Here is a 57,671-nt window from a genome sequence, read left to right on the forward strand (position 1 = left end):
ACAGGGTGCGGGTTCTCCGAGACCGGAGCTAAGCGACGGGCATACGACGCACCGGCCCACGACCCCTCCCGCCGGAGGGCAAGTGGCAGGTCCGTTGTGGCTGGGGTGGGTGGAGCCGCAGGCTTTTTAGGGGCGCGGGGAACTGCGCGAGCAACCACTCACACACCCGCACCCGCCAACGAACCCCAACAACCCACCCCCGTAGGCCCCCCACCCCGTCGTAGGGGAGGTGCTACTCCACAACGACAACCTTCGTGCCGACCGTCGCGAACTCCCACATCGCATCCCCGTCCGCCCGGGATTCCCGAATTCCGCCCAGCTTCTTCCCGGGGTCGGGCGCAGAAGTCGACCCGTCCACCGCCGCGCTGAACCCGATCGTCGTTCCGTCCACGTTCGCGAAGCGGACGACGTGTTCGACGGCTACTCCGTCGGAGCCGGTGATGGAGCCGGAGCGGGAGGTGACGGCGTACGTGTCGGGCGTGGGGTCGACCGTGCCGGGGGTGACTGAGAACGTGCGGCGGACCTTGTCGCTCGCGGCGACCAGCCAGACCCGGTCGGCCTGCACCGAGTAGACGATCCGCTGGCCCGTGCCCGAGCGGCCGGGCAGCGCCGCCTCGGGCTGCTCGGCGCGCGGGGACTTCGGGGCGGACGCCGGAGGGGACGACGCGGTCCGCGGTGCGCCCAGGGTGTCCGGAACACTGGCGGACGCCTGGTAGGCGAGGAAGCCGACTGCGGCGATCGCCGCCACGGTGAGCCCGGCCACGAATCCCGAGCTGCTCCTAGCCACCTTGGGTGCCCACCTCTCGTACGGCATACGTGTCAATGTGACAGTTTGACGTGACGGTAGCAGGAGGGGCGCGTGGGACCTGGGCGACGGTGTCTTCGCCCCGGGCGCCGTAGGCTGTTCGCGTGCTCTTGCTCGCTCTGGATACCGCCACCTCCGCCGTCACCGTCGCCCTGCACGACGGGACATCCGTCGTCGCCTCGTCGAGTCAGGTGGACGCCCGTCGGCACGGAGAGTTGTTGCTGCCCGCCGTCGACCGGGTGCTCACCGAGGCCGGGCTGCGGCTCGACGCCGTCACCGGCATCGTCGCGGGCGTGGGACCCGGCCCGTACACCGGGCTGCGGGTCGGCCTGATGACCGCCGACACCTTCGGGCTCGCGCTGGGCGTGCCCGTGTACGGACTGTGCACCCTCGACGGTCTCGCGTACGCGTCCGACATCCAGGGCGCCTTCGTCGTGGCGACCGACGCACGGCGCAAGGAGGTCTACTGGGCGCGGTACTCCGATTCCCGTACGCGCGTCAGCGGGCCCGCCGTGGACCGGCCCGCCGAGATCGCCGAAGCCGTCGCGGGTCTGCCCGCGGTCGGCGCGGGCGCGCTGCTCTACCCCGACACCTTCCCGGACGTGTACGAGCCCGAGAACGTCTCGGCGGCGGCGCTCGCGTCCCTCGCGGCGGAGCGGCTGGCGAAGGGCGAGGAGCTCCCCGCCCCCCGGCCGCTGTACCTGCGCCGCCCCGACGCCCAGGTGCCCAAGAACTACAAGGTGGTCACCCCCAAGTGACTCCCGTGCTGCGCGAGATGCGCTGGTGGGACATCGATCCCGTACTGGAGCTGGAGAAGGCCCTCTTCCCCGAGGACGCCTGGTCGCGGGGGATGTTCTGGTCCGAGCTGGCCCATTCGCGGGGGCCGACGGCGACGAAGCGGTATGTCGTGGCGCAGGACGGTGAGCGGATCGTCGGGTACGGGGGACTCGCCGCCACCGCGGACGTGGGTGACGTACAGACCATCGCCGTCGCCCGTGACCAGTGGGGCACCGGGCTCGGTGCGTTGATCCTGACCGAGTTGCTGCGGGCCGCGACCACCTTCGAGTGTGCCGAGGTGATGCTCGAGTGCCGGATCGACAACATCCGCGCCCAGAAGCTGTACGAGCGCTTCGGCTTCGAGCCGATCGGCTTCCGGCGCGGCTACTACCAGCCGGGCAACGTCGACGCGCTCGTGATGCGCCTGCAAGATCCCTCAACCTCAGTGCAAGGAACCGAGATCCATGGCTGACGAACCACTAGTCCTCGGTATCGAGACCTCCTGCGACGAGACCGGCGTCGGCATCGTCCGCGGCAACACCCTGCTCGCGGACGCGATCGCGTCGAGCGTCGACGAGCACGCGCGCTTCGGCGGCGTCGTACCGGAGGTCGCGTCCCGCGCGCACCTGGAGGCGATGGTGCCGACCATCGACCGGGCGCTGAAGGAGGCGGGGGTGAGTGCGCGGGACCTGGACGGGATCGCCGTCACCGCCGGCCCGGGGCTCGCGGGCGCGCTGCTCGTGGGTGTTTCGGCGGCGAAGGCGTACGCGTACGCGCTGGGCAAGCCGTTGTACGGCGTCAACCATCTGGCGTCCCACATCTGTGTGGACCAGCTGGAGCACGGGGCGCTGCCCGAGCCGACGATGGCGCTGCTGGTGTCCGGCGGGCACTCGTCGCTGCTGCTCTCCTCGGACATCACCTCCGACGTACGGCCGATGGGCGCGACCATCGACGACGCGGCGGGCGAGGCCTTCGACAAGATCGCGCGGGTGCTGGACCTGGGCTTCCCTGGCGGTCCGGTCATCGACCGGTACGCGCGCGAGGGCGACCCGGAGGCGATCGCGTTCCCGCGCGGGCTGACCGGGCCGCGCGATGCGGCGTACGACTTCTCCTTCTCCGGGCTGAAGACGGCCGTGGCGCGCTGGATCGAGGCGAAGCGGGCGGCGGGCGAGGAGGTGCCGGTGCGCGATGTGGCGGCCTCCTTCCAGGAGGCGGTCGTGGATGTGCTGACGCGCAAGGCCGTACGGGCGTGCAAGGACGAGGGCGTCGAGCACCTGATGATCGGCGGAGGCGTCGCGGCCAACTCGCGGCTGCGTGCCCTCGCCCTGGAGCGCTGCGAGGCCGCCGGGATTCAACTGCGGGTGCCGCGGCCCAAGTTGTGCACGGACAACGGTGCGATGGTGGCGGCGCTCGGCGCGGAGATGGTGGCCCGGAACCGGTCCGCCTCCGACTGGGACCTGTCGGCGGACTCCTCGCTGCCGGTGACGGAACCGCATGTCCCTGGGCACATGCATGATCACGTGCATGAGGTGAGCAAGGAGAACCTGTACTCGTGACGGTCGCGTTGATGTGGGAGGCCCGCGCCGTCGCCGGCCGGGGCGAGGAGCTGCTGGCCTGGGTACGGGCGCAGGACCTCGCCGTGACGCCCCTGCGCCGGGAGACCTTCCGGGCACCGCAGGACCGCGTCCTGATCATCACCTGGTGGGATGCTCCGTACGACGCCGACCTTCCCGAACTGCCCGAGCCGGACGGGGAGTTGGTGACGCGGGGGGTGCACAGGTGGCGGTTCGATTCTGTGGGTGCCGATCAGGGCGGATGGTGATCGTCCGACAGTCGTCGGGGCCACCTTCGTCGCACACGCCGCCGCCCAGGCGGACTGACCCAGGCCACCCGGGCCCCTGTAGCCTTCATGCCGACCCCGGTTTTCCGGAAGACTGCTGCAAGGTTTCGGCAACGGAGGTGGGCGCGTGGCCCGGGAGAGCACCAAGAGCAAGGTGACCATCACCGAGATCGCCCGGCAGGCCGGGGTCTCGGTGCCCACTGTGTCGCGTGTCGTCAACGGCCGCTCCGACGTGTCGCCGGAAACCCGGGCCCGGATCGAGGACCTGCTCAGACACCACGGCTACCAGCGCAAGTCCTCCCCGCCGGGCGGCCGGGCGGTTCTCATCGACCTGGTCTTCAACGACCTCGACAGCCCCTGGGCCGTGGAGATCATCCGGGGGGTGGAGGAAGTCGCGCACGCCTCGGGTGTGGGCACGGTGGTGTCCGCCATCCATGGCGCGTCGGGCTCGGCGCGGCAGTGGATGACCAATCTGCGTACCCGCGCCTCGGACGGGGTGATCCTCGTGACCTCCGTCCTCGAACCCCGTATGCACGAGGAACTGCGGCGGCTCGGTGTTCCGATCGTCGTCGTCGACCCGGCGGGTTCGCCGTCCCTGGCCGCGCCGACCGTCGGCGCGGCCAACTGGGCGGGCGGCATGGCCGCGACGGAACACCTGCTCGGCCTCGGCCACCGCAGGATCGGGCTCATCGCCGGGCCTCAGCGGTTGCTGTGCTCGCGGGCCCGGCTCGACGGTTACCGCGCGGCTCTCGAAGGCGCGGACATCGCGGTCGACGACGCGTTGATCGTGCCGGGCGACTTCTACCACGCGTCCGGCTTCGACGGCTGCAACGCCCTGCTCGACCTGGACGAGCCGCCCACCGCCCTGTTCGCCGCCAGCGACCAGATGGCGCTCGGCGCGATCGAGGCGTTGCGGCGCCGAGGGCTCCGGGTGCCGGAGGACCTGAGCGTCGTGGGGTTCGATGACCTGCCGGAGGTCCGCTGGTCGGCGCCGCCGCTCACCACTGTGCGCCAACCCCTCGCGGACATGGGCAAGTTGGCGACCCGTACGGTGCTGCGGCTCGCCGCGGGCGAGGAGCCCGCGTCCCCCAGGGTCGAGCTCGCCACCGAGCTCGTCGTACGGGCGAGCACGGCGCCGTTCGCCCGGCATGGCCGACGTTCCTGACGAACCTGGAGCGCCGGCCGATCCACCCCGGTCTCGCCGCCCCGGTCTCGATAACTCCGATATTTGTCAGGAGCGTTGACATTCGCGTCACCGCGCCCGTAACTTCCGTGTGCACTTGACCGATAATTTTCGGCACTCTTCCGGAAGGTGTGCGATGCGAGCGTTGGGCAACACCTCACTCTCCCGCCGCGGGTTCCTGGCGGCCTCCGCGGCGACCGGCCTGGGGGCGGCCGCCCTGAGCGCGTGCGGTTCCTCGGACGGCGGGAACAGCTCCGGCAAGACCGAGATCGAGTGGTGGAACATCACCACCACCCAGCCCGCGAAGAAGCTGTGGGCCCAGCGGGCCAAGGAGTTCGAGGCCGCGCATCCCGACGTGAAGATCAAGATCGTGACGCTGGAGAACGAGGCGTACAAGTCGAAGATGACCGCGCAGACCGCCTCGGGGAAGCTGCCGGACATCTTCCACACCTGGGGCGGCGGTGTGCTCAAGCAGCAGATCGACGCCGGTCTGGTCGAGGACCTGACGGACAAGGTCTCCTCCTGGACGAAGGACTACCTGCCCGCCGCGCAGGCGCCCTTCCGGCTCGAGGACAGGTCGTACGCCGTCCCCTTCGACGTCGGCATGGTCGGCTTCTGGTACAACAAGGCGCTCTTCAAGCAGGCCGGCATCGCGACCCCGCCCACCACCTGGTCCGGCTACCTCGACGCCGTCCAGGCCCTCAAGGACGAGGGCATCACGCCCATCGCGCTGGCAGGCAAGGAGAAGTGGCCCGGCATGTACTACTGGGCGTACCTCTCGATGCGGGTCGCCGGCCTCGACGCGATGCAGAAGGCCTCCGACGACGCCGACTTCACCGGCGAGGACTTCGTCAAGGCCGGCGAGCACCTGAAGGAACTCGTCGCCCTGAAGCCCTTCCAGAAGGGCTTCCTCGGCGCCGCCTACTCCACGCCCACCGGTGAGGCGGCCGCGGTGGGCAACGGCAAGGCGGCCATGGAGCTGATGGGCCAGTGGGCGCCGGTCGTCCAGGCGGATGCGGGCAAGGGCCTCGGCAAGGACCTCGGTTTCTTCTCCTTCCCCGAGGTGGAGGGCGGCAAGGGCGCGCTCACCGAGGTGTTCGGCGGGAGCAACGGCCACGCGGTGCGCAAGGGGGCGCCGGACGCCGCGGTGGAGTTCCTGAAGTTCTTCGCGGAGAAGGAGTTCGCGGAGAAGCTCGTCAAGGAGACCGGTCTTGTGCCGGTGTCCAAGGCCGCGCAGGGTGCGCTGACGGACCCCAACCTCATTGCCGTCTCGGACGCGCTCGGCAAGTCCACCGGCTTCCAGCTCTACCTCGACCAGGCCTACGCCCCCGCTGTCGGCCAGGAGATCAACGACAGCGTCGCCGCACTCATCGCGGGCTCCAAGTCGCCCGAGCAGGTGACGCGTTCGGTCACGCAGGTCGCCAAGAGCGAGGGCTGACGGCCGTCGATGACTCACCCGACCTCGACCTCGACCGCATCGACATCGGCATACGCGCCGGGGCTCGGCAAGTCTCCTGGCGCGGCGCCCGAGTCACCCGTACCGGCGACCCGGCCGTCCGCCCCGCACCGCCTGCGCGCCTGGCTCTCGGCCTTCGTCTTCACCGTCCCGGCCCTCGTCCTGTTCGGCCTGCTCGTCCTTGTGCCGATGGGCTACGCGTTCTACATCAGCTTCTTCAACTGGGGCGGATTCGGGACGCCCACGGACAGCGTGGGGTTCGACAACTACACCCGGCTCTTCGACGATCCGGTCTTCCTGGGCGACCTGTGGCGCGGATTCCTGCTCATCGCGTTCTCCATCGTCCTCCAGCTGCCGTTCGCGCTCGCCATGGCCGTGCTGCTCAACCAGAAGCTGCGCGGCCGGGCCGTCTACCGGATGCTGTTCTTCGCGCCGTACATCCTGTCCGAGGTCATCACCGGTGTGCTGTTCAGCATGATCTTCGCGCCGGACGAGGGGCTCGCGGACAAGGTCCTCGACGCGGTCGGGCTCGCCGGTCTGGGCGGGGACTGGTTCGCGGGCCAGAACACCGTGCTGCCCACGCTGTTCCTCGTCATGACGTGGAAGTACTTCGGCTTCCACATGATGCTCTACCTGGCGGGCCTGCAGGGCATCCCGGCCGAGCTGCACGAGGCGGCGCGCATCGACGGGGCGAGCGCCTGGCAGCGCTTCCGTCACATCACGCTGCCGCTGCTCGCGCCGACCCTCCGGATCAGCGTCTTCCTGGCCGTGATCGGCGCCATCCAGCTCTTCGACCTGGTGTGGGTGATCACGGCGGGCGGTCCCGACCACGCCTCCGAGACCATGGTCATCAGCCTCTTCCAGTACGGCTTCAAGCGCTACCAGATGGGCTACGCCAGCGCCATCAGCGTGGCGATGTTCCTGATCAGCCTCGTCTTCGCCCTCGCCTACCAGCGCTTCGTGCTGCGCCGCGACACCGAAGGAGCCATCACCACCATGCGAGGTAACCGATGAGCGCGGTTGCGAAGACGGACGCGCCGAAGGCGAGCGCGCCCAGGACGAGCGCGCCGAAGACGAACGTGCCCAAGAGCGTCGTACGCCGCCGAAGGCTCCGCGCGATCCCCGTGTACGTGATCCTGTGGCTGGTCGGAGTGTTCATGGTCACTCCGCTCCTGTACGCCCTCGTCTCCGGTTTCAAATCGACCGACCAGCTCTCCAGCAACACCTTCGGCCTTCCGGACCCGTGGGTGACCTCGAACTACACGTCGCTGCTCGGCTCGGGCGCGTTCTGGCGGGCCGTCGGCAGCAGCACCGTGATCGCTCTGGCCACCGCCGTGCTGACGGTGGGGGCGGCGGCGCTCGCCGCGTACGCGCTGGCCCGGTTCGCCTTCCGGGGACGGGAGTTGCTGTTCACCCTGTTCACGATGGGGCTGATGTTCCCCTTCGCGGTGGCGATCCTGCCGCTGTTCATCCTGCTGCGTTCTTTCGGGCTCCTCGACAACCCGTGGGGCGTGATCCTGCCCCAGGCGGCCTTCGGCCTGCCCTTGACGATCGTCATCCTGCGCGGCTTCTTCCGGGAGATACCGGGGGAACTGGAGGAGGCCGCGACGATCGACGGATGCTCGTCCTTCGGTTTCTTCTGGCGCATCCTGCTGCCGCTGGCGCGCCCGGCACTCGGCACGGTCTCCGTCCTCGCCATCGTGGGGAGCTGGAACAACTTCCTGCTCCCGCTGCTCGTCTTCAGCGAACCCACCTGGTGGACGATCCCGGTCGGCATCCAGCAGTTCCAGGGCCAGTACGCCTCCGATGTGGCCCGCATCTTCGCGTACCTGACCCTCGCCATGGCACCCGCCCTGGCCTTCTACGCGGTCGCCGAACGCCAGCTGATCGGCGGCATCACACTCGGCGCGACCAAGGGCTGACCCGAACCCTGGCGGACGAATCCCCTAGATCCCCTTACGGATGTGAGGAGTTACATGATCCACCCTTGGCAGGACCCCGCTCTGCCCGCAGGCGTCCGCGCCGCCGACCTGCTCGCCCGCATGACCCCGCAGGAGAAGGTCGCGCAGCTCTACGGCGTCTGGCCCGGCTCGAACGAGACCCCGGGCGGGGACATGGCGCCGCTGCAGCACGCCCTGTCCGAGAACGTGGACCTCACCGAGCTGCTCCCACACGGCCTCGGCCAGCTGACCCGCCCCTTCGGCACGTCACCGGTCGAACCGGCCGAGGGCGTCGCCCGTCTGGCCTCCCTCCAGGAACGCGTCCGCGGCGCGAACCGCTTCCGGCTGCCCGCCCTCGCGCACGAAGAGTGCCTCACCGGCTTCACGGCCTGGCAGGCCACGATCTTTCCCACACCGCTCGCCTGGGGCGCGAGCTTCGACCCGGCCCTGGTGAAGGAGATGGCGTCGGCGATCGGGGCCTCGATGAAGTCGGTCGGCATCCACCAGGGGCTGGCTCCCGTTCTCGACGTCGTACGGGATCCGCGCTGGGGCCGCACGGAGGAGTCGATCGGCGAGGACCCCTACCTCGTGGCGACCGTCGGCACCGCGTACGTCCAGGGCCTTGAGGAGGCGGGCATCGTCGCCACGCTCAAGCACTTCGCCGGGTACTCCGCCTCGCGCGGCGCCCGCAACCACGCGCCCGCGTCGATCGGCCCGCGCGAACTGGCGGACGTCCTCCTGCCGCCGTTCGAGATGGCCCTGCGGGACGGCGGCGCACGGTCCGTGATGGCGGCGTACAACGACATCGACGGGGTGCCCGCGCACGCGCACCGCCGACTGCTCACCGAACTCCTCCGGGAGGACTGGCAGTTCACGGGAACCGTCGTCTCCGACTACTTCGGCGTGTCCTTCCTGGAGACGGCGCACCAACTCGTGGACTCCCCGGCGGGAGCGGCGGCGCTCGCGCTCGCGGCGGGAGTGGACGTGGAACTGCCGGCGGTTCGCTGCCTGGGGGCGGGGCCCCTCGACGAGGAGCTGGTGGACCGGGCCGCGCTGCGCGTTCTGACGCAGAAGTGCGAGCTGGGGCTGCTGGATCCCGACTGGACGCCGCCCGCGGCACCATCCGCTCCGGTCGATCTCGATCCACCCCACATGCGGGTACTGGCACGGCGGTTGGCGGAGGAGTCGGTCGTCCTGCTGTCCAACGACGGCACGCTGCCGCTCGCCCCCGAAGCGCGGCGGATCGCGGTCCTCGGCCCGCTCGCCGACGACCCGGCGGCCATGCTCGGCTGCTACACGTTCCCCCGCCACGTCCTCCTCGACCACCCCGAGGTTCCGACGGGGGTCGCCGTGCCGACGCTGCTGGAAGCGCTGCGCGCGGAGCTGCCGGACGTGGAGTTCGTGGACGATCCGGTGGCGGCCGAGCTGTGCGTGGTCGCGGTCGGCGACCGGTCGGGGCTGTTCGGGCGCGGCACGTCGGGTGAGGGCTGCGACGCGGCGGACCTCGAACTGCCCGACGGGCAGGGCGCGTTGCTGGACAAGGCGCTGGCATCCGGAACGCCGGTCGTCCTGGTCGTGCTCTCGGGCCGCCCCTATGCGCTCGGACGCTGGGCGGACCGGTGCGGCGCGGTGGTGCAGGCGTTCTTCCCCGGCGAGGAGGGAGGGCCCGCGGTGGCCGGCGTACTGTCGGGGCGGGTCAACCCGTCCGGGAGGCTCCCCGTGAGCGTGCCACGCGACCCCGCTGGGCAGCCCTGGACGTACCTCGCCCCGCCGCTCGGACAACGCGGAGAGGCCAGCAGCCTCGACCCCACGCCACTGTTCCCGTTCGGACACGGGCTGTCCTACACGACGTACGACTGGCAGGAGCCGACGGTCGACGCCGACGCGTTCCCGACGGACGGCGAGACCACGCTGCGTCTGACGGTGCGCAACACCGGGAAGCGGCCCGGCGCGGAGCTCGTCCAGCTCTATCTCCACGACCCGGTCGGCAAAGTGGCCCGCCCGGTGGCCCGGCTGGTGGGCTATGCGCGGGTGCCGCTGGAGGCGGGGGAGTCGGCGGAGGTCCACTTCACGTTTCCGGCGGACCTGGCCGCGTACACCGGGCCGGACGGCAACCGGATCGTGGAACCCGGAGAGCTGGAGCTGCGGTTGGCCGCGTCCTGCGCCGAGGGAGATGTGCGGCATGCGGTATCGGTCACGCTGACCGGGCCGGAGCGGGTGGTGGGCCGGGAGCGGCGGATGCGGTGCGAAGTACGGGTGAAGTGAGAGGGCCGAGCCGTGCCTCGGTTTTCCCCTGTTCTGGCTCGTCCTGCCCTCGTTCTCCGGGGGTGTTCCCGGCGGGAGAGAGGAGGGAGCGAGACACGGCCGTCGCGGGCTCGGCCGCCGTCTCATCCGAAGGTATCCGAATGTTTCGGATTGCGCTTCGAATGTTACGGGAATATATAGCCGTCAAAGGGCTTCGTCAAGAGAGTGCGCAGAGATACGATCGCGCCCATGACTCACCCGAATCCCGCCGTGGCCCGGTCCGCGACGCTCGCCGAGATCGCCCGCGAGGCGGGAGTCTCGGCTCCGACTGTTTCGAAGGTGCTCAACGGCCGTGCCGATGTGGCCCCGGCGACCCGTAGTCGCGTCGAGGAGCTGCTGCGCCACCACGGTTATCGGCGGCGCCGGGCCGAGGCGTCCCGTTCGCCCTTGATCGACCTGGTCTTCCACGAGCTGGAGAGCGCCTGGGCGATGGAGGTCATCCGGGGCGTCGAGAACGTCGCGCGGGACGAAGGGCTGAGCGTGGTGCTCTCCGAGAGCGCGGGCCGCCTCACCCCCGGCCGTACCTGGGCCGACCAGGTCGCGGCCCGCCGGCCGCACGGTGTCGTGCTCGTGCTGAGCGGGCTCGACGAGTCCCAGCGGGCGCTGCTGACCAGCCGGTCCATCCCGTTCGTGGTGATGGACCCGGCCGGCGACCCCGGCGACGACGTGCCGTCCGTCGGCGCCACCAACTGGCAGGGCGGGCTTGCCGCGACCCGCCATCTCGTGGACCTCGGCCACCGACGGATCGGGGTGATCAGCGGGCCCTCGCGGATGATGTGCAGCCGGGCGCGGCTCGACGGCTACCGGGCCGCGCTGGAGACGGCCGGACTGCCCGTCGACCTCTCGCTGATCCGCACCGGCGACTTCCACCACGAGGCCGGCTACCGCTGCGGGCTCGAACTGCTGAAGCTGCCCGACCGGCCGACGGCCGTCTTCGCGGGCAACGACCTCCAGGCACTCGGGCTGTACGAGGCCGCCCGTGAGCGGGGACTTCGCGTGCCCGAGGACCTCAGCATCGTCGGCTTCGACGACCTGCCGGTGGCCCGCTGGGTGGGCCCGCCGCTGACCACCGTCCGCCAGCCGCTCATGGAGATGGCCGAGGCGGCGGCCCGGCTCGTCCTCGAGCTCGGACGCGGGGAACGGCCCACGACAGCGACGCGGGTGGAGCTGGCGACGAGTCTGGTGGTGCGGAGCAGTACGGAAGGCGTACCGAAAGTTTCGAAACTTCAGTAGAAAACCAACGAAATATGAGAGTTTCCTCAGTAAAAGCCGTCAGGGGTTTCCGCGCGTAACAATTCGGACTTACGTTCCTCTCTGTGAGCGGAGACGGCAGAGACGGCGAAGGCGGGACTGAGGGTGAGAACAGCGACGGCGAGCGCGGCGGCACCGTCGACCGCGGTGCCGACGGTGTCGGAAGTGCCGACAAGGTCGGCAGGCGCTCACGGCTGCTCAAGGCCACGGGCATCGCGCTCGGTTGCGTACTCACCCTCTCGCTCGCCGGGGCGGCATGGGCGTACTGGCACCTGAACCACAACATCGACAGCGTCGACATCAACAGCGCCCTCGGCGACGACCGCCCGGCGCGCGCCATGGTGACGCCGGACGGCGCCGCCTCCCCGCTGCCGAGCGGCGCCCTGAACATCCTGGTCCTCGGCTCGGACTCGCGCAGCGGCGAACGCAACGCCACGCTCGGCGGGGGCGGCGAGAGCTCCGGCGCCCGCTCCGACACGGCGATGGTCGTCCACATCGACGAGGGCCGTACGGGCGCGACGATCGTGAGCATCCCGCGCGACACGCTCGTCACACGCCCGGCCTGCCCGCGTGAGTCGGGCGGTTCGACGTCGGTGGCGTACAACGCGATGTTCAACAGCGCGTACTCCGTGGGCGGTCCGGTCTGCGCGGTCAAGACGGTCGAGTCCATGACGAACGTCCGCATGGACCACTACATAGAGATCGACTTCGCCGGCTTCGCGGACCTGGTGGACGCGCTCGGCGGCGTCACGGTGACGACGGACGAGGACATCTCCGACGAGGACAGCCATCTCGAACTGGAGGCGGGCACCCACCACCTCAACGGCAAGCAGGCCCTCGCCCTCGCCCGCACCCGCCACGGCATAGGCGACGGCAGCGACCTGGGCCGCATAGGCCTGCAGCAAACCCTGGTGAAGGCCCTGTTGGACCAGGTCTCCGCCACCGACCTCCTCACCAACCCGGCCAAGCTCTACAACGTCGCCGACACCTTGACCGGCAGCCTCACCACGGACACGGACCTGGACTCGCTCAGCGAGCTGATGAGCCTCGGCCAGAGCCTGAGCGGCTTGTCCTCTGCCGACACCAGAACGGTGACGATGCCGGTGCTCCCGGCTCCGTACGACCGGAACCGGGTGGTGGCGGAGGAGCCGGAGGCGGGGGAGCTGTGGGAGTCCCTGAGGTAAAGCACTTCTCGCAGGCGGCCCTGAGAGTCTGTGGCCATGGAGTTCTTCTGCTACCACCGCGACCGGCCCGGCTCCCTCAAACTGCGCCATGAACTGCTGGAAGACCACTGGTCCTACATGGACGGGTACGCATCGCAGCTGATCGCCCGCGGCCCGACCTTCGCCGCCGACGGCGAAACGCCCACCGGTAGCGTGCACATCGTCGACCTGCCGGACCCCGCCGCCGCCCGCGCCTTCGCCTTCGACGAGCCCAACTACCAGGCGGGCGCGTACCGAGACGTACTGCTGCGCCGGTGGCGCAACCTGCTGGGCCGCACGATGTGGGACTTCCCCGGCGGCCGGGTGGGCGGCAGCCGTTACCTGGTGCTCGGCCTAGGCTCGGGCCAGCCCGCCGACCTCGAACTCCCGCCCGACCAGGACGAGTTGATCGCATACGGTCCTCTGCTGTCCGACGACGGCGCCACCTGGCTGGGCACGGCGGCGCTCGTCCGGGCCCCGGAACCGGACGCGGCACGCGCCGCGCTGGCCCAGGACCGGTACGCCGATATCGAGGTCCACGACTGGGAGTTCGGCGGGCGGCGGTGACTCGGGGCTTGAGGCTCGAAGCTCAACTCGATCGATGACCCCCCGAGTTGACCGTCCCCGCCTCCGCGCGGGTGCTGAGTTCGGCGCGTACATCGGGACTTGAGCTTCGGGAGTCGGGATTCGAGACTCTTTTTTCAAGGAATGGGTGGGTTGGTTCAAACCCACCCTCCCTCCCCTGTGGCTGTGCGCGGCGGGCCCAAGGGCCGCTCGGGCCAGGGGAGATGACTTTTTGCGATCGAGTCGCGACGGAGTGTGGCAAGCGTGTAGCGTGCGCCGAAAGAAATGACCCCCGTGGGTGTTAGCGCACCGCGCGGGGGTCTGACCACCAGATCGAAAGCGACTCGATCCATGGCTACCGCCCAGCTTAGTGCTGCCCCGCGCCCCTCCGCCCACCCCATGGCCAATCCGGGGTACGGAAAGAAGTCGGCGCCCGACCAAGAGCCCCGTACCGGACGGGACTTCGATCATCTGCCCCCTCGCGAGGCCTCGATCGCGACGTACCTGGACCGGCTCGACGACGAGTCCGACATCTCCATCAAGACGCTGGCCAAACACCTCCCACACGGCCAGTGCGCCATCGGCACCGCCCTCAACAACCTCTCCGCAGCAGGGCACTTGCGCCGCGTACGCCGTCCGGTCACCGTCGACGGCTGCCCACGCTGGGTGTGGCACACCTTCTTCTCGCGTACCGCGCGCGACGACGCCTGGTGGGACTCCTTCCTCGCCGGGAAGGCACCGGTCACCGAGTCCCCACGGGCGGCGCCGTCGGCCGCGTACGACGCACTCGCCCAGCTCGGCCGCATCGACGCCCGGCTGACGCTCTCGGCCGCCGAGTGCGGGGCGCTGGAGGAGCACGCGGCCGAGTGGTTCGCGCGGGGTGCGGGGGAGGCGCAGCTCGTGCAGGCGGTGGCCGCCGGGCTCCCCGAACGGGTCGAGTACGCCTACGGCTTCGTACGCGCCCGGCTCCTCGCCAAGCTCCCGCCCGAACAGCATCAGCCCAGGCAGCCGCGCTACGAGATGGTCTGCACGGCGTGCGGCGAGCCGGGGCCGCCCGGCGGCGGGCTGCGGGGCGGGTTGTGCGGCGGCTGCTGGGGAGAGCGGCCAGGCCTGGGGGCCGACCGGGTTGCCGACCGGGTTCACGACCACGCGGAGCGGCTGCGTGCCGTCCTGCGCACAGGGAGTCGTACACAGAAAGGATCACGCTCATGACGATCGTGCAGCACAGCCCACCTGAACTCGGGGCAGGATGGAGGCGAGGAGGCGACGCCATGACCCCCAGCACTGCCGATCACCAGCCCCAGATGCTCGTCGAGGAATTCGAGGAGCTCGCACGTCACGCGCCGGAGTCTGCGCGCTTGGAATTTCTGAACGGAAAGATCGGGGTCAAGCCCATGCCCGACGGCAATCACGGATCGATCGTGATGTGGCTGCTCAAGCGTTGTATGCAGCTGCGCCCGGAGCTGGAGCTCTATCCGGAGCAAGGGCTGAAAGTCGAGGCATATCGCAACGGGCGAGCCAGGCCGGACGGCGTTCTGGTGCCTGAGGCGTACTTCGTCGGAAAGGGCGAGTGGGCCGAACCCGACGGCGTTCTGATGGTCGTCGAGGTTACTTCCCGCGACCGGGACGCCGATCAGCGTGACCGGATCGACAAGCCCGAGGGATACGCAGCCGCAGGCATCCCCGTCTACCTCCTCGTCGACCGGGACGCAGCGAGCGTGACTGTCTACGCCGACCCCGAGGGGGGCGCCTATCGCTCTCTCACCACCAGGGCATTCGGGTCGGTGATCGAGCTGCCGGACCCGGTAGGGATCACATTGGAGACTGAAAAGCTCAAGGAGTTCGCCGACTGACTCGGACGGTGATCTGCGACGTGCGGAAGCTCGCCGAGGACTGAGCGCCTTGGCCGTACGGCCCGCGGGTGATCTGATGGTGTGGCGTGAGAGCAGAGTCGACAGACCAGCCACCGGGCCAGCCGACAGACCCCGCAAGCCCCGCCGGTGAAGAGGGCACCGACGGCGCCACCAAGCGCACCATCGAAACCGTCTTCCGCATCGAGTCCCCCCGCATCATCGCCGGCGTAGCCCGCATCGTGCGCGACGTCGGCATCGCCGAGGAACTCGCGCAGGACGCGCTGGTCGCCGCCCTGGAGCAGTGGCCGCGCGACGGCGTCCCGGACAACCCCGGTGCCTGGCTCACGGCCACGGCCAAGCACCGTGCGATCGATCTCGTACGGCGGCGGGAACGGTACGCGCGCAAGCTGGCGGAGATGGGCCGCGACCTGGAGACGTCCGCGCCACACGGCCACGTCGACGAGCCGTCCGACCCCGACGACATCGACGACGACCTGCTGCGGCTGGTCTTCACCGCCTGCCACCCCGTCCTGTCCGCCGAGGCCCGCGTCGCCCTCACCCTGCGCCTGCTCGGCGGCCTGACCACCACCGAGATCGCCCGCGCCTGTCTCGTCCCCGAGGCGACCATCGCCCAGCGCATCGTCCGCGCCAAGCGGACACTCGCCGCGAAGGGGGTCGCCTTCGAGGTGCCGTACGGGCCGGAGCGCGAAGCCCGGCTCGGGTCCGTGCTCGAGGTCATCTACCTGATCTTCAACGAGGGGTACGCGGCCACCGCCGGCGACGACTGGCTGCGCCCGGCGCTCTGCGAGGACGCGCTCCGGCTCGCCCGCGTGCTGGCCGAGTTGATGCCGAAGGAACCCGAAGTGCACGGCCTGGCCGCGCTGTTGGAGCTTCAGGCGTCCCGCTCGGCCGCGCGTACCGGACCGTCGGGCGAGCCGGTCCTCCTCAAGGACCAGAGCCGGGCCCGCTGGAACCGCATGCTGATCCGCCGCGGTTTCGCCGCCCTCGCCCGCGCCGAGGCGGTCGGCACGGGCGGCGGTCCGGGGCCGTACGTCCTGCAGGCCGCCATCGCCGCGTGCCACGCCCACGCTTACACGTACGAGGAGACCGACTGGAGCCGGATCGCCACGCTGTACGGCCTCCTCGCCGCCCGAACCCCGTCCCCCGTCGTCGAGTTGAACCGCGCGGTCGCCGTCTCCATGGCCGAGGGCCCCGAACCGGCCCTCGCCATCGTCGACGCCCTGGCCGCCGAACCCGCCCTGCGCGACTACCACTTGCTCCCCAGCGTGCGAGGCGACCTGCTGGCCCGCCTGGGGCGTACGGCCGAAGCACGGGCCGAGTTCGAGCGCGCGGCCGCGCTCACGCGCAACGAGCGGGAGCGAGGGCTGTTGCTGGCCCGGGCCGAGGAAGCCCGCGGGGACCGGGGCGCGCCCTGAGGACATGCGGGCCCCGAGGACATGAGGGCCCCGCGCGCCCATGCCCCGAACGCCCCACCCACCGAGACCCCACCCCGCCCCCATGTCACGGTGGCTCTACGTGTTGGCATCCCCGGACACCGGAGCTCCGCCATGGCTGATCTGCAGGACGAGCTGCGTGCCGCCGTCGAGATGGGCGGGCTGGACCGACCGGACAGGCAGCCGGTCAAGGAGCCGGACAGGGCGCCGGAGCTCGTGACCGACGCGGGCGGCGCGGTCCCGGAAGTGAACGGCGATGTCCTGCGCCGGACGCACGCCCTCCTCGCCGCCCACCCCGTCGCCGACGGGTACAACGGGCTGCCGCAGGCGCTGCGGCAGCTGCCCTGGTACGACCTGGAGCTCGGCGAGGGCGCGATCGACACGGACGTGCCCCGGCTGCGGGAAGGCCGCGTGGGAGCGATGTTCTGGTCGCTGCGGCTGCCCGAGGGGCTCGCCGAGGAGCAGGCGGTCGGCGCGACGCTGGACCTGCTCGATCTGGTGCAGACGGTGGTACGGGAGTATCCGGAGAGCCTGCGGATGGCGTACAACGCGGCGCAGACCATCGACGCCAGGAACTGCGGGCGCGTCGCGGTGCTGCTCGGGCCCGCGGAGGCCGGCGCGCTGGGCGACTCGCTCGGCATCCTGCGCGCGCTGCACGCCCTCGGCCTGCGCGTTCTCACCCTGACCGGCACGTCCTGGGCGGGCGGCGGCAACGGGCTGACCCGGTTCGGCGAGGAAGTCGTACGCGAGATGAACCGCATCGGCGTACTCGCGGACCTGTCCGGCGCCTGCGACCCGACCGTGCGTCGCGTCCTCACCGTCTCCAGGGCCCCCGTCCTGTGCACCCGCTCGGCGGCCCGCGCCCTGCGCCCCCACCCGGCCAACCTCCCCGACGACCTGCTCACCCGGCTGGGCGCGACCAAGGGCCTGTGCCTGGTACCGCTGACGGCGGAACAGACGGGTCCTTCGGTACGGGACGTCGCGGACCACCTCGACCACGTACGCGCGCTCGCGGGCCCGGAGTGCGTCGGCCTCTCGGGTACGTACGACTCCGGGGCCGCTCACCCGCAGGACCTGCCCGACGCCTCGGGCTATCCGCACCTCATCGCCGAGCTCCTGCACCGCGGCTGGTCCGAGCCCGACCTGTCCCTGCTCACCTGGGGCAACGTCCAACGCGTGCTGCGCGCCGCGGACTTCACGGCCAAGGCCGCACAACAGCGCCGCGGCCCGTCCACGGCGAGCATCGCCCAGCTCGACGGATAGCCGCCGCTGAGTCCTCAGCAGGCGCAGAGGCAGAACGGGTGGCCGGCCGGGTCCGCGTACACCCGGAAACTACGCGTCCGGTCCTCCGCGTCGAGCACCTTCGCGCCCAGCGCGAGGACCTCCTTCTCCGCCGCGTCCATGTCGTCGACGGTCAGGTCCAGATGGAACTGCTGCGAAGCGTCGGGCGCCGGCCACTTCGGCGGTACGTATCCGGGGGCGGCCTGGAACGCCAGCGGTTGCCCGCCGGGCACGTGCAGGTCGACCCAGCCGTCGTCCTCCTCGAGGTCACCGCCCAGCACCCCGGCGTAGAACTCTGCGAGGGCGCGCGGGTCGGGACAGTCCAGGACGACGGCACCCAGCTTGGCGATAGCCATGACTTCCTCCTCGGTTACCTCTAAGAGGCTTCAACGAGTAACGGTTACTGCATACTCCCGCATAAGGGGTAACGTCGCAACCATGAATGACCGAGCGCCCGCTCCCGGCGGCCTGGCCCTCGTCGAGTTCCTGGTGAACACCCTGGACATCGAGACGGGTGCCGACTCCCTGGACACGGCCGAGGGGCGCGCGGCGCTGGACCTGACGGAGGCGGACCTGGCGTCGGCGCGCGAGCTGCGCGAGTCCCTGCGCGCCGCCTGCCTGGCCCACGCGGGCCACCCTCCGCACCGCGCGGTGACCCCCCTGGGTGAGCTGCTGGCCCAGGCACCGCTGCTGATCACGGTCGACGAACGGGACGGCTCCGCCTCCCTCGCCCCCGCCCGCCCCGCCCTCCTCGCCTCCCGCGTGGCCGCCGCGATCGCCGAGGCCATCGCCGCCGGCACATGGCTCCGCCTCAAGGCCTGCGAGGCCCCGACCTGCCACTGGGCGTACTACGACCGCAGCCCGGCCGGGCGAGGGCGCTGGTGCAGCATGTCGGTCTGCGGGGCGAGGGCGAAGATGCGCCGCTACCGAGCGAGCGCGAAGGATTCACGGTGAAGGACGCGCGGAAGGGCGCGCGCGAGGACCTGTGACACCGTCGGCCAAAGGCCAAAGGCCAAAGGCCAAAGGCCAAAGGCCAAAGGCCAAAGGCCAAAGGCCAAAGGCCAAAGGCCGAACCGCCGAACCGCCAAACCCGCTAAGCCGTCGGACGGCCCATCGCCCGGTACGTCCAGCCGGCCGCCCGCCACACCGCCGGGTCCAGAGCGTTGCGCCCGTCCAGCACAAGCCGTCGCGACACGGTCTCACCCAGCACCGCCGGATCCAGCTCCCGGAACTCACTCCACTCGGTGAGATGCAGGACGACATCGGCACCTCGTACGGCCTCGATGGCGGAATCGGCGTACCCGAGCGTCGGAAAGAGCCGCCGCGCGTTCACCATCCCCTTCGGGTCGTACACCGTGACCTGCCCGCCCTGAAGATGGATCTGCCCCGCGACATTCAGCGCCGGCGAATCCCGTACGTCGTCCGAGTCCGGCTTGAACGTGGCGCCCAGCACCGCGACCCGCTTCCCGAGGAACGAGCCGCCCCCCAGCGCCTGACGCGTCAGCTCCACCATCTGCCCGCGCTGCCGCATGTTGATGGAGTCGATCTCGCGCAGGAACGTCAGCGCCTGATCGGCCCCCAACTCGCCCGCCCGCGCCATGAACGCCCGGATGTCCTTCGGCAGACACCCGCCACCGAACCCGATCCCCGCGCGCAGGAACTTCTTCCCGATCCGGTCGTCGTACCCGATCGCCTCCGCCAGCTTGGCGACGTCACCGTCCGAGGCCTCGCACACCTCGGCCATGGCGTTGATGAACGAGATCTTGGTGGCGAGGAACGAGTTCGCCGAGGTCTTCACCAGCTCGGCGGTCGGGAAGTCCGTCACCACGAAGGGCGTGCCCTCGGCCAACGGCGTCGCGTACACCTCGCGCAGCAGCTTCTCCGCGCGCTCGCTGCGCACACCGGCGACGATCCGGTCGGGGTGCAGCGTGTCCTTCACGGCGAAGCCCTCGCGCAGGAACTCGGGGTTCCAGGCCAGTTCGGCGTCCTCGCCGGCGGGCGCGAGTTCGGCCAGCGTACGAGCGAGCCGGTCCGCGGAGCCGACGGGCACGGTGGACTTGCCGACGACCAGGGCGGGGCCCTTGAGATGCGGGGCGAGCGAGGTGAAGGCGGCGTCGACGTACGACATGTCACAGGCGTACTCGCCATGCTTCTGCGGCGTGTTCACGCACACGAAGTGGACGTCCCCGAACTCCGCGACCTCGGCCCAGTCCATCGTGAAGCGCAGCCGCCCGCTGGCCCCCTCGATCCCTGCGACATGCTTGCGCAGCAGCTCCTCGAGGCCGGGTTCGTAGATCGGGACCTCGCCGCGCTGGAGCATCTCGATCTTCTCGGGAACGACATCGAGGCCGAGCACCTCGAAGCCGAGCTCGGCCATGGCCGCGGCGTGCGTGGCGCCGAGATAGCCGGTGCCGATCACGGTGATCTTCAGGGCCATGGGTGCTCCAGTAGGTGGCGGGCGGATGCGCTGCCTGAGCATAGTCGGGGGTGGTCGGCCTCTCATCGGGCAGCTCTCCGTGGCCGTCCCGTGTTGCCGTTCCCGGTCCGTTCGTCCCTTCCCGCTGTCGCCAAGCTCACGTATCACTAGCGTGGGCGGGCACATAAAATTTGAGTTACTTAACGGTAGTTAGCGTCTTTGGAGCGTGAGATACCTTGGCCGGATCGGCTGACTTCGACCTGTACCGCCCGTCCGAGGAGCACGACATGCTCCGCGATACGATCCGCGCCCTCGCGGAGGCGAAGATCGCGCCGTACGCCGCCGCGGTGGACGAGGAGTCCCGTTTCCCGCAGGAGGCCCTGGACGCCCTCGTCTCCTCCGACCTGCACGCCGTCCACGTACCGGAGAGCTACGGCGGCGCGGGCGCGGACGCGCTGGCCACGGTGATCGTGATCGAGGAGGTGGCCCGCGTCTGCGCCTCCTCCTCCCTGATACCGGCCGTGAACAAGCTGGGCTCGCTCCCGGTGATCCTCTCCGGCTCGGAGGACCTCAAGAAGAAGTACCTGGGCCCGCTGGCCGCCGGCGACGGGATGTTCTCGTACTGCCTCTCCGAGCCGGACGCCGGCTCGGACGCGGCAGGCATGAAGACGAAGGCGGTACGGGACGGCGACTCGTACGTCCTCAACGGCGTGAAGCGCTGGATCACGAACGCGGGGGTGTCGGAGTACTACACGGTCATGGCCGTGACCGACCCCACGAAGCGCTCAAAGGGCATCTCGGCCTTCGTGGTCGAGAAGTCCGACCCCGGAGTCTCCTTCGGAGCGCCGGAGAAGAAGCTCGGCATCAAGGGCTCGCCGACGCGCGAGGTGTACCTGGACAACGTCCGCATCCCCGCCGACCGCATGATCGGCGAGGAGGGCACGGGCTTCGCGACGGCGATGAAGACCCTGGACCACACCCGCATCACGATCGCCGCCCAGGCCCTGGGTATCGCGCAGGGGGCGTTGGACTACGCCAAGGGCTACGTCCAGGAGCGCAAGCAGTTCGGCAAGGCGATCGCCGACTTCCAGGGCATCCAGTTCATGCTCGCCGACATGGCCATGAAGATCGAGGCTGCACGGCAACTCACGTACGCCGCCGCCGCCAAGTCGGAGCGCGGCGACGCGGACCTGACCTTCCAGGGCGCGGCGGCGAAGTGCTTCGCGTCGGACGTGGCGATGGAGGTCACCGTCGATGCGGTGCAGCTGCTGGGCGGGTACGGGTATACGCGCGACTATCCGGTGGAGCGGATGATGCGGGACGCCAAGATCACGCAGCTGTATGAGGGGACCAACCAGATCCAGCGGATCGTGATGGCGCGCAACCTGCCGTAATCACTGGTGAGTTGACCGTTGAAGGGCGCCCGCCTACTGGGCGCCCTTCACTCTTTCCGGTTAATAGAGACATGGAACATGGCATGAAGCGTGTTTCGTATCTTAGCGTTCTGGCGTGGCCGGGGGCTTCCCGGCACACGGCGGCCGTCGTATGCCGCGCTACTTTCGACTTGTGACCAAAGCATCGTCAGGTGGGGAACTGCCCGAAGGGTGGCGTCTGGACGGGGACCGACTCGTCCACGAGGCCGAGTTGCATGGCTGGAAGCTGACCGTCGTGAGCTTCCTCGATGCGCCATGGGACGGCCCGACAAGCCTCTGCATCGAACCACCTGATGATCCAGACGTCACGGTCGGGACGGATGGCATCACGGCGGAGCTCATGCGATCGATCTCCCTCGCGGAGATCCGCAGGACGGCGAAGGAACTGCGGGCGCGTCTGGGGCACTCAGCTGGCGAGACCGCCGTTGCGGCGGTGCTTCACCGAGTTGAGACAGAGCGGGAATACGCCTTGATGGCGCGTGAGTACGTGCACTTGGTGCAGCAGGGGTACCGCAGCCCCATCACGCGACTGGCGTCTGCGTGGGGGCTGAGTCGGAACACCATCAGCGGCCGTGTGCGGCGGGCGCGCGCCATGGGCTTCCTCGACGGGCCGCCGGGTAAACCCGCGGACCGCCTGACCGACAAGGCCTGGCGGCATCTGGAGGGGGACGATGCACGTGACTCGGAACGGGGCCGGATCGGCGGACGGTGAGCCGCTCGTGGTGGTCTTTGAGCGATGGGCCACTACGAGAGGGGTGGAGAACAGCAGCGTCAAGCAGTATCGGACGATGCTGGACAGGACAGTGGCGCCGTTCTTCGGAGCCGACGGCATCAGGGCCGTTACCTCGTCTTAGATTGAGAAGTGGGTGGAGTGGATGGTCCACTCCCGCGGCTACAAGCCCGCCACCATCCGATTCCGCTTCAACATCCTCAGGGGAGTGTTCAGTTGGGCCATGGAGCAAGAGTTGGCCGACACCAACCCGTGCAAGCCAGTGGCTCTCCCCGTCAGCAGCGCTCGGACATACAGGGACCAACGCGCGGAGGTCCACATCCCGAGCACGGAGACCGTACTTGCTGTCATCGCGGCTGCCCCGGAGCGGTACCGGGGGATGCTGTGGCTGATGGCGGGCTGTGGGCTGCGGCTCGGCGAGTCCATGGGGCTCGGCCGTGACCGCATCTCCTTCTCCCACCGGCTGGTCACCGTCGACCGGCAAGTCGCCTGCGACCGGGACACCGGATCGGGACGATACGGCAGCATGCGGCTGCGTCACGTCAAATGGCGTGAGGACGGGGAGCGCGGCCGTCGCGTCCCGCTGCCCGATGTGGTGGCATTGGCCCTACGCCGTCACCTCAGGGACTATGCCACCTGGGGTGAAGAGGAGCTGCTGTTCAGCAACGTGACAGGCACAGGACTGCTTTACACGTACTACTGGTACGGCAGGATCTGGCGTCCCACTCTCGCCGCAGCCGGCGTCGACTATTTCAAGCCGCACAGTCTCAGGCACTTCTATGCTGCGTCCCTGCTGAGCCAGGGGGTGTCGATCACCGAGGTCTCGGCTTGGCTGGGCCACACGTCGGTGAGCTTCACCGAGCGGTATTACTCGGACCTGATGCCGGACGCTCCTGACCGCGCGCGGCTTGCGATCGACGGAGCCTTGGGGGCTAGCGAGCAAGGCGCTGCCACCCGTGGAATGTCCGGACTCCGCGGAGTGGCGTCCGCGTAGCGAGCCTGTGTGAGCTGCCGAGCTGCCAGATTGTGCAGGGCATGCTCGGCAGCCACGGCCTGGGCCAGTTGATCATTTGTTGGTCATCGCTTGTCGTGTTCGAGTTCCGACAGGCTCGCGTGCTGACGATGGCGTGGGGCGGTCAGGCGTGCATTGTCCGTATGGCGAGCAGTGTCAGCCAGGTCCAGCCGATGGTGATGGAGACGCGCTGGATCAGTCCGCCGACGCCGGCCAGGCGTTGATTATGGCTGAACGCGGCATTGGCCAGAATCATGGTTGCCGCGAAGAGCACGGCGCTGGAGATCGAGTAGATGGCCCACCCCAGTGAGCCTTGTGAGGCGAGTACGAGGCAGGCCGCGGCGAGAGCGAGGAAGGCGATGAGGGAGAGCAGGTCGTGCAGGGCTCCGGCGCGGGTAGGGCGCTGGAGTTGATCAGGAGTGCCGGGAGGGTAGCCGCGCACGGGGTCGGTCCGGAAGGTGCCCGCGCCCAGCAGACCGATCCCCCATGCGCCGATCAGTAGCGCGCCCCAGCGGGAAGGCCCGACCTGCCACAGGCCCGCGGCGAAGGCCAGTGACAGCAAGCCGGCGCAGAGGAAGCTCACCGTCTGCGTCCACCCCGCGTGGCCGAGGGTGAGCGAACTGACGGGATGTCGCAGTGGCTTGTAGTCCGCCCGTGTGGCGCCTGCCAGCAGATATGTGGCGGTGAAGAGAGGGCCAGCAGTCACCCCGCAGGCCAGCAGTAATTGACTCCCCATGCCGTCAACCTATGTTGACGGTGCGAAATTGTCAACTTGCATTGACGGCGGGGTGGCCGGATGCCTGCCGGGCAGGCATCCGCGCAGGCCCCGCCTCAGCTGCCCACATACTCCGCCAGATGCTCCCCCGTAAGGGTCGAGCGGGCGGCGACCAGGTCGGCCGGTGTGCCCTCGAAGACGACCCGCCCGCCGTCGTGGCCGGCGCCCGGGCCGAGGTCGATGATCCAGTCGGCGTGGGCCATGACCGCCTGGTGGTGTTCGATGACGATGACCGATTTGCCGGAGTCGACGAGGCGGTCGAGCAGGCCGAGGAGTTGCTCGACGTCGGCGAGGTGGAGGCCGGTGGTGGGCTCGTCGAGGATGTAGGTGCCGCCCTTCTCGGACATGTGGGTGGCCAGCTTGAGGCGCTGGCGTTCGCCGCCGGACAGGGTGGTGAGGGGCTGGCCGAGGGTGATGTAGCCGAGCCCGACGTCGGCGAGGCGGTCGAGGATCTTGTGCGCGGCGGGCGTACGGGCCTCTCCGGCGCCGAAGAACTCCTCGGCCTCGGTCACCGACATCGCGAGCACCTCGCTGATGTCGCGCCCGCCGAGGCGGTACTCGAGGACCGAGGCCTGGAACCGCTTCCCCTCGCACTCCTCGCAGGGGGTGGCGACGGTGGCCATCACGCCCAGCTCGGTGTAGATGACGCCGGCGCCGTTGCAAGTGGGGCAGGCGCCCTCGGAGTTGGAGCTGAACAGGGCCGGTTTGACGCCGTTGGCCTTGGCGAAGGCCTTGCGGATCGGGTCGAGCAGTCCGGTGTACGTCGCCGGGTTGCTGCGTCGCGAGCCCTTGATCGCGCCCTGGTCGATCGACACCACGCCCGCGCCGGCCGGGATCGACCCGTGTACGAGCGAGCTCTTGCCGGAGCCGGCGACGCCGGTCACGACGGTCAGTACGCCGAGCGGGATGTCGACGTCGACGTTCTGCAGGTTGTTCGCCGTCGCGCCGCGGATCTCCAGCGCGCCTGTGGGCTTGCGCACCGTCTCCTTGAGCGTGGCCCGGTCGTCGAGATGGCGGCCGGTGATGGTGTCCCCGGCCCGCAGCCCCTCGACGGTGCCCTCGAAGCAGACGGTGCCGCCTCCCGTACCGGCACCGGGGCCGAGGTCGACGACATGGTCGGCGATCGCGATCGTCTCCGGCTTGTGCTCCACGACGAGCACCGTGTTGCCCTTGTCGCGCAGCCGCAGCAGCAGGTTGTTCATGCGCTGGATGTCGTGCGGGTGCAGGCCGATGGTGGGTTCGTCGAAGACGTACGTGACATCCGTGAGCGAGGAGCCGAGGTGGCGGATCATCTTCGTACGCTGTGCCTCGCCGCCCGACAGCGTGCCCGAGGGCCGGTCGAGCGAGAGGTAGCCGAGGCCGATCTCCACGAACGAGTCGAGGGTGTGCCGTAGCGTGCCGAGCAGCGGTGCCACCGACGGTTCGTCGAGGCCGCCCACCCACTTGGCCAGGTCGCTGATCTGCATCGCGCAGGCGTCGGCGATGCTGATCCCCTTGATCTTCGAGGACCGGGCCGCCTCGCTGAGCCGGGTGCCGTCGCACTCGGGGCAGGCGGTGAAGGTGACCGCCCGGTCCACGAAGGCCCGGATGTGCGGCTGCATCGCCTCGCGGTCCTTGGACAGCATCGACTTCTGCAGCTTGGGGATCAGGCCTTCGTACGTCAGGTTGATGCCGTCGACCTTGATCTTGGTCGGCTCCTTGTAGAGCAGGTCGTGCAGCTCGCGCTCGGTGAACTCGCGGATCGGCTTGTCCGGGTCGAAGAAGCCGCAGCCGCTGTAGATACGGCCGTACCAGCCGTCGGCGCTGTAACCGGGAACGGTGAACGGGCCTTCGTTCAGCGACTTGCTGTCGTCGTACATCGCGGTCAGGTCGAAGTCGGTGACCCGGCCCGTGCCCTCGCAGTTCGGGCACATGCCGCCGGTGATCGAGAAACTCCGTCTCTCCACGGTCTTGCCATGACTGCCCTCGATAGTGACCGCGCCCTTCCCACTGATCGAGGCGACGTTGAAGGAGAAGGCCTGGGGCGAGCCGATGTGCGGCTTCCCGAGCCGGCTGAACAGGATGCGCAGCAGCGCGTTGGCGTCGGTGGCGGTGCCGACCGTGGAGCGGGAGTTGGCGCCCATCCGCTCCTGGTCGACGATGATCGCGGTGGTGAGCCCTTCGAGTACGTCGACGTCGGGCCGGGCCAGGTTCGGCATGAAGCCCTGCAAGAAGGCGCTGTACGTCTCGTTGATCATCCGTTGCGACTCGGCGGCGATCGTGGCGAACACCAGCGAGCTCTTGCCCGAGCCGGAGACGCCGGTGAACACCGTCAGCCGGCGCTTGGGGAGCTCGACGCTGACGTCCTTGAGGTTGTTCTCGCGCGCGCCGTGCACGCGGATCAGATCGTGGCTGTCGGCGACGTGCGGTGCAGACGACTGCGTGCCCGTGCTCGCGGCCATGTTCATCGTGACTCCGTGTTCTGTTGAGGGGGCTGCTGCTGGGCGGGGCCGCCTGCGCGGTCTCCGTGGGTGTCGCCCGGCTCGATCTGATCGGCTTTCCGGCAGTACGTCTGGTTCTACTTCGTCGGCGCGGTGCACGGCAACGGATCGCCGCAAACCGGCCAGCGGCCGTCGCGGATCAGCAATGGACGGCTCATTTCAGCTTGTTGATACGGACCAGGCTGCCCGCAGGGTCACGGAAGGCGCAGTTCCATGGACGTCAGGCTAGGAGTGGCCGGGTGGCTCGCGCTTCTCCGTTCCTGACCGGTCCGGCCGCCCTGCATGGGAAACTGACTGCGTGAAACGGCAGGAGCTCGACGACCTCGTCCGGCTGCGGCGTGCCCGCGACCGCATGGACCGCGACTACGCCGAGCCGCTCGACGTCCCGGCGCTGGCGCGCGAGGCCCTGATGTCGGCGGGCCACTTCTCCCGCAGCTTCCGCGCCGCCTACGGAGAGACGCCGTACAGCTACCTGATGACCCGCCGCATCGAGCGGGCCAAGGCACTGCTGCGGCGCGGCGATCTCACGGTGACCGAGGTCTGTTTCGCGGTCGGTTGTACGTCGCTGGGGTCCTTCAGCTCGCGCTTCAGCGAGCTGGTCGGCGAGAGCCCGAGCGCCTATCGGGCCCGTAATCACGACGACGGCGCCGACATCCCGGCCTGCATCGCCAAGATCCACACGCGACCGGTCAGGAATGGAGAAGCACCTCCAGCCGCCCGGTCGTAGCGTGAACGGCATGGACATCAAACTTTCCTCGTGCTTCATCGCCGTCGACGACCACGACAAGGCGATCGCCTTCTACCGCGACGTACTCGGCCTCGAGGTACGCAATGACGTCGGCTTCGAGGGGATGCGCTGGGTGACCGTCGGCTCGCCCACCCAGCCGGACGTGAACATCGTCCTGGAACCGCCCGCCGCCGACCCGAGCACCTCACCGGCCGACAAACAAGCTCTGGCGGAACTGATGGCCAAGGGCCTGCTGCGCGGCGTCATCTTCGTGACGGACGACGTGGACGCCGCCTTCGAGCGCATCAGCGGCGCGGGCGCCGAGGTGTTGCAGGAGCCGATGGACCAGCCGTACGGCGTCCGCGACTGCGCGTTCCGCGACCCCGCCGGCAACATGCTGCGTTTCAACCAGCCCCGCAAGGAGTGATTTCGCGGGGAAGTGGGCTCTTGGCGGGCCTTGGCGGGCTTTGTGGTGGATTGTTGCTGTCCGCCGGATGGCGCGCGGCGGGCAGCAGGCGTACCACGGAAGGGCATGGGGACCCGTTCCGGGACCCCACCACTCCTAGGAGGAGCCATGCAGCAGCCCGAGACCATGAGCCCGATGAGCAAGGAGATGCAGGACTGCGTCGAGGCCTGCATGAACTGCCACAGCGTGTGCGAGGAGACCATGAGCTCCTGCATGCAGATGGGCGGCCAGGCCCAGATGCAGATCATGCGCGCGCTCATGGACTGCTCCGAGATGACTCGTATGTGCTCGGACATGATGATGCGCAGGTCGCCGATGTCGGCCGAGATGTGCGCCATGTGCGCGCGGGCGTGCGAGATGTGCGCGGAGGCGTGTATGGCGATGCCGGACGACGCGCAGATGATGCGCTGCGCCGAGGCGTGTCGCCACTGTGCGCAGACGTGCCGCGCGATGTCCGGCGCCACGGCCTGAGCGCTATGGCATGAGCCTCGGCTGACCCGGTCGCGGCACGGAAGGACGGCACGCAAAAGCCCGCTTCCCAGACATCCGTCAGGTGCCTGTGAAGCGGGCTTTGCCGGCTTTGCCTTTTACTCCGTAACCGTCACCTTCTCGTCGTTCTTCAGCTGCTCCACCAGGGTCTTCATCTTGGCTTCGTCCCACTGGAGGTTGCCGTTGGCGGCGTTGCCGGAGATGGGCATGTTCATGGACTTGCCCTCGCCGCCGGTGACGCCCTTCATGGCCCAGAACATGGAGGCCAGGTTCCACAGGGACATGTCCTTGTCGACGGTGAGGGTGTCGAGTCCGGCGCCCATGGTCGGGTAGAGCTTGAAGGGGTTCATGACCGTGGACGGCGTCGCCGTCTGGCTGGCGAGGGCCGCGAGGAACTTCTGCTGGTTCTTCGTACGGTCCAGGTCACTGCCCTTGAGGGCGTATCGCGTACGGACGAAGGCCAGGGACTCCTCGCCGCTGAGGACCTGCTTGCCCTCCTCGAAGTCGGCGCCGGACTTGGTGTCCTTCATGCCGCCCGGGGGGATCGTGATCTCCACGCCGCCGATCGCGTCGACGATCTTCGCGAAGCCGGCGAAGCCGATCTCCGCGTAGTGGTCGATGTGCAGGCCCGTGTTCGCCTCGACGGTACGCACGAGCAGTTCGGGTCCGTCCTCCGCGTACGCCGCGTTCAGCTTCACCTGGCGGCCGGTGCCTTCGTAGAGCTTGCCGGAGTCGGAGCCCTTGAACGACGGAATCTCGACGTTCGAGTCGCGCGGCAGCGAGATCATCGTGTTCCCGTTGTCGCCGACGTGCAGGATCATCATCGAGTCCGTGCGCTTGCCCTCGGCGGAGCCCGTGCGGAGCTTCTTCTTCTCCTCGGCGGACAGGCCCTCGCGGCTGTCGGAGCCGACGATCAGGTAGTTCGTGCCCTCGCCCGCCTCGGGCCGGTCGATCACCTTGGACAGGTCGACGTCGCGCTTGAGCTTCGAGTCGGCCCAGAAGTACGTACTCACGGAGACCACGATCAGCAGCGTGACCAGCGTTATCGCGGTCCACTTGATCCGGCGGCGCCAGTTCGGCGCGGGCCGGCCGTGGGACGCGGGCCCTTCAGGACCGCCGCCGCCCGACGAGCCGTACACCTGGCCCGTGTTGTAGCCGCTGTTGAAGTTGTCGTCGGCGTAGCCGTATCCGTCGTCGTAGGGGGGCTGCGGCGGAACCCCGCCCCGTGGCGGTGCCGACGGGCCCGAGCCCGGGCCGCGCCCCACCTGCCGCATCACGCGCGCGCCCTCGGGCTGGGCGTTCGCGCTGCCGCGGCCGTAACGGTCGCCGCCGTTGTCTCCGTGCCATCCCTCGGGCCAATTGTTCATGCGCACCAGTGTGCAGTGCCGAACGGTCCGGCTTACAAGAGTCGACGGAAAATCACACCACCCCCGTTGCAAAGCTGATGCAAACCGGACTTTGCAGAGACTGACATAAAGAGAAAGGGCAGGGCAGAACAGGCTCCTCGACCGGAATGCGATATTCCGGTCAAGATTCCCGTCAAGCCGCACGGTCCGCGGCCCGCCGCCTCACGGACACCCCACCTCGTCCCCCGTGACCACCCCGGCCTCCCCGTGCCGCGCATCCTCCGCCCGTACCTTCGCCACCCGCTCGAAGTCCGAGCCCGCGATCACCTTCAGCGTCGGGCCCTGGCCCTTGACCGCCCGCGACCGACTGCCCGGCAGGGCCGCCGCCAGGGACTTGGCCGAGCGGTTCCAGCCGGGGTCGTACGTGATGAGGGTGTGGTCGGCGGAGCGGTCGCGGGCGTTCGTCGGGACGCCCGTCGTGTTGAAGCCCGTCGCGGACAGCGCGTGGTCGATGTGGCGGCCGAGGCCCGGTGTGGTCGTGCCGTTCTCGACCTGGACGCGGATCTGCTGCGGGGCCACGTCGACGCGTACGGCCTTGGAGGGGGTGTGGTGCGGGGCGAGGGGTTTGTCCTCGCGCAGGGCACGGAAGATCCGCTCCGACTTCTTCGCGTCCCACTTCAGGGTCGAGCCGACGCCCTTCACGGGGAAATCCATCCGCCCGATCGGGACGGTCACGAACTCCGAGGACGACGGCGAGAAGTTCCGCATCGCCCACCCCAGATCGACCAGCTTGCCGGGCCCGAAGCCCTTGTCCGCCCGCACCGAGCCGAGCACGGTCTGCGTCACATCGCGGAACTTCATCGGGTTCAGCAGCACACCGGAGGAGGTGGCCCGCTCGACCAGCGCGGCCAGGAAACGCTGCTGGCGCTGCATCCGGCTGAGGTCCGCGGTGCCGTCGATGTGCCGGGAACGTACGTACTGGAGCGCCTGGCCGCCGTTCAGGTCGTGCTCCCCGGCGGGCAGGTTCAGGCCGGTGTGCGAGTCCTTCAGGGGGCGCACCGTGCAGATCCGTACGCCGCCGAGCTCGTCCACCGTCTTCATGAAGCTGGTGAAGTCGACCTCCAGGTAGTGGTCGATCTTCACGCGGGTCATGTTCTCGACGGTACGCACGGTCAGTTGCGGCCCGCCCTCCACGTACGCGGCGTTGAGCTTGAGCGCGTGCGGGCGGTGCCGTTCGCCGGTGCGGCGGTCGGTGTGCGCGGGCGTCTCGGCGTACGAGTCGCGGGGCAGGCTGACGATGCTGGCCCGCTTCCGGTCCTGCGAGATGTGCACGATCATCACGGTGTCCGTGCAGCGGCAGGGCAGGCCGCCCAGGCGGTACTTCCTGCGCTCCGCCCTGCTGATCCGCTCGCGGCCGTCGGTGCCTACCAGCAGGACGTTCATGCCGTCGCCCTGCGCGGGCCGGTTCTTCATGTCCTTGAAGGGGTTGACGCGGTCGATGTCGGCGTCGACGCCGGTGACCACCGCGTGCCCGACGCCGGCCGCCGCGAGCACCACCACGGAGAGCGAGGTCACCACCCGCGTGGCGCACCGTGACCGCTTGCGCTGTACGGGCGGCCGCGCCGGGCGCTGCCGCGGAGGGCGAGCGGGTCTGCGGGGCGGCGTGGGCAAGGGGGACACCTCCGCGTCGGCCGGGTGTGGGGGTCCGTTGAGAACCGTAGGCCCATATGATCTGTGGCCCGCAGCGGCAAGCCGGACGGCGCGCTTCCGTGTCCCCCGTTCGCGGTAACGTACGGCCTGATACTGCATTTCCCGGGGGGCACTGCGCCTGACAGCCGCTGCGCGGCGGGCCGGACCCCCAGCCGAAAAGACGAGAAGGAAGCCCAGCACGTGAATTCCGACGGGCGACTCCCCGCCGTGTCCGTGATCATGCCCGTCCTCAACGAGGAGCGGCATCTGCGCGGAGCCGTCCAAGCGATCCTCGCCCAGGAGTACGACGGCGAGATGGAGGTCGTGATCGCCATCGGTCCCTCTACGGACCGTACGGACGAGATCGCGGCCGAGCTCGTACGAGAAGACCCCCGCGTGCACACCGTCCCGAACCCGACGGGCCGTACGCCGGCCGCGCTGAACGCCGCGATCAAGGCTTCCCGGCACCCCGTCGTCGTCCGTGTCGACGGGCACGGCATGCTCTCGCCGAACTACATCGCGACCGCCGTACGCCTCCTGGAGGAGACCGGCGCGCAGAACGTCGGCGGCATCATGCACGCCGAGGGCGAGAACGACTGGGAGCACGCGGTGGCGGCGGCCATGACGTCGAAGATCGGCGTGGGCAATGCCGTCTTCCACACCGGTGGCGAGGCCGGGCCCGCCGAGACCGTGTATCTGGGCGTCTTCCGACGCGAGGCTCTGGAGCAACAGGGCGGCTACAACGAGGAGTTCATCCGCGCTCAGGACTGGGAGCTCAACTTCCGGATCAGGGAGGCGGGCGGGCTGATCTGGTTCTCGCCGGAGCTGAAGGTCTCGTACCGGCCCAGGCCTTCGGTGCGCGCCCTCGCCAAGCAGTACAAGGACTACGGCCGTTGGCGCCACGTCGTCGCCCGCTACCACGAGGGCTCCATCAACCTGCGCTACCTCGCCCCGCCGGTGGCGGTGTGCGCGATAGCGGCGGGCCTCGTGGCGGGCGCCGCGCTGACCCCGTGGGGTTTCGTCATTCCGGGCGGCTATCTCGCGGCCATCGCCGCCGGTTCCGTACCGGCGGGCAAGGGCCTCCCGCTCAAGGCACGCCTGCAGATCCCCGTAGCCCTCGCCACGATGCACATGTCGTGGGGGTGGGGCTTCCTGACCAGCCCACGCTCACTGGCCAGGAAGGTCATCGCGTCACGGCGGCCCGCGGTGCTCACGGAGAGCTGAGCACCGCGGCGATGCCGGGGAACTACCAGCGGTAGGGCTCGTACACGGGCATGCACTTGTCGCTGTCCGAGCCGTTCAGGGCGTCGGCGCTCTCCGGGACATCCCCGGCCTCGGGCTCGGCCTGCTTCGGATAGCTCGTGCCCTCGCGCCAGTCGGCGCCCACGACGAGGGTGACGCCGGAGACGTCGGTCGACCTCTTCACCGAACTCAGCGGAATCCCCAGCGACTTGGCGACACGCTGGGCATCGCCCTCCAGCTCGGCACTCGGATAGCGGACCACCGTCTTGTCCTCGGCGAGAGCCACCGTCCCGTCGGCCGTCGCCCTGCTGAAGCCTTTCTGCACGAGTGACTGGCTCACCGCGTTCGCACGCCCGCCGACCGGAGCGAGGGTGGAGGAGCGTGTGCCGTTCTGCACCACGATGCCGATTTCGCCGTCCTCGGCGGCCGGGTCGCCGGAGGCCTGCTCCTTGGCAGGCTTCTTCTTTGCGTCCGACTTCTTTCCCTTGTTGTCGAAGGCCACGTCGTCGCGGACCATCGTCCACACCTTCTCGGCGTCCGCGCCGTTCGGCACCAGGTGGTTGCGGTTCTGCGGGTCCTCGACGGTCGGCATGGTCGTCATGGTGATGCGGTCGGTCGGCACTGTCTTGAGCTGCATGCCGAGGCCGTACAGGTCATCGACCGAGCCGATCTCCTCGGAGACCGTCAGGGAGTCCGTGGCCGCCTCGGCCAGGTTCATCAGCCGGCCGGTGTCGGTGAAGACGTTCTGCTTCTTCAGCGTGCGGATCATCGAGTTCATGTACATGTGCTGGGCTTCGGCGCGCCCGAGGTCGCTCTTGAAGGCGTGCCTGGTACGCAGCCACTGCAAGGCCTGCTTGCCCTGGACCTTCTGCTTGCCGGCCTTCAGCTTGAGACCGGAGCCGCCCGGGACGTTGGGCAGCGGGCGGTCATGCACGTTGTGCTCCACACAGACCTCGACACCGCCGATGGCGTCCGCCATCTTCACCACGCCCGCGAAGTCGATCGTCATCCAGTGGTCGATATAGGCACCGGTGAGGTTCTCCCAGGTGGCCAGCGTGCAGCCGGCTCCGCCGCGGGCCAGCGAGGCGTTGATGATGTCGTTGGTCGCCGGGTAGGTCTTGCCGGTCTCGGGGTCCTCGCACTCGGGGATGTCGACCCGGGTGTCGCGCGGAATGCTCACCACTGAGGCGTGCTTCCGGCCCGCGGACAGGTGGATGAGCATTTGGACATCCCCCCGCGGCTTGGTGCCCACGCTCTCCTTGCTCCCGCCCAGTTCCAGGTTCTCCGTCGAGTTACGGCTGTCGGAACCGATCAGCAGGATGTTCAGCGGCGTCTGGCCGGCCGCGTTCGGCTCCGTCTTCTTGGCGTCGGAGTCTCCGCTGCTGCGCTCGCCCTTGTCGAGGTTGTTGTTCAGATGCCAGTAGTAGACGTATCCGGCGCCGGCCGTGCCAAGTATCAGTACCGACAGGGTTGTCGCGGACCAGCGGAGTATGCCGCGTTTGCCCCGCGGCCGTCTTCTGCTGCCGCGCCGTCTGCCTCCCGCACCGCCGCCGTCACCGCTGTCGGCGGGCCCGGCGTCCTCGTGCGGACCGTCATCCCGGCCCAGGTCCCGAGCCTGTCCGACGCGTGATCGCGTCGGTCTCCCACGGACACCACTCTGTGTCATGCCCTTGCCCTCCCCACCCCTGCGCCACGGAACAGGCCTGCCATACGCCTTGGTAGACGTATGGCAGGCCGTTCAGGTCACTTGGCGCACTCGACTTTGTCCGCCGTGGACTTCTCCACATCCGGCGTCGTCGACGGAGCGGTGAGGGATTCCCCAGCCCCCTTGAAGTCCTCTCCCAGGGTCAGCGTGATCGCCGGTAGCCCCTGGGAGTTGGTCACGCTTTCACCCGGCTTCATGGCCGATCCGGACAGGCCCATGATGTCGGCGAGCCTACGTGCCTGGTCTGCCTGATCGGGAGCGTACTCGAGGGTTGTCTTCTTCAGGGTCGTCTCGGCGTTACCCGCGTTCTCGGACTTGGTCACGCCCTCGTCGTTCTGCAGGTAGGTGAGGGTTTCCTGTGCGGAGCCCGGGGCGGCGCCGCCGTTGAGGACCCGTACGCGTACGTCCGCGGGGTCGGCCTTGGTGCCCTTGAGGCGGGCGGCGACCTCCGCCTTCTCCTTCTGCTGCTGCTTCTTCACCGCAGTGAACGAGACGTCGTCCTTGATCATCGAGAAGATGTCAGGGGCCCTCGTCTCGTCGACGACGACCGTGGCCTTGACCTGCTCGGTGGGGTTGTCGACCACCGGCACCGTCATGAAGGAGACGTTCTTCGGCGGCACCTTCTTCAGCTCCAGGGCCACGTCCTTGAGCGTGCTGACCTTGCCGATGCCGGTGTCGACGGTCAGCGCCTTGGTGGCGGCCTCGGCCAGCTTCACCAGCTTGGTGGGGCTGGTGAGGGTGTCGCTGGAGGACATCTTTCGCATCAGCGAACCCAGGAACTGCTGCTGCACCTTGATGCGGTCGAGGTCGCCGCTGTTGCCGAAGCTCTTCCGGGTGCGGACGAAGGCGAGGGCCTGCTCGCCCTCGACCGTCGACGTGCCCGCGGGCAGTTTGAGCTTCGACTCCTCGTCGTCGACGGGTTCGGTGAGACAGACCTCGACTCCGCCCACCGCCGACGTCAGCGTCTTCACCGCGTTGAAGTCGGCCATCATGAAGTGGTCCACCGAGATGCCGGTGGCCTCCTTGACCGTACGCATCGTGCAGCCCGGATCCCGGCCGCTCTGCCCGAGGCTCGTGTTGAAGCGGACGCTCTGCGAGCCGGTGATGACCTTGGTGGTGCCGTCCTCCTGCTCGGTGGGGCAGTCCGGAACGTCCACGATCAGGTCGCGCGGAATGCTCATCGCGGTCGCGTTCGTACGGTCCTTGGAGACGTGCAGCAGGATGTTGGTGTCGGCGTGCCCGATGTTGTTGGTGTCGCCGTACCCCTGGTTGCCCTTGCCGGTGCGCTTGTCGGTACCGATGATCAGGATGTTGAAGGCCTTGTCCTTGCTGAAGTTCCCCGCGCCCGCGCTCCCGACGTCCGTCGTGTTGACGTTGCCCTCGAGGTGCTTGACGTAGATGTAGCCCGCGGTCGAGACGGCGACCAGCGCGAAGGCCACGGTGCCGGCGGTCCACAGCGCTATCTTCTTGCCCCTGGGTTTCTGCTGCCTGACCTTGCGACGGCTCGGCGGCGGCCCCTGTGGCGGGCGCCGCCTGCGCGGGCCGGGTACGTCGGGCGACGGCGCCGCCTGGGGCGTTCCCCGGTATTCCCGCCCCGGCGCCGTACGGCCGCGCGGGGGTGCGGCGGTACCTGCGGTCGCGGTTCTGGAAGAGCGGGGGCCGGGGACCGACGGCTGCGCTGCGGAATGACCCAGTCGCAATTCGTAGTCACCGGTGTTCGGATTGAGTACCCACTGGTCTGCGGGGTCGATATTGTCCGCCCGCCCTCGGCCTTGCGCGTCCACGGTTGTGTCAGTCCTCCGTCGGGGCCACGCGGCGCCTTCTCCCCTCAAAAGGCGCCTGGTCTCGTTCAAGCAGTGCATGACCTCATCGGGTGCACCGGACCGCTCACACTATCCGGCCGGATCACCGTCAAGGGGAGCCGGTGACAAATTGCACGTCTTACAACTGGGCAATCCGCCCCATACTTTTGGACGAATGTTCCCCGGCTTGACGTGCCCTTTACCCGCAGACACGTTCGGGGCTTAACCGCACGGGTCATCAGCCGCCGTGTTCCCGCGGAAAGTCGGCGCCGGGCTGGGCGTGGATGAGGGCCCGTCATTCCGCTTTCCGCCCGATTTGCCGCTCTGGCTGCCGGAGTTGTCCGCGACCTCCACCGGGGCGTCCCTGCGCAGCCGCCCGAAGAGTTTCTCCGCCTCGGGCTCCACCAATTGGTCGCGATTGGGGTTGTAGGGGTACGACTCCCTCGGCACCGTCAGAAACTGCACACGTTCGGTGGGGATATCGCGCAGACCGCGCACCAGGTCGTACAGGCCCCGCAGGTTCGCCAGAGCCGGGTCCGTGGTGAGCGCCGAGGTCGCCGCGTCGAGCACCGGATAGAGCTTCACGGGATTCAGCAGTACGTCATTGCCGCGCACCTTGCTGACGAGCGCGCCCAGGAACCGCTGCTGGCGTTCCATCCGCTCGGTGTCGCTGCCGTCGCCGAGGCTCTTGCGGGCGCGTACGTAACCGAGGGCCTGCTCGCCGTCGAGCTTCACCCTGCCCTCGGGGAGCCGCAGTTTCGCCGCGCGGTCGTCCATCGGCTCCTTGAGGCACACCTCGACGCCGTCGACCGCGTCGACCATGTCCTTGAAGCCGTTGAAGTCCACGACCATGTGGTGGTCGACCCGGATGTCCGTCAGCTTCTCGACCGTACGGATCGTGCAGGCCGAACCCCCGGTCTGGAAGGCGTAGTTGAACATCGCGAACACCGGCTCGCTGCGGCTGCCGTCCCGGCGCCGGCAGCCGGGCACGTCCACCATCAGGTCGCGCGGTACCGAAACGGCGGTCGCGCTGCGCCGGTTCGCCGCGAGGTGCAGCAGGATCACGGTGTCGGAGCGCTCGGTGCCGGAGTCCCGCCCGTACTTCCCGTTCTCCTCACCCGAGCGCGAGTCGGACCCGATCAGCAGGATGTTCCGCGCGCCCTTCACCAACGCGGTCGGCCGCTCCTTCTCGTACCGGGCGAGCTCGGCCGCGGCGGCCTCGTCCGCCGTGATGTTCCCGTCCAGCTTCTCGTACACCACCCACCCGCCCGCCGCCGCCGCGAGCAGCCCGAGCCCGACCCCCACCGCCAGATACCTGAGCCACCGCCGTCGCACACCTCCGGCCCCGGTGGGCGAAGCGCCCCGACCGGGTCCAACGCCTCCGGTGCCGCTCACTTCGGATCCACCCCTCACGGCGTACGAGCGTGTCGTGCTCTTACGACCATGGACCGGGTGGGGGCGGGGGGCGCGTGGGGAGGGGGAGGGCTGGGCCGGATGGGGGACCGCCCGTAACCCCGAACCTTCCGCGGCTAGCGTTTCGTAGCAGTCACTCGCTCACTCTCGATTCGCTTGGCCACCGCATCCTCTCCAAGCTGATCCAGATGCCGGCACAGCACCACGGAGGCCCCCGTGGCGAGCGGCGCGTACAACCCGGCGCTCAGCCCCTCCCACGTGTCGTACGAGAGCCCCGACAACAGCCGCGACCCGGGCCCCGTAAGCCCGAAACCGGAGGCATCCGCCCGCGCCCGCTCCACAACCTCCGCCCCCGTGAACTCCGCCCCGGCCACGATCAGCGCCGGTGCCTCCGGATCCACAGGAGCGTACGGCTGGAAACGATCACCCTGGCTCGGCACCTCGACCGCGTAGTCGACGTACCCCTCAGGCGGAGCCGAAAAGCGGCGCCCCAGCGGCGCGAGCGACAGTGCGACCCGGTCGCCCGCGCAGGCGAGCCCCGCCTCGAACCGGCCCGGCCCGGCGACGACATGGTCGGCGGCAGCCGGATCGCCCTCGACGTCCGCGATCACGCCCACCGAGGAGCAGGCGAGCAGCCACACCGCGGTCTGCCAGTGCGCGGGCAGTAGCAGCGCGACCCGTTCGCCGGGCTCGGCGGACAGCTCGTCCTGGAGGAGGTTGGCGGTCTTGGCCACCCAATTGGCGAAGGTGGCCACGGACAGTTCGACCCGTTCGCCGGTGGCGTCGTCGTAGAAGGTCACGAGGGGGCGTGCCGGGTCCGCGGCGAGCGCGGATCGCAGCAGGTCGGCAGGGGTGCGGTCGGTGGCGGTCACGAGAGGAAAGCGTACGCGGGCCCTCGGCCGGGCGGGGGAGGCCGGGCCACCGGTTCGGACGAGTGCCAGCAGACGGTCCGTCAAGTCCCGGATGGACAGATAAGTATCGTTATGTCCACGATCAGGGGCATGCGTGGATACCTTGCTTCCTCGATCGCCGTGGCGTGTGCGGCCGCCCTGGCCCTCCCGCTGACGTCCCCCTCCGACGCTCTGGCCGGCACCTCGAGACCCGCGACCGCCGAGAGACGGGCGGCCCCGGAAGCGCCGGCCGTCCCAGAAACGCAGGCCGTCCCCGGCAGTACCCAGTCGCTCGCGCTCGTCCCGCTCACCCGCGACCGCGCCCTCGGCGCCGCCTCCGTGCAGGGGCTGCACCGGCGCGACGTAACCCGCTTCTCGCTGGTCGGCGTCGTCTGGGACGACCCGGACACGGAACTGCGTGGCCGGGTCCAGGTCCGTACACGCTCCGCCGACACCGCCAAGTGGTCCGCCTGGCAGGACATCGAGACGCACAGCATGGAGCACGCCGCCGACCCGGACACCGACGAGGGCACCTCCGAGCGGGTACGCGGCTCCACGGCACCGCTGTGGGTGGGGGAGTCGGACGGCGTGGAGGTGCGCGTACAGGCCAAGACACATGCCGAGGACGGACAGGCCGTCACGAGCCAACCGCTGCCCGGCGGACTGCGCCTCGAACTCGTCGACCCCGGCACCGAGCCCCCGCCCGCGGGTCCTGAACTGAAAGCCCCGAACGCCGGCTCGCTCACCGCCGAGTCCGCCGCAGCGTCCGCCGCCAACGCCGGCCTCGCACCGCTCGGCGCCACCGTCATCCCGGAACTGACCCGCAAGCAGACGCAGAAGGACTTCCTCGCGACCCGAGGGAGCGAGGGGGCGGCCACGAACCCGTACATCGGCCCGCGGCCGCGCATCGTCACCCGCCGCGGCTGGGGCGCGGACGAGGGCCTGCGCGAGCGGAACTTCAGCTACACCAAGTCCGTCCGGGCCGCCTTCGTGCACCACAGCGCCTCGGGCAACAACTACTCCTGCTCGCAAGCCGGTTCAGTCATCCGCAGTATCTACCGCTACCACGTCAAGAGCAGTGGCTGGCGTGACATCGGGTACAACTTCCTCGTCGACAAGTGCGGAAACATCTACGAGGGGCGGGCCGGGGGCGTGGCCAAGCCGGTCAAGGGCGCCCACACTCTCGGTTTCAACGGCAACAGCATGGGGATCGCCGTCCTCGGCAACTTCGGCAACTCGCAGCCGCCGGACGCCGCGGTGGAGGGCGTCGCCCGGCTCACGGCGTGGAAGCTCGGCCTCCACGGGGCGGATCCGGCGGGCAAGACATATCTGAAGTCGGCCGGTGGCAACCTCTTCCGAAAAGGCAAGAACGTACAACTGAACGTGATCTCCGGGCACCGGGACGGCTTCGCCACCGAGTGCCCGGGCGCCCGGCTGTACGCCAAGCTCCACGAGGCCAGGACCAGTTCGGCCCACCACCAGGGCCGATGAGGTCGGGGCTGCGGCTCCCCACGGCCACTCAAGAGGCTCCCCACGGCCATCGAACGGTCTGCATACACTGGCCGGCCGACAGACAGTTCGGCCGGCCCCACAGGGAAGCAGAGACGACAGGTGACAGAAGCGATCCTCCTGGTCGGCGGCAAGGGCACACGGCTGCGCCCGCTCACGGTGCACACGCCGAAGCCGATGGTTCCGGCGGCCGGGGTACCGTTCCTCACGCACCAACTGGCGAGAGCCAAAGCGGCGGGGGTCGAGCACATCGTGCTCGCCACGTCCTATCTGGCCGAGGTCTTCGAACCGTACTTCGGCGACGGCTCGTCGCTGGGGCTCCACATCGAGTACGTCACCGAGGCCGAGCCCCTCGGCACGGGCGGCGCCATCCGGAACGTGGCCTCCCGCCTTCACTCCGCCCCCGACGATCCCGTCCTGATCTTCAACGGGGACATACTCACCGGCCTCGACATACCGGCCCTGGTCGCCACCCACCAGTCCTCGGGCGCGGATGTCTCCCTGCACCTGACGCGTGTCGCGGACCCCAGGGCGTACGGCCTGGTCCCGACCGACGCCTCGGGCCGCGTACAGGCCTTCCTCGAGAAGCCCCAGACCCCCGAGGAGATCGTCACCGACCAGATCAACGCGGGGGCGTACGTCTTCCGGCGCTCGGTCATCGACACGATCCCCGTCGGCCGTCCGGTCTCGGTGGAACGCGAGACCTTCCCGGACCTGCTGTCCTCCGGCGCCCACCTCCAGGGCATGGTCGACTCGACCTACTGGCTGGACCTCGGCACCCCCCAGGCCTTCGTACGAGGCTCCGCGGACCTCGTCCTCGGCCGCGCCCCCTCCCCGGCAGTCCCCGGCCCCTGCGGCGACCGCCTCGTCCTGCCGACGGCCACGGTCGCCCCGGACGCGAAGCTGACCGGCGGCACGGTGGTCGGCGAGGACGCGGTGATCGGCTCGGGTGTGCGGATCTCCGGCTCCACGGTTCTGGCGGGCGCGGTGGTGGACCCGGGAGCGGTGATCACGGACTCCCTGATCGGCGCCAGAGCCCAGGTCGGCACCCGCTCCGTCCTCACGGGAGTGGTGGTGGGCGACGGCGCAACGGTGGGCTCGGACAACGAACTGAGGGAGGGCGTACGGGTGTGGTGCGACGCGGTGTTGCCGGCGGGGGCGGTGCGATTCTCGTCGGATCAGTGACCCACCCTCCAGCCCCCCATCTACCCGCGCTTTCCAGCCCAGTCCATGCACAAGTCAGCCCGTCCGGCGCTTGAGGACGAGGCCGTTCAGGCCGATACGGGGGTCCGGGGGCTGCGCCCCCAGCGGGGTCCAGGGGCAGAGCCCCTGGCGGTGGGGTCTGGGGCGAAGCCCCAGGGACAGTCACAGCCGCCCAATATCCCCGCGGGGCATACGCGGCTGACGCCGAGGCGGAGTGCGGCCGCTCAGCAGAATGAGCCGAGCCGCACGATGCCGCTGCCCCGCATACGGCTCCAGCAACTCCAACATCACGGAGTCATCCGCATCCCGGTCACCCGCCAGCGCATACCCCACGATCCCCGGCAGATGCAGGTCCCCGACCGTCACCGAATCCGCCGCCCCGTGACTGCGCTGCACGGTCTCCGCCGAGGTCCAGGGCCCGATCCCGGAGACCAGCTCCAGCCGGGCCTGCGCGGCAACCGGCTCGAACCCCACCGCCTCCTCCAACCGCCGAGCCACCCGAACCGCCCGCAGAATCGTCGACGCCCGCTTGTTGTCGACCCCGGCCCGATGCCACTCCCACGAGGGGATCAACGCCCAGGTCCGCGGCTCCGGCATGACATACATGCGCCCGGGCGCGGGTCCGGGCGCCGGCACGCCGTACTTCCGTACGAGCAACTGCCAGGCCCGGTACGCCTCTTGCGTCGTGACCTTCTGCTCCAGAATCGACGGAATCAACGACTCCATGACCAGCCCCGTACGCGTCAGCCGCAGCCCCGGCCGCCGATGCCGCGCGAGTGCCACCAGCCGATGCCGTGGCTCGAAGGCGGAGGGATCGTCCGACTCCCCGAGCATCCGCGGGAGTTGTTCCAGCAGCCAGTCGGCCCCGGGCCCCCAGGCTTCCCCCACGGCGACCCCGCCCCGCATCGAGACCCGCAGCGTCCCGGGCCCCGCGGGCGTACGGCTGGCCCGCCACACCGCCCCGTCCGGCGTGGCCCGGAACGTCGGATCGGCGGGCCCACGCCGCAGCGGCCCGAGCACGAGCCCCAGATCGAGCGGCCCGGGCGGCGTCCAGCTACGCGTACACCCGGGCGCCGCGGCCTGCCGCGCCACGCGCCCGGCGGCGGCGACATGCCCGCCGCGTACGGTCGTACGCGTCGGTCGGGGGTCGAAACGTCCGGCCACGGGCGGGGTCCTAGAGGTGTCGGGAGCGCGGGGCGCTGAGGTGCCCTAAGAGACTAGGCGCTCCGGAACAGACACGAGGCTTCAGCCGCAATCCGCCTCAGCCGCAATCCGCCTCGGACGCCGGGCGTCAGCGAACCTCGATGAACGACCCCGCATCCCGCCCGGCCCGCGGCTTCGGCTCCTCCGCCGCGTGCCCCACGGCGACCGCCCCCATCGGATCCCACCCTTCGGGCAGCCCGAGAACGTCCCGTACGACATCCCGGCAGAACATCGTCGACGACACCCACGCCGACCCCAGCCGCTCCCCGGCGAGCGCGACGAGGAAGTTCTGTACGGCGGCACCCGCGGCGACCACGAACATCTCGCGCTCGGCCCCGTCACGACGCGCGTCGCCGTATGTGTGCGAGCCGTCCATGACGAGACAGGGCACGACGAGATAGGGCGCCTTGCGCAGGACATCCCCCCGCCGTACGCGCTTGGCGATGGACTCCTCGCTCTTCCCGTCCCGCTCCAGGTCGGACATCCAGGCGTCCCGCATGGCGTCGAGAAGCCGCGTACGGGACTCCTCCGACTCCAGGAGCACGAATCGCCACGGCGTCGTGTGATGCGGCGCCGGCGCGGTCACGGCGGCGGCCACCGCACGGCGTACGGCCCCCGGATCGACGGGCTCGTCGGTGAAGGCCCGTACGGTACGCCGCTGGGTGACGGCCTCCCGTACGGCCTCGGAGGTACCCAGCCGGAACATGTCGTCGCGCGCACCGCGCACCATGGCCCGCGCCCCCTCGTCTTCATCCGTGCCTGTGGTGACCGTGTGGGGCAGCCCGCGCACGACGGCGACGGGCAGCCCGTCCGCCTTGCCCTTGACCAGGTCGCCCGCGGCGGCGAGTTCGTCGGCCGTGGCGACGACGGTGGCGCTGAGCGGATTCCCGTACGCGTCGGAGCCGCCCCGGAGATCGTCGAGCACCCGCACTCCGGCGGCCCCGATGGCGACATCGGTGAGCCCCGTACGCCACGGCCGCCCGAAGGTGTCCGTGACGAGCACCCCGACGTCGACGCCCAGCGTGTCCCGCACCCCGTCCCGTATCGCCCGCGCGGACGCGTCGGGGTCCTCGGGCAGCAACAGCACTGTCCCCGCAGGTGTGTTGGAGGCGTCGACCCCGGCCGCGGCCATCACGAGCCCCTGCCGGTTCTCGACGATCCGCAAGGCCCCCCGCCGCGCCACCACCCGCACGGTCTCGGCATCGATGGCGGCTTCCCGGTCAACGGCCTCGACGACCCGCCCCTCAGCCTTGGACACGATCTTCGAGGTGACGAGCAGTACGTCCCCGTCGAGCAGCCCGGGCTCGGCATCGGCGATCAACTTCGCGAGATCGTCCCCCTCGCGAATCTCGGGCAGCCCGGGAAGCGCCCAAACGCGATAACCCGGCCTCGAAGCACCCCCGCCGCTCAAGCGCCCCCCACCTCCTCCGCCAACGTCAGCGCCTCGCGGGCCATCCGGGTCGCCGCGGCCAGGTCGGTCATCAGGAGGGGTACGGCACGGCAGCGGATGCCGGCGGACTCCACGCGGTCCACAGCGGAGGCGTCGACCGTGTCGACGAGCCAGCCGTCGAGGAGCCCCGAGCCGTAGTGCTCGGCGACCGCGGCGGCCGTGGACTCCACGCCGATGGCCGCGAGGACCTTGTCGGCCATGCCACGCACGGGCGCGTCCCCGACGATGGGGGAGAGGCCGACCACGGGCACCCCGGCCTCGGCGATCGCCTCCCGGATGCCGGGTACGGCGAGGATCGTGCCCACGGACACGACGGGATTGGACGGCGGGAAGATCACCACGTCGGCCGAGGCGATCGCCTCCAGTACCCCGGGCGCCGGCTTCGCCTGGTCCGCGCCGACGGGCACCACCGCGTGCGCGTCGACGGAGGCCCGCAGCCGCACCCAGTACTCCTGGAAGTGAATGGCCTTGCGCTCGCCGTCCATCTCGACGGCCACATGCGTCTCGACGCGGTCGTCGGTCATGGGGATCAGCCGAACCCCCGGCTTCCACCGGTCGCACAGCGCCTCCGTCACGGCGCTGAGCGGATATCCGGCGCCCAGCATCTGCGTACGGACGATGTGCGTCGCGAAGTCCCGGTCGCCGAGCCCGAACCACTCGGGCCCCACCCCGTACGCCGCGAGCTCCTCCTTGAGGTGGAAGGTCTCGTCGGCTCGCCCCCAGCCCTGCTCTTCGTTGATGCCGTCGCCGAGCGTGTACATCACCGTGTCGAGGTCCGGGCAGACCTTCAGCCCGAAGAGATGGATGTCGTCCCCGGTGTTGCCGATGACGGTGACCTCCGCGTCCGGCACCGCCTGCCTGAGACCACGCAGAAACCGGGCACCGCCGATGCCGCCTGCCAGAACCACAATGCGCATTGGAACAGTGTGTCAGCCGCCAGGCTGACTCGTTGAGGGGTGGTGGTCGGGCGACGGGCATTGGAACAGTGCGTCAGCCGCCAGGCTGACTCGTTGAGGGGTGGTGGTCGGGCGACGGGAGGGCCAGTCTTGCAGGCGGGTACGACAAAGCGTCAGGCGGTTACGACATCCCCGGGCTCCTGCGGACGCGACGCGGCGCAGCGCATCACATGCATCGGCATCTCGGTCAGCCCCGGGTAGTAGACGTGCAGGCTTATGGCCGGCTCGAGCGAGTCGTTGACCACTTCGTGGACGTACCCCGGCGCGAACACCTGCTGGGTGCCGGCCCCCAACGCGCGGGTGCCGCGCTCCGTGCGCTCCGTCAGTGCGCCTTGCACCACGGTGAACACGCCGGAGGAGCGGCCGTGGTCGTGCAGCCCGCTGCCCTGACCGGGCACCCAGGAGAGCAGCCACACCTCGTAACCGGGGCCGGTGCGCAGCCGGTGGTACCACCGGGACGTCGCGTCGTACTGGACGAGGTGCTCCCACTGGGAGCGATCGGCGGCGATGGAGCGGGCCAGCCCGACGAACTCGGCCACGGTGGACGGATGCTCGCGCGGTGCCTGGAGGAGGTGCGGGACTTCAAGGATGTCGCCGGCGATCTGAAGGTCGCTGTCGCTGTTCATGGAGTGCGGTGGTTCCTCGGCTGAAGAGGCGCAAGGCCTGTGCTGGAGATCTGGAGGCGCCCTGATCACGGGCGGAAGGGACCAGCGGCCAGGTACTCGTGGACCTGGCGGCAGCAGGAGCGCTGAGAAAGGCTCAACAGCTGCGACAACAACAGCTACAGCGAGCACGGGCAGCACCGAGGGACCCGGCGGTGCGGGTCGAGGTGAGCGCCAAGTTCGCAAGCATGCCCACAAGGACACCGGTTCACACCTTCACTGTCAACTCGGTGTCCGCTATGCAGGAGATCTTTCACCTCATCCGGTTCCTCTGGGAGACGAAAGGTTTGTTCTGTGGTCCGCTGGGACACATGGCGCAACAACCGGGCGCACAAACCTCGTTGCGATCCTGTGATCGGAATGTGATCCGGCTCGCTTCGGGCGTCGGGCGGAACGAGATCGAACTCCTGGGCGTCCCTCCCTGTACAAGTCCTGTGCGGGGCGGCAGTCCCGGCCGGGCCTCTTCTTGCTGTCAGGGTTTATGCCGATTTGAACACTTTCCGCATGGCCTTGGTTCCGCAGAGTGAATAAGGGACCCAATAGCAGATCTCGGCTTGACTCGCCCGGATCAGCACACTTGTAATTTCACTCGTGTCGTTCAGCCGGGATCGGTAACGGCAGCATCACGGGGACGCGAGACGGACGAGGGGCGCACATGACCGAGCTGTTTCAGGAACTGCTGGTCGACGAGGCCGAAGAGGAGCTCGGTTGGCAGGAGCGGGCGCTCTGCGCGCAGACCGACCCCGAGTCCTTTTTTCCCGAGAAGGGCGGCTCCACCCGCGAGGCCAAGAAGGTCTGTCTCTCCTGCGAGGTCCGCTCCGAGTGCCTCGAGTACGCCCTCGCCAATGACGAGCGCTTCGGCATCTGGGGCGGTCTGTCCGAGCGTGAACGGCGCCGCCTGAAGAAGGCCGCCGTCTGAAGCGGACGGCACACGCGCTCCGTACGGCACACGCTCTCCGTACACCTCTCTCTGTGTAACGAACGGCCCGGCGCAAGTGGGTTATCCACAGGCGGCGGGCCGCGATCTTGTCCAGCCGTTAGTGTGGGCCTCCGTCCGAGACGCCCCTGTGCCCCCGTGGGGCACAGGCGTCCACCGCAGTCCATCGAACCGGGGCCCGTACCTCGATGTCCGCGCACAGCCAAACGGCAGGTCAGTACACCGCTGCCGCTGCAGCGTTCGACCCGTCCCGCCCGGCAGCATCCGACCCGTCCCGCCCGGCGGTATTCGACCCGTCCCGCCCGCCCGAGTTCCCGCGGCACGTGGTCACCGCCGTGCTCGTCTCGCACGACGGTGGCCGCTGGCTGCCCGACGCCCTCGCCGGGCTGCTCGGTCAGGAACGCCCGGTGCAGAACGCCGTGGCGGCCGACACCGGCAGCGCGGACGACTCCGCCCGGCTGGTCACCGAAGCGCTCGGCGCCGACCGGGTGCTGCATCTCGCCCGGCGCACCGGCTTCGGCCAGGCCGTAGACGAGGCCACCCGCACCGCCGGCGCGCTCACTCCGGACGACCTGCCGTACCTGAAGCGGCCCAGCGGCTGGGACCCGGTGACCCGCACCTGGCGCGACGACGCGTACGACATGCCGGAACTGCCGTACGGCGAGCCCGTCCAGTGGCTGTGGCTCCTGCACGACGACTGCGCCCCCGAGCCCGACACCCTGGCCCAGCTCCTCCGGGTCGTCGAGAACGAGCAGGAGCTCGGCAAGGACGTCGCGATCGTCGGACCCAAGCTCCGCGGCTGGTACGACCGCCGGCAGCTCCTGGAGGTCGGTGTCACCATCGCCAACAGCGGTCGCCGCTGGACCGGCCTGGACCGGCGCGAACAGGACCAGGGACAGCACGACCACGTAAGGCCCGTGCTGTCCGTGTCCACGGCCGGCATGCTGATCCGCCGCGACGTCTTCGAGCAGCTCGGCGGCTTCGACCGGCGGCTGCCCCTGATGCGTGACGACGTCGACCTGTGCTGGCGCGCCCAGGCCGCAGGCCACCGCGTCCTCGTCGCCCCCGAAGCAGTCGTACGCCATGCCGAGGCGGCCTCCCGCGAGCGGCGCACCGTCGACTGTGTGGGCCGTACGTCCGCCTCCCCGCACAAGGTCGACAAGGCGGGCGCCGTCTACACGCTGCTCGTCAACTCCCGCACCGCCGTGCTGCCCTGGGTCCTGCTGCGGCTCGTGCTCGGCACGCTGCTGCGCATGGTCGCGTATCTCGTCGGCAAGGTCCCCGGACAGGCCGTCGACGAGATCCGAGGTCTTCTGGGGACGCTGCTGCGGCCCGAGCGGATCATCGCCGGGCGGCGCAGACGCGGCCGTCCGCAGGTCGACAAGGGGGAGCTGCGCGAGCTGTTCCCGCCGCCGGGTGCGACCGTGCGGGCCACCATCGAGCAGGTCGCGGGCAATCTCGTGGGCAGCTCCGATCCCGAGCTGACCGCGGCCGGCCGGCACGGCGGCGCCGTCGAGTCCGGGCCGGGTGGTGACGACGCCGACTTCCTGGAGGTCGAACAGTTCGCCCGGCTCAAGCGCGTCGCCCGCAAGCCCGGCCCTGTGCTCTTCGTAGTGCTCCTCTTCGCCTCGCTCATCGCCTGCCGGGAACTGATCGGCGGCGGTGCGCTCGCGGGTGGCGCCCTGTTGCCCGCACCCTCCGACGCGTCCGCGCTCTGGTCGCGTTACCTGGACGGCTGGCACCCCGTCGGCGCCGGTGGCACCCAGTCCGCGCCGCCCTATCTGGCGCTCGTCGCGCTGCTCGCCAGCGTGCTGTTCGGCTCCACCGGGCTCGCGGTCACCGTCCTGCTCGTCGGCTCCGTGCCGCTGGCCGGCTTCACCGCGTACTTCGCCTCCCGGCCGCTCGTCATGTCGCGACTGCTGCGCGCCTGGGCGTCCATCGCGTACGCCTTCCTGCCCGCCGCCACCGGAGCGCTCGCGGGCGGCCGCATCGGCACCGCCGTGCTCGCCGTCCTGCTGCCCCTCATCGCGCGCGCGGGCATCGCGGCGAGCGGCCTCGCCTCCACGACGGCACGCGGCAGCTGGCGTGCCACCTGGGCGTACGCGCTGCTGCTGACCCTCGCCACCGCCTTCACGCCGATCGTGTGGCCCATCGCCCTGGTCCTTGGCCTCGCGCTGCTGGCCGTGCGGCGGGGCGAGATCGTCGCCTACGGGCTCCGTTTCCTGGCACAGCTCGGCACTCCGCTGCTGGTCCTGGCGCCCTGGTCGCTGTCCCTGCTGCCCTTCGGCTTCTTCCGGGAGGCCGGCCTCGAGTTCGGCGAGGGATCGGCGTCCGCGCTCGATCTGCTCGGCGGCAGCCCGGGCGGCCCCGGCACCGTCAGCGGGCTGATGCTCATCGGCATCGTGTGCGCCGCGCTGGCCGCCCTGCTGCGATCACAGCGTCAGTTGGGAATCTGGACGGCCTGGACTGCCGCCCTTGTAGGGCTCGTTTTCGCCGTCCTGTCCAACAGTTCGACCTGGGCCGGGCCCGCCACGCTCGTGTACGGCCTCGCCCTCCTCGCCGCCGCCGCGCTCGGCGCCGACGGGGCACGCTCGCGAGTGGCCGAGCAGAGCTTCGGCTGGCGTCAGCCGGTCGCCGCGCTCATCGCGTTCGCCGCCGCCGCTGGACCGCTGCTCGTCGCCGCCGGGTGGATGATCGGCGGCGCCGACGGGCCCCTGGAGCGGCGTGATCCCGTCCAGGTGCCCGCGTTCGTCGCCGAGGAGAGCGGCACCCGCGACCAGGCGCGCACCCTCGTCCTCGACAGCGACTCGACCGCCCGGGTCGGCTACACGCTCGTACGCGGCTCCGGCGCCCGGCTCGGCGACGCCGAACTGGCCACCGCGGACGGCGAGAACAAGAAGCTCGACTCCGTCGTCGCCAACCTCGTGGCCGGTTCCGGAGCCGACCAGGCCGACCAGCTCGGCGGATTCGCCGTGCGCTACGTACTCGTGCACCAGGGAGCGCCCCGCGAGGTCAGCCGCGTCCTGGACGCCACGCCCGGACTGAGCCGGCTGAGCCAGCAGGACGGCAGTGCCCTGTGGCGCGTGGACCGGCAGGTATCCCGCGCGGCCGTCGTCCCCGACTCCGGCGAGCCGCAGCCCATCGCCGCCGGACCCGTCGAGGTGCACACCATGATCCCCTCCGGCGCTGCCGGTCGCGTGCTGCGCCTCGCCGACACCGCCGACGAGGGCTGGACCGCCACCTTCGACGGCAAGCCGCTCACCAGGACCACGCTGGACGGCTGGGCGCAGGGCTTCGAACTGCCCGCCGATGACGGCCGACTGGACGTCACCTTCGAGCCGCCGGCGCTCCACACCGGCTGGCTGTGGGCCCAGGGTGCGTTCGCCGTCGTCCTCGTGGTGCTCGCCCTGCCCGGTCGACGTCGCGACGTGGACGACGACCTCCCGGAGGAGCCGGTCGTTCCCGCCCAGCCGGTCTCCGGCGAGGGCCGCAGGGCCCGTCGGCTGCGCGCCCAGGCCGAGTCCGAGGCCGAACAGGCAGCCCCGGACGAGCAGTTCACGCCGGACGCTCCGCCTCCTCCTCCGGTGGAGCCCCCGGCCCCCGCCGCCGTCCCGCAGCAGCAGCCCTACGGAGAGTGGGAGACGACGGCGTACCAGGGCACCGAGTACGGCACGTACGGCGATCAGTACCAGGGCGCCCAGCAATACCAGGCGGGCACCTATGAGCAGCAGCCGTACCCGGCGGACCCGTACCAGGCAGGCCAGTACGACCCGTACGCGTACGGGTCGGGGACCCCGGCCTACGACCCGACGCAGCCGTACGCCGAAGGCTACGAAGCGCCGTACGACCCTGCGCAGCAGCAGCCACAGCAGCCGCCGCCGCACGGCACCGACCGTGAGCGTCCCGACGGGAGCCAGCAGTGAACCGCGCCACCGTGTCCCTGATCGCCGGCGTGGCCGCACTCGCCGCGGTCGCCGGATTCGCCTCCGTCACCGAGCCGGAGGCCTCCGGCCGGGACGAGGCGAAGGCGGCCACGCAGATGCCCGTGGAGCGCACCAGCCTGCTCTGCCCCGGCCCCAGCGCCTCGGACGTCGCCGAAACCGCGTACACGTCGTACACGCCCGTCACGGAGGGCGCCGACACGAGCGGCAGGGCCGAACTCGCCCCGGCGGGCGAGGAGTCGGCAGACGGCTCCGAAAAGGGCGACAAGGAGGAGGCCAAGAAGGCCGTCCTGACACCGAAGGAGCCGGGCAAGCCGGTCACCGGCGAGGTCTCCGGTGCCGACGCGCCCGCGCTCATCGGCACCGCCGAGGGCGGGTCCGCCCCCGGCTGGACCGTCCAGCAGACCACCGAGGTCCCGGCGGGCACCGGCCGCGGCCTGCTCGGCGCCAACTGCACCGCTCCGGACACGGAGTTCTGGTTCCCGGGCGCCAGTACGGCCGAGGAGCGCACCGACTACGTGCACCTCACCAACCCCGACGACTCCGCCGCCGTCGTCGACATCGAGCTGTACGGCAAGAACGGCACCCTCAAGTCGGCGTCGGGGGAGGGCATCAAGGTCCAGCCGCACTCCACGGAGCCGGTACTGCTGTCCACGCTGATCGACGAGCCGCAGAGCGACCTCACGGTGCACGTGAGGGTCCGCAGCGGCCGGGTCGCCGCCGCCGTCCAGGCCCTCGACGACAAGCTCGGCGGCGACTGGCTGGCCGCCTCCGCCGACCCGGCCGACAGCCTCGTCCTGCCGGGCATCCCCAAGGACGCCACGTCCGTTCGCCTGGTCGCCTTCGCGCCCGGCGACATAGACGCCGACCTGAAGGTGCGGCTGGCCTCGGCATCCGGGCTGATCACGCCCGCCGGGAACGAGACGCTGCATGTGAAGGCCGGAATGACGGCCGCCGCCGACCTCGGCGACCTCACGCGCGGCGAGGCGGGCTCCCTGGTGCTGACCCCGACCGAGAAGGCCGTGCCGGTCGTGGCCGGGCTGCGAGTCGTGCGGGGCAAGGGCGACAAGCAGGAGACGGCGTTCATCCCGGCCACCCGACCGGTGGGCACGCGCGCGACGGTCGCCGACAACCGCTCCAAGGGCTCCACGCTCTCCGTGGTCGCCCCCGGCGACACCGCCGAGGTCAAGGTCACGGCCTCCGCCGGCAGCGAGGACGGCACTGCCGCGAGCAAGACGTACAAGGTCAAGGGCGGTACCACCCAGGACATCGAGGCGCCCGTTCCCAGCGGCCTCAAGGGCTCGTACGCGCTGACCGTCGAGCCCGTCTCCGGAGGCCCCGTCCACGCCGCGCGGACGCTGGAGATCTCCGAGGACGGCATACCGATGTTCACGGTCCAGACCCTGCCGGACGACCGGGGGATGGTGGCGGTGCCGGACGCGGAGCAGGATCTCTCGGTGTTGCAGAAGTAGGTGTCGCAGAAACAGGGGTCCACGCGCGCGTGCGGGGTTTTTCGTCCTCTACACGCGCGTGGCCTCGTACGCAGTGCTCCCTTGGATGTCAGTCCTCTGGATGTCAGTCCTCGCCGTACCGGGGATCCACCGTCTCCGGAGTCAGCCCCAGCAGCTCGGCGACCTGCTCCACCACGACCTCGTGGACCAGAGCCGCCCGCTCGTCGCGTCCCTTGGTGCGGATCTCGACCGGGCGGCGGTAGACGACGACGCGGCCGGGCCGGCCGTCGTGCGCCGCGATCGTGCCGCCCAGGGGGACCACCTCGTCGCCCCAGCCCTCGCCCCGCCCAGGTTCGAGGCGCGGCACCTCCAGCACCACGAACTCGATGTCGGCGAGCTGCGGCCAGCGCCGCTCCAGCCGCTCCACGGAGTCCTGCACCAGATCCGCGAACACCTCGGCCCGGCTCGCGGCGAGCGGCACCTGGGGCGGCGCGACGGGTCCGCGCATCCCCCGGCCGTGGCGGTCACGGCGGCGGGGCCTGGGGTCGGCGGCGCGGGGCGGTACGGGGGGTACGGGGTTGTCCATCACTGACGAAGCGTAGTCCTCGTACGGTCGGGGTGTCCGGCCTCCACGCGGCTGCTCGACCCCTGCCGCGCGGCTGCCCGGCCTCCCCGGACAGGTCCCGGCACATGCGTGCGGCAGCCACGGGACATGTCGCTTGATGACCATTCCAGCCAAGCTTGGGCTCGTTTCTGTATCTCTATGAACCGTCGAACTCGCGGCAGTTGGCAGGGTTTGCACCAAGTAGTGATCGGATCCGAGCTGTCCGGTATTTCGGCAAGGGGCGTACGCGCAGGTCAACCAGGCTCGTGCGGATTTTCGTGTGGCTGGCATCACAGGACGACACGGTGGGGTGACCTGGGGAAGATCCGTCGCGGCCCGCTCAAGAGTGCGGTACCGTCCAACGTCGTGAGCCCTGTACGTCGCTGTTCGCGCACCGCTTGCGGCCGCCCCGCCGTCGCGACGCTGACGTACGTCTACGCCGACTCGACCGCGGTCCTCGGCCCGCTCGCCACCTACGCCGAACCCCACTGCTACGACCTGTGCGCCGAGCACTCCGAGCGCCTCACCGCCCCGCGCGGCTGGGAGGTCGTCCGGCTCGCCCACGGCTCCGCTCCCTCCCGCCCCAGCGGCGACGATCTGGAGGCGCTCGCCAACGCGGTGCGTGAGGCGGCCCGGCCCCAGGAGCGCGCGGCACAGGCCGGCGGAGCACGCGGGGCGGACCCGATGGAGGTCGCACGCCGCGGCCACCTGCGGGTACTGCGCTCGCCGGACTCCTGACCTTCCTTTCAACTGCCCGTCCCTGACGGGAACTTCACTCTGTGCGCTTACGGTGCACATTTCACTCCCTGCTGTACGGGCATTGACGTGAGCTTGTCGCGGACACGACCATTTCCTCACCCGTGAGAAATCACTTTCCGCATCGCGGAATCCGGGGAGGTTCTGTGTACATCCAGGAACTGGAGCCCGTGGCCGACTCGCTCGGCCTGTCCGCGTTAGTCGCGGCTCTGCCCCTCGTCATCGTTCTGGTCCTGCTCGGCGGCGTCCGCATGAAGGCACACCGGGCCGGACTCATCGGCCTCGCGGCGGCGGCCCTGGTCGCCTGGCTCGCGTACGGCATGCCCCTCGGCCAGACGCTCTCCAGCGCCGCACAGGGCGCCGTCTTCGGCCTCTTCCCCATCCTGTGGATCGTCGTCAACGCCCTGTGGGTGTACCGGATGACCGTCCGCACCCGGCACTTCGACATCCTGCGCCGCTCCTTCGGGCGGCTCTCCGACGACCCGCGCATCCAGGCGCTCGTCGTCGCGTTCTGCTTCGGCGCGCTCCTGGAGGCCCTCGCGGGCTTTGGGGCACCCGTCGCGATCTGCTCGGTCATGCTCGTCGCCCTCGGCTTCGAACCCGTCCGCGCGGCCGTGGTCGCGCTGGTCGCCAACACCGCGCCCGTTGCCTTCGGTGCGATGGGCACACCGGTCGTGACGCTCGCCCAGGTCACCGGACTGCCCCTGGACTCGGTGGCCTCCGTGGTGGGCCGTCAGACGCCGCTGTTGGCCCTCGTGGTGCCGCTCGTGCTCGTCTTCCTGGTGGACGGGCGGCGCGGACTGCGCGAGACCTGGGTGCCCGCCATGGCATGCGGAGTGGCCTTCGCCGTGGCCCAGTTCGCCGCCTCCAACTACCTCTCCGCCCAACTCGCCGACATCGGCGCCGCCCTGGCAGGAGCGGGCGCCCTGGTGGCGGTGCCCCAGGCGCGCAGGCCCGCCGCCGAGCCCGTACGAGCGGCTGTCCTGACCGGCGTACGCAGTGAGGACCTGGACGAGGAGGACCCGCGCCCCGAGGTGGTGCGGGCCTACGCTCCGTACGCCCTGATCGTCGCGATCTTCTCCGTGGCCCAGATCCCGGCGGTGAAGGACTTTCTGGCGAAGGCGACCCGCACCTTCGACTGGCCCTTCCTGAACGTCGCGAACCCGGACGGGGAACCCGTCAGCGGCAATGTCTTCTCGTGGCCGATCGTCTCGACCGGCGGCACGCTCGTGCTGCTCGCCGGGGTGGGCACGGCGGTCGTTCTCGGGGTGCACGCGCGCGTGGCCGTCAAGGAATGGGCGGCCACCGTCCACGAGTTGAGGTTCGCGATCCTCACCGTGACGTCCGTCCTGGCGCTCGCGTACGTCATGAACCTCTCCGGGCAGGCCGCCACGATCGGCTACTTCGTGGCGGCGGCGGGCGCGGGGCTCGCCTTCCTGTCGCCGGTTCTGGGGTGGTTCGGTGTGGCGGTCTCCGGGTCGGACACCTCGGCCAACGCACTCTTCGGGGCACTGCAGGTCACCGCGGCACGGGAGTCCGGGCTCTCGCCGGAGCTCCTCGCGGCCGCCAACAGCTCGGGCGGTGTCCTGGGGAAGATGATCTCGCCGCAGAACCTGACCATCGCGTGCGCGGCGGTCGGGCTCGCAGGCCGCGAAGGGGACCTGCTGCGCAAGGTGCTGCCATGGAGCATCGGACTGCTGCTGGTCATGTGCCTGATCGTGGTCGGACAGAGTTCCGTCGTTCTGGAGTGGATGCTTCCGTAAGTCCTGGCGCAAATCCCGGTGCGATCTCTCGGAGACCGACCGGTCCAGTGTCGGTCCGGGCCGGTAGTTTGGGGCGCCGATGAGGAATCCAGGAGGGCCGGCCGTGGCTGCTGATCTGTCGCAGATCGTGAAGGCGTATGACGTACGCGGGGTGGTCCCGGATCAGTGGGACGAGCCGCTGGCCGAGCTGTTCGGCGCGGCCTTCGCGCAGGTGACGGGCACGAGCGCGATCGTGGTCGGGCACGATATGCGGCCCTCGTCGCCCGGCCTGTCGCGGGCCTTCGCGCGCGGGGCGGCGGCGCGCGGCGTCGACGTGACCGAGATCGGACTGTGCTCGACGGACCAGCTGTACTACGCGTCGGGGGCGCTGGACCTGCCGGGCGCGATGTTCACGGCCTCGCACAACCCCGCGCAGTACAACGGCATCAAGATGTGCCGAGCGGGCGCCGCCCCGGTCGGCCAGGACACGGGCCTCGCCGACATCCGCGAACTCGTCGAGACCTGGGCGGACTCCAGCGCCCCGGAGCCGGCGGCCACGGCGGGAACGCTCACGCAGCGCGACACGTTGGAGGACTACGCGGCGCACCTCCGCGGCCTCGTCGACCTGACCTCCATCCGCCCCCTGAAGGTCGTGGTCGACGCGGGCAACGGCATGGGTGGCCACACCGTGCCCACCGCCTTCGCCGGCCTGCCCCTCACCCTCGTCCCGATGTACTTCGAGCTGGACGGCACGTTCCCGAACCACGAAGCCAACCCGCTGGACCCGGCGAACATCGTCGACCTCCAGAAGCGCGTACGCGAAGAGGACGCCGACCTCGGCATCGCCTTCGACGGCGACGCCGACCGCTGCTTCGTGGTCGACGAGAACGGCGGCCCCATCTCGCCGTCCGCGATCACCGCCCTGGTCGCCTCCCGCGAGCTGGCCAAGCACGGCGGCAAGGGCATCATCATCCACAACCTGATCACGTCGTGGTCGGTGCCGGAGGTCGTCCGGGAGAACGGCGGCACGCCGGTACGCACACGCGTGGGCCACTCCTTCATCAAGGCCGAGATGGCCAAGTCCGGCGCCATCTTCGGTGGCGAGCACTCCGCGCACTACTACTTCGCCGACTTCTGGAACGCCGACACGGGCATGCTCGCCGCCCTCCACGTCCTCGCGGCTCTCGGTGGCCAGGAGGGCCCGCTGTCGGGCCTGGTCGCCCAGTACGACCGCTACGCCGCCTCCGGCGAGATCAATTCCACAGTCGACGACCAGACCGCCCGCCTCGCCGCGATCAAGGCCGCGTACGAGGCCCGCGAGGGAGTCACCCTCGACGAACTCGACGGCCTGACGATCACCTCCGCCGACTGGTGGTTCAACGTCCGCGCCTCCAACACGGAACCCCTCCTCCGTCTGAACGCAGAGGCCCGCGACGAGGCGACGATGACGAAGATCCGAGACGAGGCACTGGCGATCATCAGAGGCTGATCGCTCACCTGGTCCGAGGCTCGGTCTTTGGCCGAATCCCGGTCCTCAAGTGCCGGAGGGACTGATTTCAGCCCGTCCGGCACTTGAGGACGAGGCCGTCAGGCCGATAACGGGGGTCTGGGGGCGAAGCCCCCAGTTTCGGGAAGGGGTGGGCTTGGGGAAAGAAACCATCCCCCGGCACCCCGCCTCCCACAGCGGTACCCTGACCAGGCCACATCAGCACAACTCCGCCCTCGAAGGGACCCACAAATGCCGCTCGAAGCCGGCCTTCTGGAGATCCTCGCCTGCCCGGCCTGCCACGCCCCCCTCAAGGAGCAGGACACCGAGCTGATCTGCACCGCCCAGGACTGCGCCCTGGCATACCCGGTCCGCGACGGCATCCCGGTCCTGCTGGTCGACGAGGCACGCCGCCCCGCGTAGACCCCCGTAAGAAGCGACGGCGCTCGGAGGCTGCCCCACATGCTCGACGAATCACTGCTCGACGACCCGGAGGCACTGGCCCGCGCCGACCGCCGCGAGCTGCTCCGCGGCGCCGCAGAGGCAGGCGCCCGCGTACGCACCGCCGTCCGGCACGCCACCGAGGCCGGAATCGCCGAGCTGAAGCCGGACGGCCGCCCAAGGGCCATCCTGATCGCAGGCCCCGGACTGGCCGCCATCGGCGTCGCCGACCTGCTCGGCTCCCTCGCCGGCGCAGCGTGCCCCGTCACCCGGCTCACTCCAGGAGGCGTGGCTCCCGCCGCGGGCGCCCTCCTGTGGGACCTGCCCGGCTGGGCGGGCCCCGTGGACCTGCTCCTGATCGCCACGCCCGACGGCAGCGAACCCGGCCTCTCGATCCTCGTCGAGCAGGCCTACCGACGCGGTCTCACCGTCGTCGCCGTCTGTCCGCCCCACGCCCCGCTGACCGAGGCGATCACGGGCGCCCACGGTCTCGCCGTACCGATGGCAACCGCCCCCTACGAGCCGCAGGCACCGGCCGCGGCCTCGGCTCCCGGTTCGCTGTGGGCACTGCTCACCCCACTGCTCGTGCTGCTCGACCGCACCGGCCTGCTGTCCGCCCCGCCCGACATCCTGCAGAAGGTCGCCGACCGGCTCGACCACGTCGCCGAACGCTGCGGCCCGGCCATCGCGACGTACAGCAATCCCGCCAAGACGCTCGCTGCCGAACTCGCCGAGGCGCTCCCGGTGATCTGGACCGAGGGCCAGTCCGCGGGCCCCGCGGGACGCCGCTTCGTCGCCGCGATGG

General features: G+C 70.0%; 50 protein-coding genes (1 of these 50 running past the window's edge). 34 read left to right on the top strand and 16 right to left on the bottom strand.

From position 1 onward, the window contains the following. Window positions 1-232: 232 nt before the first annotated feature. The gene (locus OP79_RS36705) at window positions 233-814 is read right to left on the bottom strand and encodes a hypothetical protein (RefSeq protein ID WP_245685577.1); all 582 of its coding nucleotides are present in this window, start codon (window positions 812-814) and stop codon (window positions 233-235) included. Between the two features lie 95 nt (window positions 815-909). On the opposite strand from OP79_RS36705, the gene tsaB reads away from it, so the two are divergent. The 16 genes from tsaB (at window position 910) to OP79_RS36785 (ending at window position 17,892) form a co-directional block, all read left to right on the top strand. Next, on the top strand, window positions 910-1,563 hold the full coding sequence (gene tsaB, locus OP79_RS36710; protein ID WP_033326613.1) for a tRNA (adenosine(37)-N6)-threonylcarbamoyltransferase complex dimerization subunit type 1 TsaB: 654 nt from the start codon (window positions 910-912) through the stop codon (window positions 1,561-1,563). Between the two features lie 17 nt (window positions 1,564-1,580). Next, entirely contained in the window at window positions 1,581-2,054 is a 474-nt protein-coding gene (gene rimI / locus OP79_RS36715) for a ribosomal protein S18-alanine N-acetyltransferase (RefSeq protein ID WP_033326702.1), read from the top strand. After that, the gene (tsaD, locus tag OP79_RS36720; protein ID WP_033326615.1) at window positions 2,047-3,138 is read left to right on the top strand and encodes a tRNA (adenosine(37)-N6)-threonylcarbamoyltransferase complex transferase subunit TsaD; all 1,092 of its coding nucleotides are present in this window, start codon (window positions 2,047-2,049) and stop codon (window positions 3,136-3,138) included. Before rimI ends, tsaD begins: the two co-directional genes overlap by 8 nt. Next, window positions 3,135-3,404, top strand: coding sequence for a hypothetical protein (locus tag OP79_RS36725; protein ID WP_033326617.1), 270 nt, complete (start codon window positions 3,135-3,137; stop codon window positions 3,402-3,404). Before tsaD ends, OP79_RS36725 begins: the two co-directional genes overlap by 4 nt. A 145-nt stretch (window positions 3,405-3,549) precedes the next feature. After that, window positions 3,550-4,587, top strand: coding sequence for a LacI family DNA-binding transcriptional regulator (locus OP79_RS36730; RefSeq protein ID WP_033326618.1), 1,038 nt, complete (start codon window positions 3,550-3,552; stop codon window positions 4,585-4,587). Between the two features lie 163 nt (window positions 4,588-4,750). After that, a complete protein-coding gene (locus tag OP79_RS36735) occupies window positions 4,751-6,043 on the top strand; it encodes an extracellular solute-binding protein (protein WP_033326704.1) in 1,293 nt (430 codons plus the stop codon). Window positions 6,044-6,052: 9 nt separating this feature from the next. Next, window positions 6,053-7,075: a carbohydrate ABC transporter permease gene (locus OP79_RS36740; RefSeq protein WP_033326620.1), complete on the top strand. Its 1,023-nt coding sequence runs from the start codon at window positions 6,053-6,055 to the stop codon at window positions 7,073-7,075. A gap of 143 nt (window positions 7,076-7,218) precedes the next feature. After that, on the top strand, window positions 7,219-7,983 hold the full coding sequence (locus OP79_RS36745; RefSeq protein ID WP_245685580.1) for a carbohydrate ABC transporter permease: 765 nt from the start codon (window positions 7,219-7,221) through the stop codon (window positions 7,981-7,983). Between the two features lie 54 nt (window positions 7,984-8,037). Further along, window positions 8,038-10,266 (top strand): beta-xylosidase/alpha-l-arabinosidase, encoded by a 2,229-nt coding sequence (locus tag OP79_RS36750; protein WP_033326623.1) that lies wholly within the window; start codon window positions 8,038-8,040, stop codon window positions 10,264-10,266. 228 nt (window positions 10,267-10,494) lie between these two features. Next, window positions 10,495-11,538, top strand: a complete 1,044-nt coding sequence (locus OP79_RS36755) for a LacI family DNA-binding transcriptional regulator (protein WP_033326625.1) — start codon at window positions 10,495-10,497, stop codon at window positions 11,536-11,538. A gap of 83 nt (window positions 11,539-11,621) precedes the next feature. Continuing rightward, window positions 11,622-12,740: an LCP family protein gene (locus OP79_RS36760; RefSeq protein WP_078492232.1), complete on the top strand. Its 1,119-nt coding sequence runs from the start codon at window positions 11,622-11,624 to the stop codon at window positions 12,738-12,740. Window positions 12,741-12,776: 36 nt separating this feature from the next. Further along, a complete protein-coding gene (locus OP79_RS36765; RefSeq protein ID WP_033326627.1) occupies window positions 12,777-13,325 on the top strand; it encodes a YciI family protein in 549 nt (182 codons plus the stop codon). 348 nt (window positions 13,326-13,673) lie between these two features. Further along, window positions 13,674-14,534 carry a hypothetical protein gene (locus tag OP79_RS36770; RefSeq protein ID WP_078492233.1) on the top strand — a complete coding sequence of 287 codons (861 nt, stop codon included), beginning with the start codon at window positions 13,674-13,676 and terminating at the stop codon, window positions 14,532-14,534. A gap of 59 nt (window positions 14,535-14,593) precedes the next feature. Continuing rightward, window positions 14,594-15,175 carry a Uma2 family endonuclease gene (locus OP79_RS36775; RefSeq protein ID WP_033326629.1) on the top strand — a complete coding sequence of 194 codons (582 nt, stop codon included), beginning with the start codon at window positions 14,594-14,596 and terminating at the stop codon, window positions 15,173-15,175. An 86-nt stretch (window positions 15,176-15,261) separates the two neighbouring features. Continuing rightward, window positions 15,262-16,611: an RNA polymerase sigma factor gene (locus OP79_RS36780; RefSeq protein WP_033326631.1), complete on the top strand. Its 1,350-nt coding sequence runs from the start codon at window positions 15,262-15,264 to the stop codon at window positions 16,609-16,611. 132 nt (window positions 16,612-16,743) lie between these two features. Then, on the top strand, window positions 16,744-17,892 hold the full coding sequence (locus tag OP79_RS36785) for a dipeptidase (RefSeq protein WP_033326633.1): 1,149 nt from the start codon (window positions 16,744-16,746) through the stop codon (window positions 17,890-17,892). 14 nt (window positions 17,893-17,906) lie between these two features. On the opposite strand, the gene OP79_RS36790 is transcribed toward OP79_RS36785, so the two are convergent. Continuing rightward, entirely contained in the window at window positions 17,907-18,266 is a 360-nt protein-coding gene (locus OP79_RS36790) for a VOC family protein (protein ID WP_033326635.1), read from the bottom strand. An 82-nt stretch (window positions 18,267-18,348) separates the two neighbouring features. Here OP79_RS36790 and OP79_RS36795 point away from each other — a divergent pair, with 82 nt between their 5' ends. After that, window positions 18,349-18,864: a CGNR zinc finger domain-containing protein gene (locus tag OP79_RS36795; RefSeq protein ID WP_033326637.1), complete on the top strand. Its 516-nt coding sequence runs from the start codon at window positions 18,349-18,351 to the stop codon at window positions 18,862-18,864. A 139-nt stretch (window positions 18,865-19,003) separates the two neighbouring features. On the opposite strand, the gene OP79_RS36800 is transcribed toward OP79_RS36795, so the two are convergent. Further along, window positions 19,004-20,347 carry a UDP-glucose dehydrogenase family protein gene (locus tag OP79_RS36800; protein ID WP_033326639.1) on the bottom strand — a complete coding sequence of 448 codons (1,344 nt, stop codon included), beginning with the start codon at window positions 20,345-20,347 and terminating at the stop codon, window positions 19,004-19,006. Window positions 20,348-20,562: 215 nt separating this feature from the next. Here OP79_RS36800 and OP79_RS36805 point away from each other — a divergent pair, with 215 nt between their 5' ends. From OP79_RS36805 to OP79_RS49975, 3 genes are all read left to right on the top strand, one after another. Next, window positions 20,563-21,720, top strand: a complete 1,158-nt coding sequence (locus tag OP79_RS36805; protein ID WP_033326641.1) for an acyl-CoA dehydrogenase — start codon at window positions 20,563-20,565, stop codon at window positions 21,718-21,720. 115 nt (window positions 21,721-21,835) lie between these two features. Continuing rightward, complete coding sequence (locus tag OP79_RS36810) at window positions 21,836-22,471, top strand: hypothetical protein (protein ID WP_157857418.1); 636 nt, start codon at window positions 21,836-21,838, stop codon at window positions 22,469-22,471. A 163-nt stretch (window positions 22,472-22,634) separates the two neighbouring features. Further along, window positions 22,635-23,483 carry a tyrosine-type recombinase/integrase gene (locus OP79_RS49975; RefSeq protein WP_245685581.1) on the top strand — a complete coding sequence of 283 codons (849 nt, stop codon included), beginning with the start codon at window positions 22,635-22,637 and terminating at the stop codon, window positions 23,481-23,483. Window positions 23,484-23,625: 142 nt separating this feature from the next. Here OP79_RS49975 and OP79_RS36820 read toward each other — a convergent pair whose 3' ends face one another. Further along, window positions 23,626-24,237 carry a DUF998 domain-containing protein gene (locus tag OP79_RS36820; RefSeq protein WP_033326645.1) on the bottom strand — a complete coding sequence of 204 codons (612 nt, stop codon included), beginning with the start codon at window positions 24,235-24,237 and terminating at the stop codon, window positions 23,626-23,628. Window positions 24,238-24,332: 95 nt separating this feature from the next. After that, window positions 24,333-26,723, bottom strand: a complete 2,391-nt coding sequence (locus OP79_RS36825) for an ATP-binding cassette domain-containing protein (RefSeq protein WP_033326647.1) — start codon at window positions 26,721-26,723, stop codon at window positions 24,333-24,335. 385 nt (window positions 26,724-27,108) lie between these two features. Here OP79_RS36825 and OP79_RS36830 point away from each other — a divergent pair, with 385 nt between their 5' ends. From OP79_RS36830 to OP79_RS36840, 3 genes are all read left to right on the top strand, one after another. Then, entirely contained in the window at window positions 27,109-27,483 is a 375-nt protein-coding gene (locus tag OP79_RS36830) for a helix-turn-helix transcriptional regulator (protein ID WP_211270931.1), read from the top strand. A gap of 10 nt (window positions 27,484-27,493) precedes the next feature. Further along, window positions 27,494-27,910 carry a VOC family protein gene (locus OP79_RS36835; protein WP_033326715.1) on the top strand — a complete coding sequence of 139 codons (417 nt, stop codon included), beginning with the start codon at window positions 27,494-27,496 and terminating at the stop codon, window positions 27,908-27,910. A 147-nt stretch (window positions 27,911-28,057) separates the two neighbouring features. After that, window positions 28,058-28,420, top strand: a complete 363-nt coding sequence (locus OP79_RS36840) for a four-helix bundle copper-binding protein (RefSeq protein WP_033326651.1) — start codon at window positions 28,058-28,060, stop codon at window positions 28,418-28,420. 116 nt (window positions 28,421-28,536) lie between these two features. On the opposite strand, the gene OP79_RS36845 is transcribed toward OP79_RS36840, so the two are convergent. Continuing rightward, window positions 28,537-29,805: an LCP family protein gene (locus tag OP79_RS36845; protein WP_033326653.1), complete on the bottom strand. Its 1,269-nt coding sequence runs from the start codon at window positions 29,803-29,805 to the stop codon at window positions 28,537-28,539. A 201-nt stretch (window positions 29,806-30,006) separates the two neighbouring features. Further along, entirely contained in the window at window positions 30,007-31,455 is a 1,449-nt protein-coding gene (locus OP79_RS36850; RefSeq protein ID WP_245685578.1) for an LCP family protein, read from the bottom strand. A gap of 219 nt (window positions 31,456-31,674) precedes the next feature. Between OP79_RS36850 and OP79_RS36855 the strand changes: the two genes are divergently transcribed. After that, window positions 31,675-32,697, top strand: a complete 1,023-nt coding sequence (locus OP79_RS36855; RefSeq protein WP_033326657.1) for a glycosyltransferase family 2 protein — start codon at window positions 31,675-31,677, stop codon at window positions 32,695-32,697. A 22-nt stretch (window positions 32,698-32,719) separates the two neighbouring features. On the opposite strand, the gene OP79_RS36860 is transcribed toward OP79_RS36855, so the two are convergent. The 4 genes from OP79_RS36860 to OP79_RS36875 form a co-directional block, all read right to left on the bottom strand. After that, window positions 32,720-34,381, bottom strand: a complete 1,662-nt coding sequence (locus OP79_RS36860; protein ID WP_033326659.1) for an LCP family protein — start codon at window positions 34,379-34,381, stop codon at window positions 32,720-32,722. Window positions 34,382-34,458: 77 nt separating this feature from the next. Further along, the gene (locus OP79_RS36865; protein WP_033326661.1) at window positions 34,459-36,204 is read right to left on the bottom strand and encodes an LCP family protein; all 1,746 of its coding nucleotides are present in this window, start codon (window positions 36,202-36,204) and stop codon (window positions 34,459-34,461) included. A 240-nt stretch (window positions 36,205-36,444) separates the two neighbouring features. Then, window positions 36,445-37,617, bottom strand: a complete 1,173-nt coding sequence (locus tag OP79_RS36870) for an LCP family protein (protein WP_483855337.1) — start codon at window positions 37,615-37,617, stop codon at window positions 36,445-36,447. 134 nt (window positions 37,618-37,751) lie between these two features. Further along, complete coding sequence (locus OP79_RS36875) at window positions 37,752-38,507, bottom strand: TIGR03089 family protein (protein ID WP_033326719.1); 756 nt, start codon at window positions 38,505-38,507, stop codon at window positions 37,752-37,754. A gap of 111 nt (window positions 38,508-38,618) precedes the next feature. On the opposite strand from OP79_RS36875, the gene OP79_RS36880 reads away from it, so the two are divergent. Further along, entirely contained in the window at window positions 38,619-40,016 is a 1,398-nt protein-coding gene (locus OP79_RS36880) for a peptidoglycan recognition protein family protein (protein WP_033326663.1), read from the top strand. Window positions 40,017-40,136: 120 nt separating this feature from the next. Continuing rightward, window positions 40,137-41,219, top strand: a complete 1,083-nt coding sequence (gene manB / locus OP79_RS36885) for a mannose-1-phosphate guanylyltransferase (protein WP_033326665.1) — start codon at window positions 40,137-40,139, stop codon at window positions 41,217-41,219. Between the two features lie 180 nt (window positions 41,220-41,399). On the opposite strand, the gene OP79_RS36890 is transcribed toward manB, so the two are convergent. The 4 genes from OP79_RS36890 to OP79_RS36905 all read right to left on the bottom strand — a co-directional run bounded on the left by OP79_RS36890 (window position 41,400) and on the right by OP79_RS36905 (window position 45,472). Next, the gene (locus OP79_RS36890) at window positions 41,400-42,401 is read right to left on the bottom strand and encodes a DNA-3-methyladenine glycosylase family protein (RefSeq protein WP_033326667.1); all 1,002 of its coding nucleotides are present in this window, start codon (window positions 42,399-42,401) and stop codon (window positions 41,400-41,402) included. Window positions 42,402-42,528: 127 nt separating this feature from the next. Further along, window positions 42,529-43,851, bottom strand: a complete 1,323-nt coding sequence (locus OP79_RS36895) for a coenzyme F420-0:L-glutamate ligase (RefSeq protein ID WP_033326669.1) — start codon at window positions 43,849-43,851, stop codon at window positions 42,529-42,531. Further along, window positions 43,848-44,807 (bottom strand): 2-phospho-L-lactate transferase, encoded by a 960-nt coding sequence (gene cofD / locus OP79_RS36900; protein ID WP_033326671.1) that lies wholly within the window; start codon window positions 44,805-44,807, stop codon window positions 43,848-43,850. Before cofD ends, OP79_RS36895 begins: the two co-directional genes overlap by 4 nt. Window positions 44,808-44,959: 152 nt before the next feature. After that, complete coding sequence (locus OP79_RS36905; protein ID WP_033326673.1) at window positions 44,960-45,472, bottom strand: cysteine dioxygenase; 513 nt, start codon at window positions 45,470-45,472, stop codon at window positions 44,960-44,962. 691 nt (window positions 45,473-46,163) lie between these two features. Here OP79_RS36905 and OP79_RS36910 point away from each other — a divergent pair. The 3 genes from OP79_RS36910 (at window position 46,164) to OP79_RS36920 (ending at window position 51,858) form a co-directional block, all read left to right on the top strand. Then, window positions 46,164-46,427: a WhiB family transcriptional regulator gene (locus OP79_RS36910; protein ID WP_033326675.1), complete on the top strand. Its 264-nt coding sequence runs from the start codon at window positions 46,164-46,166 to the stop codon at window positions 46,425-46,427. A gap of 206 nt (window positions 46,428-46,633) precedes the next feature. Beyond that, a complete protein-coding gene (locus OP79_RS36915; protein WP_078492238.1) occupies window positions 46,634-50,368 on the top strand; it encodes a glycosyltransferase family 2 protein in 3,735 nt (1,244 codons plus the stop codon). Continuing rightward, entirely contained in the window at window positions 50,365-51,858 is a 1,494-nt protein-coding gene (locus tag OP79_RS36920) for a DUF5719 family protein (protein WP_033326679.1), read from the top strand. The genes OP79_RS36915 and OP79_RS36920 overlap by 4 nt, the downstream gene beginning before the upstream one ends. A gap of 103 nt (window positions 51,859-51,961) precedes the next feature. Here OP79_RS36920 and OP79_RS36925 read toward each other — a convergent pair whose 3' ends face one another. Next, complete coding sequence (locus tag OP79_RS36925; RefSeq protein WP_033326681.1) at window positions 51,962-52,423, bottom strand: metallopeptidase family protein; 462 nt, start codon at window positions 52,421-52,423, stop codon at window positions 51,962-51,964. A 384-nt stretch (window positions 52,424-52,807) separates the two neighbouring features. Here OP79_RS36925 and OP79_RS36930 point away from each other — a divergent pair, with 384 nt between their 5' ends. The 5 genes from OP79_RS36930 to OP79_RS36945 form a co-directional block, all read left to right on the top strand. After that, window positions 52,808-53,179 carry a DUF3499 domain-containing protein gene (locus tag OP79_RS36930; protein WP_033326683.1) on the top strand — a complete coding sequence of 124 codons (372 nt, stop codon included), beginning with the start codon at window positions 52,808-52,810 and terminating at the stop codon, window positions 53,177-53,179. A 164-nt stretch (window positions 53,180-53,343) separates the two neighbouring features. Next, the gene (locus tag OP79_RS36935; RefSeq protein WP_033326685.1) at window positions 53,344-54,960 is read left to right on the top strand and encodes an L-lactate permease; all 1,617 of its coding nucleotides are present in this window, start codon (window positions 53,344-53,346) and stop codon (window positions 54,958-54,960) included. A 103-nt stretch (window positions 54,961-55,063) separates the two neighbouring features. Beyond that, window positions 55,064-56,428, top strand: coding sequence for a phosphomannomutase/phosphoglucomutase (locus OP79_RS36940; RefSeq protein ID WP_033326686.1), 1,365 nt, complete (start codon window positions 55,064-55,066; stop codon window positions 56,426-56,428). A 249-nt stretch (window positions 56,429-56,677) separates the two neighbouring features. Continuing rightward, on the top strand, window positions 56,678-56,848 hold the full coding sequence (locus OP79_RS52565; RefSeq protein ID WP_078492239.1) for a Trm112 family protein: 171 nt from the start codon (window positions 56,678-56,680) through the stop codon (window positions 56,846-56,848). A 39-nt stretch (window positions 56,849-56,887) separates the two neighbouring features. Continuing rightward, window positions 56,888-57,671: the 5' portion of an SIS domain-containing protein gene (locus tag OP79_RS36945; RefSeq protein ID WP_033326688.1), read on the top strand. The gene runs 344 nt beyond the window's last position; the window shows 784 of its 1,128 coding nt (coding positions 1-784); the start codon lies at window positions 56,888-56,890; the stop codon falls past the right edge of the window.

Source organism: Streptomyces yerevanensis (assembly GCF_000716805.1).
Classification (GTDB): domain Bacteria; phylum Actinomycetota; class Actinomycetes; order Streptomycetales; family Streptomycetaceae; genus Streptomyces; species Streptomyces flaveus.

What these genes read in the sequence shown, in the direction of transcription:
- OP79_RS36860 (WP_033326659.1), bottom strand. Translation starts at nt 34,381, where the DNA reads ATGACACAGAGTGGTGTCCGTGGGAGACCGACGCGATCACGCGTCGGA.
- OP79_RS36745 (WP_245685580.1), top strand. Translation starts at nt 7,219, where the DNA reads ATGGTCACTCCGCTCCTGTACGCCCTCGTCTCCGGTTTCAAATCGACC.
- OP79_RS36765 (WP_033326627.1), top strand. Translation starts at nt 12,777, where the DNA reads ATGGAGTTCTTCTGCTACCACCGCGACCGGCCCGGCTCCCTCAAACTG.
- OP79_RS36750 (WP_033326623.1), top strand. Translation starts at nt 8,038, where the DNA reads ATGATCCACCCTTGGCAGGACCCCGCTCTGCCCGCAGGCGTCCGCGCC.
- OP79_RS36915 (WP_078492238.1), top strand. Translation starts at nt 46,634, where the DNA reads ATGTCCGCGCACAGCCAAACGGCAGGTCAGTACACCGCTGCCGCTGCA.
- OP79_RS36800 (WP_033326639.1), bottom strand. Translation starts at nt 20,347, where the DNA reads ATGGCCCTGAAGATCACCGTGATCGGCACCGGCTATCTCGGCGCCACG.
- OP79_RS49975 (WP_245685581.1), top strand. Translation starts at nt 22,635, where the DNA reads ATGGTCCACTCCCGCGGCTACAAGCCCGCCACCATCCGATTCCGCTTC.
- OP79_RS36910 (WP_033326675.1), top strand. Translation starts at nt 46,164, where the DNA reads ATGACCGAGCTGTTTCAGGAACTGCTGGTCGACGAGGCCGAAGAGGAG.
- OP79_RS36770 (WP_078492233.1), top strand. Translation starts at nt 13,674, where the DNA reads ATGGCTACCGCCCAGCTTAGTGCTGCCCCGCGCCCCTCCGCCCACCCC.
- OP79_RS36755 (WP_033326625.1), top strand. Translation starts at nt 10,495, where the DNA reads ATGACTCACCCGAATCCCGCCGTGGCCCGGTCCGCGACGCTCGCCGAG.
- OP79_RS36790 (WP_033326635.1), bottom strand. Translation starts at nt 18,266, where the DNA reads ATGGCTATCGCCAAGCTGGGTGCCGTCGTCCTGGACTGTCCCGACCCG.
- rimI (WP_033326702.1), top strand. Translation starts at nt 1,581, where the DNA reads ATGCGCTGGTGGGACATCGATCCCGTACTGGAGCTGGAGAAGGCCCTC.
- OP79_RS36775 (WP_033326629.1), top strand. Translation starts at nt 14,594, where the DNA reads ATGACCCCCAGCACTGCCGATCACCAGCCCCAGATGCTCGTCGAGGAA.
- OP79_RS36880 (WP_033326663.1), top strand. Translation starts at nt 38,619, where the DNA reads ATGTCCACGATCAGGGGCATGCGTGGATACCTTGCTTCCTCGATCGCC.
- OP79_RS36795 (WP_033326637.1), top strand. Translation starts at nt 18,349, where the DNA reads ATGAATGACCGAGCGCCCGCTCCCGGCGGCCTGGCCCTCGTCGAGTTC.
- OP79_RS36705 (WP_245685577.1), bottom strand. Translation starts at nt 814, where the DNA reads ATGCCGTACGAGAGGTGGGCACCCAAGGTGGCTAGGAGCAGCTCGGGA.
- OP79_RS36925 (WP_033326681.1), bottom strand. Translation starts at nt 52,423, where the DNA reads ATGGACAACCCCGTACCCCCCGTACCGCCCCGCGCCGCCGACCCCAGG.
- cofD (WP_033326671.1), bottom strand. Translation starts at nt 44,807, where the DNA reads ATGCGCATTGTGGTTCTGGCAGGCGGCATCGGCGGTGCCCGGTTTCTG.
- OP79_RS36845 (WP_033326653.1), bottom strand. Translation starts at nt 29,805, where the DNA reads ATGAACAATTGGCCCGAGGGATGGCACGGAGACAACGGCGGCGACCGT.
- OP79_RS52565 (WP_078492239.1), top strand. Translation starts at nt 56,678, where the DNA reads ATGCCGCTCGAAGCCGGCCTTCTGGAGATCCTCGCCTGCCCGGCCTGC.
- OP79_RS36825 (WP_033326647.1), bottom strand. Translation starts at nt 26,723, where the DNA reads ATGAACATGGCCGCGAGCACGGGCACGCAGTCGTCTGCACCGCACGTC.
- OP79_RS36905 (WP_033326673.1), bottom strand. Translation starts at nt 45,472, where the DNA reads ATGAACAGCGACAGCGACCTTCAGATCGCCGGCGACATCCTTGAAGTC.
- OP79_RS36785 (WP_033326633.1), top strand. Translation starts at nt 16,744, where the DNA reads ATGGCTGATCTGCAGGACGAGCTGCGTGCCGCCGTCGAGATGGGCGGG.
- tsaD (WP_033326615.1), top strand. Translation starts at nt 2,047, where the DNA reads ATGGCTGACGAACCACTAGTCCTCGGTATCGAGACCTCCTGCGACGAG.
- OP79_RS36830 (WP_211270931.1), top strand. Translation starts at nt 27,109, where the DNA reads ATGGACCGCGACTACGCCGAGCCGCTCGACGTCCCGGCGCTGGCGCGC.
- OP79_RS36840 (WP_033326651.1), top strand. Translation starts at nt 28,058, where the DNA reads ATGCAGCAGCCCGAGACCATGAGCCCGATGAGCAAGGAGATGCAGGAC.
- OP79_RS36820 (WP_033326645.1), bottom strand. Translation starts at nt 24,237, where the DNA reads ATGGGGAGTCAATTACTGCTGGCCTGCGGGGTGACTGCTGGCCCTCTC.
- OP79_RS36740 (WP_033326620.1), top strand. Translation starts at nt 6,053, where the DNA reads ATGACTCACCCGACCTCGACCTCGACCGCATCGACATCGGCATACGCG.
- OP79_RS36835 (WP_033326715.1), top strand. Translation starts at nt 27,494, where the DNA reads ATGGACATCAAACTTTCCTCGTGCTTCATCGCCGTCGACGACCACGAC.